Origin of the sequence: Streptomyces solicavernae (genome assembly GCF_029968095.1) — a bacterium.
Classification (GTDB): Bacteria; Actinomycetota; Actinomycetes; order Streptomycetales; family Streptomycetaceae; genus Streptomyces; species Streptomyces solicavernae.
On sequence record NZ_JASCIR010000028.1, the window covers coordinates 1 to 57671 of the forward strand.

General features: G+C 71.5%; 48 protein-coding genes and 2 pseudogenes (1 of these 50 running past the window's edge). 30 read left to right on the forward strand and 20 right to left on the reverse strand.

Annotated features, from left to right (window positions below; translation table 11 throughout):
* The first annotated feature begins 28 nt into the window (after window positions 1-28).
* Complete coding sequence (locus QIS99_RS25090; protein ID WP_282515913.1) at window positions 29-613, forward strand: DinB family protein; 585 nt, start codon at window positions 29-31, stop codon at window positions 611-613.
* Window positions 614-658: 45 nt separating this feature from the next.
* A protein-coding gene (locus tag QIS99_RS25095; RefSeq protein WP_408909631.1) for an IS5 family transposase occupies window positions 659-1476 on the forward strand; the annotation gives its coding sequence in 2 pieces (ribosomal slippage) (window positions 659-1001 and window positions 1001-1476; 819 coding nt in all).
* Between the two features lie 32 nt (window positions 1477-1508).
* On the opposite strand, the gene QIS99_RS25100 is transcribed toward QIS99_RS25095, so the two are convergent.
* Window positions 1509-2327: a class I SAM-dependent methyltransferase gene (locus QIS99_RS25100; RefSeq protein WP_282515914.1), complete on the reverse strand. Its 819-nt coding sequence runs from the start codon at window positions 2325-2327 to the stop codon at window positions 1509-1511.
* Window positions 2324-3658, reverse strand: coding sequence for a helix-turn-helix transcriptional regulator (locus tag QIS99_RS25105; RefSeq protein ID WP_282515915.1), 1335 nt, complete (start codon window positions 3656-3658; stop codon window positions 2324-2326). The genes QIS99_RS25100 and QIS99_RS25105 overlap by 4 nt, the downstream gene beginning before the upstream one ends.
* Before the next feature lie 100 nt (window positions 3659-3758).
* Here QIS99_RS25105 and QIS99_RS25110 point away from each other — a divergent pair, with 100 nt between their 5' ends.
* From QIS99_RS25110 to QIS99_RS25135, 6 genes and pseudogenes are all read left to right on the forward strand, one after another.
* Window positions 3759-4277 carry an ATP-binding protein gene (locus tag QIS99_RS25110; RefSeq protein WP_282515916.1) on the forward strand — a complete coding sequence of 173 codons (519 nt, stop codon included), beginning with the start codon at window positions 3759-3761 and terminating at the stop codon, window positions 4275-4277.
* A 26-nt stretch (window positions 4278-4303) separates the two neighbouring features.
* Window positions 4304-4915: a hypothetical protein gene (locus QIS99_RS25115; protein ID WP_349017326.1), complete on the forward strand. Its 612-nt coding sequence runs from the start codon at window positions 4304-4306 to the stop codon at window positions 4913-4915.
* Window positions 4860-5069, forward strand: a pseudogene (locus QIS99_RS25120) (hypothetical protein); the annotation flags it as partial. The gene QIS99_RS25115 and the pseudogene QIS99_RS25120, both read left to right, overlap by 56 nt.
* 356 nt (window positions 5070-5425) lie before the next feature.
* The gene (ngcE, locus tag QIS99_RS25125; protein ID WP_282515917.1) at window positions 5426-6877 is read left to right on the forward strand and encodes an N-acetylglucosamine/diacetylchitobiose ABC transporter substrate-binding protein; all 1452 of its coding nucleotides are present in this window, start codon (window positions 5426-5428) and stop codon (window positions 6875-6877) included.
* 49 nt (window positions 6878-6926) lie between these two features.
* Entirely contained in the window at window positions 6927-7850 is a 924-nt protein-coding gene (locus tag QIS99_RS25130) for a carbohydrate ABC transporter permease (RefSeq protein WP_282515972.1), read from the forward strand.
* Window positions 7850-8776 (forward strand): carbohydrate ABC transporter permease, encoded by a 927-nt coding sequence (locus tag QIS99_RS25135; protein ID WP_282515918.1) that lies wholly within the window; start codon window positions 7850-7852, stop codon window positions 8774-8776. The genes QIS99_RS25130 and QIS99_RS25135 overlap by 1 nt, the downstream gene beginning before the upstream one ends.
* A 56-nt stretch (window positions 8777-8832) precedes the next feature.
* On the opposite strand, the gene QIS99_RS25140 is transcribed toward QIS99_RS25135, so the two are convergent.
* Window positions 8833-10374 (reverse strand): MFS transporter, encoded by a 1542-nt coding sequence (locus QIS99_RS25140; protein WP_282515973.1) that lies wholly within the window; start codon window positions 10372-10374, stop codon window positions 8833-8835.
* 457 nt (window positions 10375-10831) lie between these two features.
* Window positions 10832-11818, reverse strand: coding sequence for a GntR family transcriptional regulator (locus QIS99_RS25145; protein ID WP_282515919.1), 987 nt, complete (start codon window positions 11816-11818; stop codon window positions 10832-10834).
* A 179-nt stretch (window positions 11819-11997) separates the two neighbouring features.
* Here QIS99_RS25145 and QIS99_RS25150 point away from each other — a divergent pair, with 179 nt between their 5' ends.
* From QIS99_RS25150 to QIS99_RS25190, 9 genes are all read left to right on the forward strand, one after another.
* Window positions 11998-13161 carry an FAD-dependent monooxygenase gene (locus QIS99_RS25150; protein WP_282515920.1) on the forward strand — a complete coding sequence of 388 codons (1164 nt, stop codon included), beginning with the start codon at window positions 11998-12000 and terminating at the stop codon, window positions 13159-13161.
* 115 nt (window positions 13162-13276) lie between these two features.
* Window positions 13277-14200, forward strand: a complete 924-nt coding sequence (locus tag QIS99_RS25155) for a helix-turn-helix domain-containing protein (RefSeq protein WP_282515921.1) — start codon at window positions 13277-13279, stop codon at window positions 14198-14200.
* A gap of 112 nt (window positions 14201-14312) precedes the next feature.
* Window positions 14313-15512: an ROK family transcriptional regulator gene (locus QIS99_RS25160; protein WP_282515922.1), complete on the forward strand. Its 1200-nt coding sequence runs from the start codon at window positions 14313-14315 to the stop codon at window positions 15510-15512.
* A 172-nt stretch (window positions 15513-15684) separates the two neighbouring features.
* Window positions 15685-16779: a substrate-binding domain-containing protein gene (locus QIS99_RS25165; protein WP_282515923.1), complete on the forward strand. Its 1095-nt coding sequence runs from the start codon at window positions 15685-15687 to the stop codon at window positions 16777-16779.
* Window positions 16780-17085: 306 nt separating this feature from the next.
* Window positions 17086-17997: an ATP-binding cassette domain-containing protein gene (locus QIS99_RS25170; protein ID WP_282515974.1), complete on the forward strand. Its 912-nt coding sequence runs from the start codon at window positions 17086-17088 to the stop codon at window positions 17995-17997.
* On the forward strand, window positions 17994-19346 hold the full coding sequence (locus tag QIS99_RS25175; protein ID WP_282515924.1) for a sugar ABC transporter permease: 1353 nt from the start codon (window positions 17994-17996) through the stop codon (window positions 19344-19346). Before QIS99_RS25170 ends, QIS99_RS25175 begins: the two co-directional genes overlap by 4 nt.
* 327 nt (window positions 19347-19673) lie before the next feature.
* On the forward strand, window positions 19674-21650 hold the full coding sequence (gene dxs, locus QIS99_RS25180; protein WP_282515925.1) for a 1-deoxy-D-xylulose-5-phosphate synthase: 1977 nt from the start codon (window positions 19674-19676) through the stop codon (window positions 21648-21650).
* Between the two features lie 170 nt (window positions 21651-21820).
* Window positions 21821-23335: an amino acid permease gene (locus QIS99_RS25185; RefSeq protein ID WP_282515926.1), complete on the forward strand. Its 1515-nt coding sequence runs from the start codon at window positions 21821-21823 to the stop codon at window positions 23333-23335.
* Between the two features lie 133 nt (window positions 23336-23468).
* Complete coding sequence (locus tag QIS99_RS25190; RefSeq protein ID WP_282515927.1) at window positions 23469-24971, forward strand: ArnT family glycosyltransferase; 1503 nt, start codon at window positions 23469-23471, stop codon at window positions 24969-24971.
* Here the strand turns inward: QIS99_RS25190 and QIS99_RS25195 are convergent.
* The 6 genes from QIS99_RS25195 to QIS99_RS25220 all read right to left on the reverse strand — a co-directional run bounded on the left by QIS99_RS25195 (window position 24953) and on the right by QIS99_RS25220 (window position 32089).
* Window positions 24953-25330 carry a PIN domain-containing protein gene (locus QIS99_RS25195; RefSeq protein ID WP_282515928.1) on the reverse strand — a complete coding sequence of 126 codons (378 nt, stop codon included), beginning with the start codon at window positions 25328-25330 and terminating at the stop codon, window positions 24953-24955. The two genes, QIS99_RS25190 and QIS99_RS25195, sit on opposite strands and share 19 nt — an antisense overlap.
* Before the next feature lie 90 nt (window positions 25331-25420).
* Entirely contained in the window at window positions 25421-27553 is a 2133-nt protein-coding gene (locus tag QIS99_RS25200) for a 3-hydroxyacyl-CoA dehydrogenase NAD-binding domain-containing protein (RefSeq protein ID WP_282515929.1), read from the reverse strand.
* Complete coding sequence (locus QIS99_RS25205; protein WP_282515930.1) at window positions 27550-28776, reverse strand: thiolase family protein; 1227 nt, start codon at window positions 28774-28776, stop codon at window positions 27550-27552. Before QIS99_RS25205 ends, QIS99_RS25200 begins: the two co-directional genes overlap by 4 nt.
* Window positions 28777-29029: 253 nt before the next feature.
* A complete protein-coding gene (locus QIS99_RS25210) occupies window positions 29030-30319 on the reverse strand; it encodes a ribonuclease D (protein ID WP_282515931.1) in 1290 nt (429 codons plus the stop codon).
* 114 nt (window positions 30320-30433) lie between these two features.
* Window positions 30434-31093 carry a helix-turn-helix transcriptional regulator gene (locus QIS99_RS25215; RefSeq protein ID WP_282515932.1) on the reverse strand — a complete coding sequence of 220 codons (660 nt, stop codon included), beginning with the start codon at window positions 31091-31093 and terminating at the stop codon, window positions 30434-30436.
* 333 nt (window positions 31094-31426) lie between these two features.
* On the reverse strand, window positions 31427-32089 hold the full coding sequence (locus QIS99_RS25220; protein WP_282515933.1) for a DUF3000 domain-containing protein: 663 nt from the start codon (window positions 32087-32089) through the stop codon (window positions 31427-31429).
* Window positions 32090-32180: 91 nt separating this feature from the next.
* On the opposite strand from QIS99_RS25220, the gene hemE reads away from it, so the two are divergent.
* A complete protein-coding gene (gene hemE / locus QIS99_RS25225) occupies window positions 32181-33272 on the forward strand; it encodes a uroporphyrinogen decarboxylase (protein ID WP_408909628.1) in 1092 nt (363 codons plus the stop codon).
* 138 nt (window positions 33273-33410) lie between these two features.
* Here the strand turns inward: hemE and QIS99_RS25230 are convergent, their stop codons facing one another.
* Window positions 33411-34793: an FAD-dependent oxidoreductase gene (locus QIS99_RS25230; protein WP_282515934.1), complete on the reverse strand. Its 1383-nt coding sequence runs from the start codon at window positions 34791-34793 to the stop codon at window positions 33411-33413.
* 113 nt (window positions 34794-34906) lie between these two features.
* On the opposite strand from QIS99_RS25230, the gene hemG reads away from it, so the two are divergent.
* Together hemG and hemQ are read left to right on the forward strand one after the other, a co-directional pair.
* On the forward strand, window positions 34907-36388 hold the full coding sequence (gene hemG / locus QIS99_RS25235) for a protoporphyrinogen oxidase (RefSeq protein WP_282515935.1): 1482 nt from the start codon (window positions 34907-34909) through the stop codon (window positions 36386-36388).
* Window positions 36389-36392: 4 nt separating this feature from the next.
* Complete coding sequence (gene hemQ, locus QIS99_RS25240) at window positions 36393-37112, forward strand: hydrogen peroxide-dependent heme synthase (protein WP_282515936.1); 720 nt, start codon at window positions 36393-36395, stop codon at window positions 37110-37112.
* 72 nt (window positions 37113-37184) lie between these two features.
* On the opposite strand, the gene QIS99_RS25245 is transcribed toward hemQ, so the two are convergent.
* The 5 genes from QIS99_RS25245 to QIS99_RS25265 all read right to left on the reverse strand — a co-directional run bounded on the left by QIS99_RS25245 (window position 37185) and on the right by QIS99_RS25265 (window position 43614).
* The gene (locus tag QIS99_RS25245) at window positions 37185-38744 is read right to left on the reverse strand and encodes an alpha/beta hydrolase (protein ID WP_282515937.1); all 1560 of its coding nucleotides are present in this window, start codon (window positions 38742-38744) and stop codon (window positions 37185-37187) included.
* A gap of 142 nt (window positions 38745-38886) precedes the next feature.
* A complete protein-coding gene (locus QIS99_RS25250; protein WP_282515938.1) occupies window positions 38887-39870 on the reverse strand; it encodes a TIGR04222 domain-containing membrane protein in 984 nt (327 codons plus the stop codon).
* A 3-nt stretch (window positions 39871-39873) separates the two neighbouring features.
* Window positions 39874-41454: a multinuclear nonheme iron-dependent oxidase gene (locus QIS99_RS25255; protein ID WP_282515939.1), complete on the reverse strand. Its 1581-nt coding sequence runs from the start codon at window positions 41452-41454 to the stop codon at window positions 39874-39876.
* 222 nt (window positions 41455-41676) lie between these two features.
* The gene (locus QIS99_RS25260; protein WP_282515940.1) at window positions 41677-42417 is read right to left on the reverse strand and encodes a DUF4142 domain-containing protein; all 741 of its coding nucleotides are present in this window, start codon (window positions 42415-42417) and stop codon (window positions 41677-41679) included.
* A 348-nt stretch (window positions 42418-42765) separates the two neighbouring features.
* Window positions 42766-43614, reverse strand: a complete 849-nt coding sequence (locus QIS99_RS25265) for a peptidyl-tRNA hydrolase (protein ID WP_282515941.1) — start codon at window positions 43612-43614, stop codon at window positions 42766-42768.
* Between the two features lie 145 nt (window positions 43615-43759).
* Between QIS99_RS25265 and QIS99_RS25270 the strand changes: the two genes are divergently transcribed.
* From QIS99_RS25270 to QIS99_RS25280, 3 genes and pseudogenes are all read left to right on the forward strand, one after another.
* A complete protein-coding gene (locus tag QIS99_RS25270) occupies window positions 43760-44437 on the forward strand; it encodes an AIM24 family protein (protein WP_282515942.1) in 678 nt (225 codons plus the stop codon).
* Between the two features lie 7 nt (window positions 44438-44444).
* Window positions 44445-45341 (forward strand): annotated as a pseudogene (locus QIS99_RS25275) (ATP-binding cassette domain-containing protein); the annotation flags it as partial.
* Between the two features lie 146 nt (window positions 45342-45487).
* On the forward strand, window positions 45488-46156 hold the full coding sequence (locus tag QIS99_RS25280) for an ABC transporter (protein WP_282515943.1): 669 nt from the start codon (window positions 45488-45490) through the stop codon (window positions 46154-46156).
* A 73-nt stretch (window positions 46157-46229) separates the two neighbouring features.
* Here the strand turns inward: QIS99_RS25280 and QIS99_RS25285 are convergent, their stop codons facing one another.
* The gene (locus QIS99_RS25285; RefSeq protein ID WP_282515944.1) at window positions 46230-47135 is read right to left on the reverse strand and encodes a polysaccharide deacetylase family protein; all 906 of its coding nucleotides are present in this window, start codon (window positions 47133-47135) and stop codon (window positions 46230-46232) included.
* A gap of 192 nt (window positions 47136-47327) precedes the next feature.
* On the opposite strand from QIS99_RS25285, the gene aac(3) reads away from it, so the two are divergent.
* The 3 genes from aac(3) (at window position 47328) to QIS99_RS25300 (ending at window position 49816) form a co-directional block, all read left to right on the forward strand.
* The gene (gene aac(3) / locus QIS99_RS25290) at window positions 47328-48209 is read left to right on the forward strand and encodes an aminoglycoside 3-N-acetyltransferase (protein ID WP_282515945.1); all 882 of its coding nucleotides are present in this window, start codon (window positions 47328-47330) and stop codon (window positions 48207-48209) included.
* A 166-nt stretch (window positions 48210-48375) separates the two neighbouring features.
* A complete protein-coding gene (locus QIS99_RS25295) occupies window positions 48376-48807 on the forward strand; it encodes an NfeD family protein (protein ID WP_282515946.1) in 432 nt (143 codons plus the stop codon).
* A gap of 4 nt (window positions 48808-48811) precedes the next feature.
* Window positions 48812-49816, forward strand: coding sequence for an SPFH domain-containing protein (locus tag QIS99_RS25300; RefSeq protein ID WP_282515947.1), 1005 nt, complete (start codon window positions 48812-48814; stop codon window positions 49814-49816).
* A gap of 72 nt (window positions 49817-49888) precedes the next feature.
* Here QIS99_RS25300 and QIS99_RS25305 read toward each other — a convergent pair whose 3' ends face one another.
* Window positions 49889-51277 carry an alkaline phosphatase PhoX gene (locus QIS99_RS25305; protein ID WP_282515948.1) on the reverse strand — a complete coding sequence of 463 codons (1389 nt, stop codon included), beginning with the start codon at window positions 51275-51277 and terminating at the stop codon, window positions 49889-49891.
* Between the two features lie 127 nt (window positions 51278-51404).
* Window positions 51405-52556, reverse strand: a complete 1152-nt coding sequence (gene zapE / locus QIS99_RS25310; RefSeq protein ID WP_282515949.1) for a cell division protein ZapE — start codon at window positions 52554-52556, stop codon at window positions 51405-51407.
* On the opposite strand from zapE, the gene QIS99_RS25315 reads away from it, so the two are divergent.
* From QIS99_RS25315 to msrB, 4 genes are all read left to right on the forward strand, one after another.
* Window positions 52555-53478 (forward strand): pyrimidine reductase family protein, encoded by a 924-nt coding sequence (locus tag QIS99_RS25315; protein ID WP_282515950.1) that lies wholly within the window; start codon window positions 52555-52557, stop codon window positions 53476-53478. The two genes, zapE and QIS99_RS25315, sit on opposite strands and share 2 nt — an antisense overlap.
* Window positions 53479-53743: 265 nt before the next feature.
* Complete coding sequence (locus QIS99_RS25320) at window positions 53744-54193, forward strand: indole-3-glycerol phosphate synthase (protein ID WP_282515976.1); 450 nt, start codon at window positions 53744-53746, stop codon at window positions 54191-54193.
* A 255-nt stretch (window positions 54194-54448) separates the two neighbouring features.
* A complete protein-coding gene (murC, locus tag QIS99_RS25325; RefSeq protein ID WP_282515951.1) occupies window positions 54449-55843 on the forward strand; it encodes a UDP-N-acetylmuramate--L-alanine ligase in 1395 nt (464 codons plus the stop codon).
* A 54-nt stretch (window positions 55844-55897) separates the two neighbouring features.
* Window positions 55898-56305, forward strand: coding sequence for a peptide-methionine (R)-S-oxide reductase MsrB (gene msrB / locus QIS99_RS25330; protein ID WP_282515952.1), 408 nt, complete (start codon window positions 55898-55900; stop codon window positions 56303-56305).
* A gap of 101 nt (window positions 56306-56406) precedes the next feature.
* Here the strand turns inward: msrB and QIS99_RS25335 are convergent, their stop codons facing one another.
* Window positions 56407-57671: the 3' portion of a choice-of-anchor A family protein gene (locus tag QIS99_RS25335; RefSeq protein WP_282515953.1), read on the reverse strand. The gene runs 1066 nt beyond the window's last position; the window shows 1265 of its 2331 coding nt (coding positions 1067-2331); its start codon lies beyond the right edge, outside the window; the stop codon is at window positions 56407-56409.

Below are 57671 nucleotides of genomic sequence, written 5' to 3' on the forward strand. Positions count from 1 at the left end.
CTAGCAGCCCATGGCAGGCTCATGCCGCATGATCGATGAGTTTGCGAAGGACAACCTGCACGGGAGACTGCGGCGGGACCGCAAGGCGCTGCTCTGGAAACTCGACGGCTTGTCCGAATACGACGCCCGCCGACCTTTGACAGCGACCGGGACCAACCTCCTCGGCCTGGTCAAACACGTGGCCACCGTCGAGGCCAGGTACTTCGGCGAGGTCTTCGACCGCCCTTCCCCGGAACCGCTGCCCCGGTGGCAGGACTCCGACGGCAGCGATCTGTGGGCGACCGAGGACGAGACCCGCGATCAGATCACAGGGTTCTACCGGCGCACGTGGGAACACTCGGACTCGACGATCAACGAGCTTCCCCTCGACGCCCCCGGCCACGTGCCGTGGTGGCCGGAGCCTTATCCCCACACGAACCTGTTCGCCATCCTGGTCCATGTCCTCGGCGAGTCCAACCGGCATGCCGGCCACGCCGATATCCTGCGCGAGGGCCTCGACGGCCGGACCGGGATGCGCCCCGAACACGAGAAGCAGATCGACGAGGAAGCCCGCGCAGCCTGCTACGCGAAGATCGAGCAGGCCGCCAGGTCGGCCGCACCAATCAAGGCGTAGAGGTTGTCTCACGTGACGTGATGTTCGTGCGTCATGATGCCGGTCGTGGGTGCTGATCTGTCGAAGCGTCTGGTTCCTGATGAACTCTGGGAGCTGGCCGCCCCATTGCTGCCGTCGTTCGCTGCTCGTCCGCAAGGAGGTGGGACCGCCCCGTGTGACGAGCGGGCCGTATTCACGGCAGTGGTGTACACGCTGACCAGCGGCTGTGCCTGGCGGCATCTGCCGCCGACTTTCGGCACGTCGCCCGCCACCGCGCATCGCCGCTTCACGGCATGGACCGAGGCCGGCCTGTGGCGTCGCCTGCACCGGGCGGTGCTGGACGAACTCGGGGCCCGGGGCGAGGTGGACTGGACCTCGGCGATCGTCGACGCGGCCTCTGTTCGCGCCAAAAGGGGGGATCGCTGACCGGGCCGAACCCGGTCGATCGCGGCAAGAAGGGCAGCAAGCCGCACGTGCTGTCCGATGCCCAGGGCATCCCGCTCGCCGTCGCCGTGTCCGGCGCGAACATGCACGACAGCCGCGCCCTCAAGCCGCTCATCCGCGGCATACCCGCCGTCCGGTCCCGCCGGGGACCACGGCGGCGCCGACCCGCCAAACTCCGCGCGGACAAGGCGTACTTCTCCGCCGAACACCTGGCCTGGCTGCGCGAGCGCGGGTTCGTCGCGCGCATCGCGCGGCCCGGCATCGAGTCCGGCGAACGCCTCGGTCGGCACCGCTGGAAGATCGAACGGTCGATCGCCTGGCTCTTCGGCTATCGCCGCCTCACCGTCCGATACGAACGAAAGGGCTCGCACTTCCTCACCTTCCTCGGCCTGGCCGCCGCCCTGACCTGCTACAAGAAGCTCGCGAAACTTGCCACGTGAGACACCCTCTTAGAAACCACTATTCGCTGCCGTCAGCGACAGCACACGAGGATGCCTCCGAGACAGTGGATCTCGAACGCCCCACGGCGGGCGATGTGTTCCTCCAGGATGGTGTGCGCCCGCTCGATCGTGGCCTCGAAGGGCACGTCGTGCTGATCCGCCCAGGCCTGGTACGAGGCCATGTGAGCGACCACAGGCTCCGGGTCGGTGACCGTGATGGTGCCGGGCAGTTCGGTCGTCTCGACGCGGCCGAACTGCTCGCCGAGGAAGGTCGGCGCCTTCTCCAGGGTGAAGCGGGCGCTGAGTGAGATGCGTGCCGGTCCGCGGCCGGTGCCCAGGACATCACCAGCCGCGCGCACCCACAGCTCGTCCAGCTCGGCCTTGTCGCTGTCGCTGTTGGTTGAGGCGATCAGTAGACCGTCGTCGGCCACGACTCGGGACAGCTCGCGGACCGCCTGGGGGATGTCCGGGGCGTGGTAAAGCATGTGCATGGCCAGTGCGGCGTCGACGCTCCCCGGAGCCAAGGGGAGCCTCGCCACATCTGCCACGGCGACCGCACCGGGTACGTCCCCGAGGATGCCGGGGGCGATGTCCAGGCCCAGCAGCTTCAGGTCCGGACGCTCCTGGCGCAGCTGCTTGATGAACTTGCCATTGCCGCAACCGACATCGACCACCCGCCCGCGTACCGCGCCCAAGCGGCCGGCGACGATGCTGGGCAGGTCGTACCGAGGCGACTGCCACTGATACAGGGACTGCCGTGCGGCAAGATCCCGTTCACCGTTGTAGGCGCTCCCGGCAAGGCGGGCGCGGTTAGTCACGGCGGCGTCGTGGGCGGCGGAGATGTCGGTCACTTCGGCAGCTCCAGTGAGTGGGCGGCAGGCGGGGCCGCGAGTGCGGCCATGTGCTGTAGGCGCTCGCGCAGGTGGGCGGCCTGCTCTGCTCCACCGTACTGTGGCCTGCCCAGCTCGCGACCCAGATCGACCAGCCGCCGGACGATGCTGGCCGAGAACCGTTCCGGTGGTGCGTCGAGGACAAACCCGAGTATGGCCTCGGCGCCGTCGAGGTCGGCCAGGAGCAAGTGCCCACGCGCCAGGTCGACGTGCGCGGCGAACAGGTCGCCCACCGACTGATCGTCGTGCTCCGCACTGCGGTAGAGCCGAACTGCGGTGTCAGCACTGGCGATTGCTTGCTGGATGTGCTCACGTCCACCGATCGCGAGATGCGTCGTTCCGGCGTACGCAAACTGCTTGGCCATCGGGAAGGCGAAGATCCCTGGGGCCTCGTCGGCGCCGTGCTCCCGCCCGCGGGCCCGGTCGGCATCCGTCAGTGCGGCGGCGGCTCCCGTCCCATCACCCGCGATGGCGAGCGCCCTCGCCTCCAGACCGGCCAGTCGGGCACTGACACTTCCGCCCGCCCGGTGCCCGCGACCGGCCCGGGCCAGGTGCGCCGCCCGCTTGTACCGGCCGGTCCAGTAGGCGATCAACGACTCCACGGCCCTCACCCAGGCGAGCAGGCCTTCATGCCCGGCGGCCGCGGCACACGCCCGAGCCGTCCGGGCGTGGGTGGCCGCCGAGTCGTAGTGGCCGAGGTCCAGGCAGACGTGTGCAGACAGGCCACAGAGTCGTGAGGCGGACACATACAAGTCGCTCGTCTGTCGCGGGCGCTGCCGCCCCCGCAGGAGGCGGAACACCCCATCCCGTAACTGCCGAATCTCGACGTACAACTCCATCAACGGGTGGCTGACATAGGAACGCGCCAGCCGGGCCACGTCGGATTCGAGCTGTTCGACCACGAACTCGTCCGCGTTGCTCTGGGCGATGAAAAGGGCGAACTCGGCTGACGAGGATGCATCTGCAGAGACCTCGCCGAGTACAGAGGTGGGGGCGGGTGACCTCGGCTGACTGATCTCTGGGAGACCCGCTGCGTCCGCTCTGCCGGTCTTCCCCTTGCTGACCGCGACGGCCCGGTCGAGCAACGAGACCTCGACGTCGAAGACCAGAGCGAGATATCGCCGGGTGTAGGGGACGGGGATACGAGCCTCACGCTCGTAACGCCCGATCTCCTTGCCCGTCTTGGCGGCACGGCCCTCCAGAGCATTGCACTCGTCGGCGACCTGCTGCTGGGTCCAGCCACGCTCGGTCCGCAACCGGACGAGCAAGGCGCCGATACCCGTGTGGTCCATCCCAGCTCCTCGCGCGTGAACCGTGGCCCCCATCTTGGCCCCCTGATTGGCCCCCGCGCTGGCTCCCGACCCAAATGAGCTACAGCGCTTGGCTGTTGGTATGCACAGCAGAACACACGACGAGTCGACGACACGCGAACCGAACCAGAATCAGGAGCACTTGAGTCCCGCCGCCGAAAACTGCAGGCACTTCAGTCGACGCAAGGCCAATGTGCCCGCCGCCCGTAGGTATGTCGCGGATGCGCTTACCCGGTGGGACCACGTGCAACGCCTTGATGACATCCGCCTGTGCGTATCCGAGATGGTTACCAATGCCTTGTTGCACGCGCCGGTCGCGGACGGGCTGATCCTCGTGCGTCTCGAACTCCACAGCTTGCACGTGCTGATCGAGGTGCAGGACAGCGGAGATGGCACCCCGGCGCAAGGCCCTGCCCGACAGACCGACGGCGGCGGCCGTGGTCTCTTCCTGGTCGATGCCCTGGCCGACGACTGGGGAGTCACGGCCCGGCAGGGCCCCGGGAAGCGCGTTTGGGCGACATTCCGGCACAGCCCTGGAGACGACGATCCGACGCGCGCACGCAGCGCGGACCCTGAGCGCTCTCGTGCCCTCGACGATTGAAGTGCCTCAAACCGGAGGAATTCCCTATGACTGTCATCCCCGTCTCGCCGAACACCGTTCTGGCCAACGCTCTCACTCACGCGGAGGACGTGCTCGCACCGCGCATTCTGGCCACCCTGCCCGAGAAGCTCGTGCTGGTTGTGGGCACGCAGATCAACGGTGACCCGCGCATCGGCACTTCGCTCGTACAGTCCCTCGCCTTCGCAGTGGCGGCCCGCCTCCGGAGCCGATTCGGCCTGCCCGCGGAAGTCCTCTTCGGCGCCCTCGACAACGCTGCCTACGACCTGAAGACAGACCCGGCAACCGGCCATCGCTTCCAACGCGCCTACGCCCAGGCCCTTGACGGGCAGGCCCTGGCCGATCTGGTCGACGGTTTGTACGAGCCAAGGCTGACCGCCCTGTCACGGCGCACAGGCATCCCCTTCCGTGTCGAGACCTACACCCAACAGCAAGCCGGCGAGCACTTCCGTCGTACCTGGTTACGTCTCCTCCCTCGCATCGATGCCGCCCGCCGGTGGCTGGCCCCGTCCACCGGAACACCGCACGTCCGGGTCTCCTGCCCGAGCCTCGGATGCGGCTGCGTACGAGACCTTCGAAGCACTTCTCGACGGCGAAGGCCCGGCCAGCATCAACCCTGATGCGAGCCGAGACGAGCAGCTCAGCAACATCCGCACCATCTACGGTCCGGAGAAGGAAGTTCTGGGGGCACTTGCGATCGAGGTCACGCTCAAGTCGGGCCGGCAGACGGCACCCCAAGCGCCCGAACCTCAACTGACGCGAAAGTCCAGGTGATCGTCCACGAAAGTCCACTGGCCGCGGGCAGGTGGCTGAGGGAGGCTGCGACAGGGCGTCCGTGAGGTCTCAACTCGGGAAAGACTGACGGCCAAAGCTGTATTCGATCTTGCTCACCCGAAGGAGAGTGGACTATACCTGTCGGCGTCCGCGCGGCCGTTCCGCGGCAGCGGGCAGCAGCGGGCAGGGGGCGGGGGCAAGGCGGGGGAGCCGGGGGAGCCGGGGAAAAGGCTTCGCCGGTCCAGCGATTCCGGCCGTTCCCGACAACAGATCGCACGACCCCAGCTTCACCACACCGCGGTGCCGGGGAGGGTCCGGTTCACCGCCTGAGTCCTGGAGAAGGCGAGGACTTGAGCATGGGATCCACTTCAGCACGCAACGGCCACGACGGCGTCGGACGCCGTGACCTGATCAAGCGCTCGGCCGCGCTCGGCCTGATTTCCGTACCGGCGATGAGCTTCCTCTCGGCCTGCGCGAGCGGCGGCGGGGGCGCCGAGGACAAGGTCGACAAGGGCAAGAAGTCCGAGGAGAACCCGCTCGCCGTCAACGAGAGCGCGCCCCTCGACTTCGTCCTCTTCGACGGCGGCTTCGGCACGCAGTACGCCGAGGACGCCGTCAAGACGTACGAGAAGAAGTTCCCCGAGGCCGAGGTCAAGTTCTCCTCCACGCAGAAGATCCAGTCGGTGCTCCAGCCCCGCTTCAACAGCGGCAACCCGCCGGACCTCATCGACAACTCCGGCGCCGAGCAGATGGACATGGGCGTCCTCGTCGGCAAGAAACAGCTCACCGACCTCACCCCGCTCCTCGACGCCCCCTCCGTGGACGACCCGGAGAAGAAGGTCCGCGACACGCTGCGCCCCGGCATCGTCGAGATGGGGCAGTTCGACGGCGACCCGGTCTGGATCATGTACTACGCGTACACCGTGTACGGCATCTGGTACTCGCAGACCGCCCTGGAGAAGCTCGACTCGGAGTACCCGAAGACCTGGGACGACATGCTCGCGGTCTGTGCCAAGGCCAAGAAGAAGGGCATCGCGGGCTGGACGTACCCGGGCAAGTACCCGTACTACATGCCCTTCTCGATGTACCCGATGATGGCCAAGATCGGTGGCCGCGAGGTCCTGGACGCCATCGACAACCTGGAGCCGAACGCCTGGAAGCACCCGGCGGTCAAGGCGGTGTTCGAGGCGTACTACGAGCTCTTCAAGAAGGGCTACATCCTCAAGGGCACCACCGGGATGACCCACATCCAGGCCCAGACCGCCTGGAACAAGGGCGACGCGCTGTTCATCCCGAACGGCTCCTGGGTGGAGAACGAGTCCTCCAAGACCACGCCCGAGGACTTCCGGATGTCGGTGGGTGCACCGCAGGGCATGGACAGCGCCGACAAGATGCCCTTCGGCACCATCTGGGCCTCCGGGTCCGAGCCCTTCATCGTCCCGGCCAAGGCGAAGAACCCGGCCGGCGGCATGGAGCAGCTCCGCCTGATGCTCAGCGAGTCCGCCTCGCGCAACACCACCGAGCTGGTGAAGTCGCTGACGGCCTTCGACGGCGGCACCGACGGCATCGAGCTCACCTCCGGCCTCAAGGGCTGCGAGGCGGCGCTGAAGCTGGCCGGCGAGAACGTCGTCAACCCGCGCATGCAGGACTGGTACGTGAAGCTGCAGAAGGAGCAGATCGGCGTCGCCGGGCTCGGTGAGCTGATGGCGGGACGCCTCACCCCGGCCGAGGCCATCAAGAAGATCCAGGGCTTCGCCGACAAGACGGCCAAGGACTCCTCGGTCAAGCACTACAAGCACAAGAAGTGACCGTGCGTCACCAGCGGCGGCACCTGCAGGAAGACCGAGGTCGGTGATCATGCAACACGGCAAGTACCGGTTCGTCGTGGGGTTCCTCGCGGCACCCCTCACGCTGTACGCGGTCTTCGTCATCTGGCCGTTCATCCAGGCGGTCTACTACTCGTTCACGGACTGGACGGGGCTGAGCCCGGACTTCAAGATGGTCGGCTTCGCCAACTACCAGCGCATGTTCGAGGACGAGATCTTCTGGAAGTCACTGCAGCACAGTGTGCTCTTCGTGGTGCTGCTGCCGCTGGTGACGCTCTCCCTCGCGCTGTTCTTCGCCTTCATGATCAATGTGGGCGGGCGGGCGCGAAAGGGCGCGGCGGTCACGGGAGTTCGCGGTTCCGGCTTCTACAAGGTCGCGTACTTCTTCCCCCAGGTCCTGTCCATCGCGATCGTCGCGGTGCTCTTCCAGTTCGCGTACAACCCGCGGGACGGCGCGCTCAACTCGGCGCTCTCCGCGATCGGTCTGGACGGCTTCCAGCCGTCCTGGCTCGGCGATCCGGACTACGCGCTGTGGGCCATCATGGCGGTCCTGGTGTGGAGCACCGTCGGGTTCTTCGTGGTGCTGTTCAGCGCCGGTATGGCGTCCATTCCGAAGGATTTCTACGAGGCGGCGCTGCTCGACGGGGCGGGCCGGATCACCACGTTCTTCCGCATCACCCTGCCGCTGCTCTGGGACACCGTGCAGTCCGGCTGGATCTACATGGGAATCCTGGCCCTGGGCGCCGAGGCCTTCGCCGTCGTCCACATCATGAGTGTGGGCCCCGGCGGCCCGGACTACTCGACGTCGATCCTGCCGCTGTACATCTACCAATCGGCGTTCCGTGACGCCAACGCGGCCTACGCAACCACGATCGGTGTCGCCCTGCTCGTCATCACGCTCTGCTTCGCGGCCGTCGTGATGCGACTCGGCAGGCGCGAGCGGCTGGAGTACTGATGAAGACGACCGACACCCCTCCCGCCGACGCCACCGTCACGGGGAACCGCCCGCCCGCCGTGGCCAAGTCGCCCCACGTGCGGCCCGCGAAGCAGAGGCGGGAGGGCTCCGTCCTCAATGTCTTCTCCCACGGCATGCTCGTCCTCTGGGCGTTCATGGTGGTCATGCCGCTGCTGTGGGCGGTGATGACGTCCTTCAAGACCGACGCGAACATCTTCGGTTCGCCGTGGAAGCTGCCCGACTCGCTGCACTTCGAGAACTGGGCGCGTGCGTGGAGCGAAGCGCACATGAGCGAGTACTTCCTCAACACCGTGGTCGTGGTGGGGTTCTCGCTCGCCGGGACGCTGGTGCTCGGCTCGATGGCCGCGTACGTCCTGGCCCGCTTCACGTTTCCCGGGAACCGCTTCCTCTACTTCCTCTTCATCGGGGGAATGAGCTTCCCGATCATGCTGGCGCTCGTGCCGCTGTTCTTCGTGATGCAGAACATGAGCCTGCTCAACACGATCCCCGGCCTGGTCCTGGTCTACATCGCGTACTCGCTGCCGTTCACGGTCTTCTTCCTCACCTCGTTCTTCCGTACGCTGCCGACCTCGGTGGCGGAGGCGGCGTTCGTCGACGGGGCCTCGCACACGCGGACGTTCTTCCAGGTCATGTTGCCGATGGCCAAGCCGGGCCTGATCAGCGTGGGCATCTTCAACTTCCTCGGCCAGTGGAACCAGTACATGCTGCCCACGGTCCTCAACACCGATCCGGACCGCCGCGTCCTGGCCCAGGGCCTGGTCGAACTCGCCGTGAGCCAGGGCTACAAGGGCGACTGGTCCGGCCTGTTCGCGGGCCTGGTCATGGCGATGCTTCCGGTGCTCGCCGCGTACATCATCTTCCAGCGGCAGGTGGTCGCGGGGCTCACTGCGGGCGCGTTGAAGTAGTACGGCGGGCTCCTCCGGCGGTGGCCGGGGGAGCCCGAGGAGCGGCGCCATCAGGCTCAGGCGCGCTCGCGGACACCGACCGGCTCCGGTGCCGACGCGAGCATCGGCTTCGGCTCCGACTTCGGCTTCGGCTTCGGTTCCGACTCCGACTCCGACTCCGACTCCGACTTCGGCTTCGGCTTCGGCTTCGGCTTCGGCTTCGGCTCGGGCGAATCTCCGTCCCCCACAATGGACTTGGGGATGCTCCGCAGTGCGAACGCGCCAAGGGCCAGGTGCAGCAGGCTCGCGACCAGCGCCGCCGTGTGCAGGCCGAGTACGAACGCGGCGTTGGCCTCGGCCGCCGACTCCCCGCCCAGCCCCGGAAGTTGCAGCGTCTCGCCCAGCGTCCCGGCCAGCCCCGGGCCGTCCAGGCGGAAGATCAGCGTGGCCAGCGAGCCGAGGAGCGCGATGCCGAGAGCGTTGCCGATCTCGTTGCTGGTCTCGGCGATCGCCGCCGCCGACCCCGCACGCTCCGGCGGCACCGCGGCGACGGCGGTGTCGGCGACGACGCTGAACGAGATCCCGTACCCGACCCCGCTGACCACGGTGGCCGCCACGTACCAGCCGACCCCGCCCGTCGCCCCCGTGGCGAGCAGCAGGAGCAACCCCGCGGCGACCGTGAAGTGCACGGTGACGAGCGCGGCGCGGACGCCCGTACGGGCGACGACGGCCGGCGTCACGACGCACGTGACCGTGAGCACCACCGCACCCGGCAGCGCCACCAGCGCGGCCTCCAGGACGCGGAGCCCGAGGACGGACTGCAGGTAGACACCGCCCAGGTAGGCCACCGCCGACCACGCGGCGAGCGGCAGCAGCCCGGTGATCGCCGCCACCGTGAACACCCGGTCACAAAAGAGCCGGAAGTCGATCAGCGGGTGTTCCAGGCGGAGCTGGCGGCGTACGAACCAGAACAGCGCGGCGACACCGGCCGCGCCCGCGGTCAGCGAACCGGCGGACGGGCCGTCGGCGGCCAGATGCTTGACCGCGTACACGCTGAGCAGCAGGCCCGCGGCGGACAGCAGCACGCTCAGCGGGTCCACCCGGTCGGTGCGGGTGGAGCGCACCTCGCGCAGGAGCAGCGGCGCCAGCAGCAGGAACACCGCGACGACCGGCAGGTTGATCAGGAACACCGAGCCCCACCAGAAGCTGCTGAGCAGCTGCCCGCCGAGCACCGGGCCGATCGCGAACCCGGCGGCGAACGTGGCCGCGAAGATCCCGATGGCCCGCGAGCGCTGCCGGGCGTCCGGGAACAGTTCGCTGAGCACCGCGAGCGCCGAGGGCAGCAGCGTGGCGCCGGCGATGCCCATCAACGCCCGGAAGGCGATGAGGAGTTCGGCGCTCGGGGCGAACGCCGCACCGGCCGAGGCGAGCCCGAACAGCGTCGCGCCTGCCGTCAGCAGCTTGAGCCGCCCGTACCGGTCACCGATCGCACCGAACGCGACGAGCAGTGAGCCGACGGCGAAGCCGTACACATCGAGGATCCACAGGGCCTGGTCGGCGCTGGGCGACAGGGCGGCGGACACGGCGGGCATCGCCAGGAAAAGCACCGAGCTGTCCATGGCGACCAGCAGCACGGGCCCGAGCACGACGAGCAGCCCGAGCCACGCACGCGCGCCGGGGGAGGAGGGGGAGGAGAGGGACGAGAGGTTCGACGGGTTCGAGGGGGACGGGGAGGACTTGGCCGAGGAGGGTTGCTTCTCGTTCATGCCGTCGACGATGCGGGGCCGCGCACACGGCAACCATCCCCGTCCCGTGGGTACACCTCGCAGGGTTACCCGGCACCGACCGGCGAATTTCCAGGCACCTCTTGACACAGGCCATATCAGGAGGAAACTTGTCAATACACCAGAAGACCGAGGAATCGCACCGCCATTAGAGACGTCCCTTGGCAAGAGATTCCGAAGGTCCTGGCCAGGCCCCCGAAGCCCCGCGTTACCGGAGCCTCAGCGACGACTGAGGTAGATGGCAACGTAGAGGACTCCGGGGACTGTCTTGTTCGGGGCGCCTACCGGGCGCCTACCGGGTCCCTGCCGGGCCCCCACCCTCCTCGATCGTCGGCGTCAGCCCGTCGAGGAGCGCCTTGAGGCCCAGCTCCAGCAGCGCGTCGAGGCGCAGGTCGTAGCCCTCGTCCGCGAAGCTGCCGACGACCTTGGCGAAGGTCGGGAAACGGCCGGAATCTGTGAGTTCGCGCAGGTCAGACGCGTGATCGTCCATCCACTGCTGATCGGATCGGCCGGTCGCCGCCTCCGCGTGGGCCTCCCGCTCCAGGTGGACCGCCAGGCCCTGCACATGGCTGTAGAGCAGTACGTGAATGTCGAACAGCGTCGTGGCGTCGAGGCCGTGGCCGTCCAGTGCGTTGAGCAACCACTCGCCGTGGACCATCAGGTTCGGCACCAGCAACGGCCGCGTCAACGGGCCGAGTTGGGCCAGCCACGGGTGCCTGCGGTGCAGCGACCACAGGGTGCGCACGCCCGTCTCGACGCGCGGACGCCACCCCTCCGGGACGTCGACGGGGCAGCCCTGGTCGCCGTACGCCGCGTCGGCCATCAGCAGCACCAACTCGTCCTTGCCGCTCACGTATCGGTACGGCGACATCGCCGCCACGCCGAGCCGGGCCGCGACACCGCGCATCGAGAGCCCGGACAGGCCTTCCGCGTCGGCGATCTCGATGGCGGTGCGCACGATCCGCTCCCGGGTCAGCTCCGGCTCGGTGGCAGAGGGCGATGCCGGTGTGGGCGCAGCCGTACGGGGGTCGTGGGCCGGAGAGGCCGACCGCGCCACGACAGTCCCGGCCCTGGGTCGGGTCTCCACCACGCCCTCCAGGCGCAACGTGGTCAACGCCTTCGTGGCCGTGGCGAGCGCGACGCCCCACTCCTCGGCGATCCGGCGGGTCGACGGAACCCGGTCCCCCGGGGCGAGCTCACCGTCGGCGATCCGGCGCCGGATCTCGTCGACGATCCGCAGATAGGGCGGCCGGGCCGCGCTGCCTGTGTCCTTCGTCACGTCGTGATGCCTGTCCATTCTGTACTAGTGCAGAGGTGAGCGGCGGCGATGGAGTCTGATCCTCAACTGTCCTAGTCCAGAGGTGAAGTTGGGCTCGTTGAGCGGAGCATGCGTACGGCGTACGGTCCGTGTGCGTACAGCGTATCGAACCCATGGACCAACGCACCCGAGGAACCTCCATGCAGCAACAGAACCCGAACCAGACCCAGACCCAGACCCAGAGCCGGAACCAGAACCGGACCGTGCTCATCAACGGCGGCGGCATCGCCGGACCCGTGCTCGCGTACTGGCTGCACCGCCACGGCCTCCGGCCCACGGTCGTCGAGCGCGCCGACGGCCCGCGCCCCGGTGGTCAGGCGGTGGACATCCGGGGCGTGGCCCTCGACGTGGTCGAGCGGATGGGTCTGCTCGAAGCGGCCCGCAAGGGCCGGACCCGGATGCGCGGCATGTCGGTCCTCGACGCCGAGGGCCGCGAGATCGACCGCTCCACGGAGTTCACGTACAGCAGCGGCCGCCTCGACAGCGACGACATCGAGCTGCTCCGCGAGGACCTGGTGCGCATGGTGTACGAGCACACACGAGGGGTTGTCGAGTACCGCTTCGGCGACGGCGTCGCCACCCTCGACGAGGACGCGGACGGCGTGCACGTCGGCTTCACCCACGGCCCGCCCCGCACCTTCGACCTGGTCGTCGGCGCCGACGGCCTGCACTCCGCCGTGCGCCGCCTCGCCTTCGGCCCGGAACCGGCCTACGCCCACCACCTCGGCAGCTGCCTGTCGGTGTTCAGCGCCGGCAACTTCCTCGGCCTGGACCGCCGGCAGGTCTGGCTGCGGGACGGCGACGCGGGCTTCGGCATCATGCCCGTACGGGACGACACCGAGCTCCGGGTCGCCTTCGGCTTCGGGACCGGCCCGGACGAGTACGACTTCCGGGACGGCGAGGCGCTGCGGGCGGCCGTCGTGGACCGGCTCGCCGCGCTCAAGTGGGAGGGCGCACGCCTCGCGGAGGCCGCGCGCACTGCCCCCGACTTCTACTGCGACGCCATGGCCCAGATCCGGATGGACCACTGGACGCGGGGCAGGGTCGCGCTGCTCGGCGACGCCGGGTACTGCCCGTCCCCGCTCTCCGGCCAGGGCACCAGCCTCGCCCTGGTCGGGGCGTACGTCCTGGCCGACAGCCTCGCCCGCGAGCCGTACGACCACCGTGCCGCCCACCGCCGCTACGAGCAGCGGATGCGCCCCTTCGTCGCCCTCAACCAGGCCCTCGCCACCGAGAACGAGGGCGGTCCCGCCGCGGAGGAGTCCGTCACCCGCGCCAAGAACGCGATCAGGCTGGACGGTTGAGCTCTGGAGGGTACGGACGTACGCCCCGAGAGGTGCGTGCGGGTGGCCCGGGTGCACCTCGCAGGGGTAGTCACAACCCGCCCCGCCCCGGAGGAAACGCCCTAGCCTCGAAGCCATGCAGACCGAAAGCCTCGGGGGCTACCTCAAGAACCGCCGCGACCGTGTCACGCCCGACGACGTGGGCCTGCGCACCTACGGCACCGCACGCCGCGTACCCGGCCTGCGCCGCGAGGAGTTGGCGCAGCTGGCCGGGGTGAGCGCCGGGTACTACACGCGGCTCGAACAGGGGCAGGCCGGCACCGCCTCCCAGCAGGTGCTCGACGCCCTCGCCGGGGTGCTGCGGCTCGACCCGACCGAGACCGCCCATCTGCACAACCTCGCCCGGCAGGGTGGCAGCCGGGGCGGCCCCCGGCTCGTACGGCCCCGGCCCGAGCGGCCGCACCAGCGTGTCCTCACCCTGCTCGACGCGCTCGGCGAGGCCAACCCGGCCGTCGTGCTCGGGCGGCGCGGCGACATCCTCGCCTGGAACCGCACCGGGCACGCCCTCGTCGCCGAGCACCTCGACTTCGACGCGCCGCAGGACCCGGCCCGCCGCCCCTCCGTGCCGCGGATGTTCTTCCTCGACCCGCTTGCCCGCGAACTGCACCGAAACTGGGACGAGCTGGCCCGTATCCACGTCGCGTACCTGCGGCTGACCGCGGGCCGGTACCCCACCGACGGGCGGCTCGCCGAGCTGATCGGTGAACTCACGATGCGCAGCGCCGAGTTCGCGACGCTGTGGGCGAAGGGCGATGTCGCGGACTGCACCGTCGGGCGGATGAGCCTTCAGCATCCGACGGTCGGCGGGGTCGACGTCGACTACCAGGTGTGGCTGCAGCCCGAGAGCCCCGACCACCGCCTGGAGCTCTACACCCCGGCCGACACCGCCTCCGCGGACGCGCTGCGGCTGCTCGCGGCGCAGGTCGCGGGGGCGGGGGACGAGCGGCGCGAGCCCGCGTCGGCGGGCCCGGCCGCGGCCGAGGAAGAAGCTGTCTTGTGAACCTACCTCCGTCAAGGGCTTGACGGGCATTGTCCGGGGAGGCTGAGCTTAGGGTTTACAAGTTTTACTAAGCCGGAGCCTCAGAGAAGCGGCCCCGGCAAGGGAGGTCGTCGTGGAGACTCCGGGGTCGCAGTCGTCGCTGCACCGGGCCAATCTCGAACGGGTCGTGCGGGCCGTGCGGATGGCGGGATCGCTCACTCAGGCGGAGATCGCCAGGACGACGGGCCTGTCGGCGGCCACGGTCTCCAACATCGTGAGGGAGCTCAAGGACAGCGGCACCGTCGAGGTCACCCCGACCTCCGCGGGCGGCCGCCGGGCCCGCAGCGTCTCGCTCAGCGGGGACGCCGGCCTGGTCGGGGGCGTCGACTTCGGCCACGCCCACCTGCGCGTCGCCATCGGCAACCTGGCCCACCAGGTGCTCGCCGAGGAGGCCGAGCCCCTTGACGTCGACGCCTCCGCCGCGCAGGGCTTCGACCGGGCGGAGCAGCTCGTCAACCGGCTGATCGACGCGAGCGGAGTGGACCGCTCCAAGGTCGCGGGTATCGGCCTCGGCGTGCCGGGCCCGATCGACGTGGAGACCGGCACGCTCGGCTCGACGGCCATCCTGCCGGGCTGGCAGGGCACCAACCCCGGCCAGGAGCTCTCCGGCCGCCTCGGCGTCCCGGTGTACGTCGACAACGACGCCAACCTCGGCGCGCTCGGCGAGCTGGTCTGGGGCAGCGGCCGGGGCGTGAAGGACCTCGCGTACATCAAGGTGGCGAGCGGCGTCGGCGCCGGGCTCGTCATCAACGGTCAGATCTACCGCGGCCCCGGCGGCACCGCGGGCGAGATCGGGCACATCACGCTCGACGAGTCGGGCCCGGTCTGCCGCTGCGGCAACCGCGGCTGCCTGGAGACGTTCACAGCCGCGCGGTACGTCCTGCCGCTCCTGGAGTCCAGCCACGGCTCCGGTCTGACGATGGAGAAGGTCGTCGCCCTCGCGCGCGACGGCGACCCCGGCTGCCGGCGCGTGATCGCCGACGTGGGCCGGCACATCGGCAGCGGCGTCGCCAACCTGTGCAATCTGCTCAACCCCTCGCGGGTGGTGCTCGGCGGGGACCTCGCGGACTCCGGTGAGCTGGTGCTCGGGCCGATCCGGGAGTCGGTCGGGCGGTACGCGATCCCGAGTGCGGCGCGGAAGCTCTCCGTACTGCCGGGGGCGCTCGGCGGGCGGGCCGAGGTGCTGGGGGCGCTGGCGCTCGCGCTCAGCGAGATGGGCGACTCGACGCTGCTCGACGGCGCGCAGGCCGCACCCGCACCGGCCTTCACATGAGTTCCCGAGCCCCGCGCTCCCGGGGCGGTACGCACATCGGTCTTCACTTAGATAACGGATGGCACCGTTGTCATCTCGTTAAGGATTTACTCCTTGACGCTGCTCTCGCGGCCGAGTTGACTTCCAGCCACCTCGGCCGCAACGACGCGGCCTCGTCAGGGAGGCACCCCGTATGAACGCAGTGACGCGCCGCGTCGTCATAGGCACCGCGACGGTTTCCATGGCACTGGCGATGACCGCCTGTGGCAAGGCCGGAGAGGTCGAAGAGGCGGGCGGCGGTGACGGCAGGACCATCGGTCTGCTGCTGCCGGAGAACAAGACCACGCGCTACGAGACCTTCGACCGCCCGCTCATCGAGGGCAGGATCAAGGAGCTGTGCTCCGACTGCGAGGTCAAGTACAACAACGCGGCCCAGGACACCGGGACCCAGAAGAAGCAGTTCGAGGCGCTGCTCACCCAGGGTGTCGAGGTGATCATCCTGGACGCCGTCGACTACAAGGCCACCAAGTCCTGGGTGAAGAAGGCCAAGGACCAGGGCGTGAAGGTCGTCGCGTACGACCGTCTCGCCGAGGGCCCGATCGACGCGTATGTGTCGTACGACAACGAGAAGATCGGCCGCCTGCAGGGCCAGGGTCTGGTCGAGGCGCTCGGCGAGGACGCGGCCGACGCGAACGTTGTCATGATCAACGGCTCGCCGACCGACCCGAACGCCGCGCTGTTCAAGAAGGGCGCCCACAGCGTCCTGGACCAGCAGGTCGGCAAGATCGTCTACGAGCAGGACATCCCGGACTGGTCCCCGGACGAGGCCAACAAGAAGATGTCCGCCGCGATCGACTCCCTCGGCAAGGACGGCTTCGACGCCGTCTACTCCGCCAACGACGGCATGGCAGGCGGCATCATCACCGCCCTCGACAAGCGCGACGTGAAGGTCCCGGTGGGCGGCCAGGACGCCGAACTCGCCGGTCTGCAGCGGATCCTGAGCGGCGAGCAGGCGTTCACGATCTACAAGCAGATCAAGCCGGAGGCCGAGACCACCGCCGAGATCGCCGTCCGCCTCCTCCAGGGCAAGGACATCAAGGACCTCACGCCGACCAAGGTGGACTCGATCAGCGGCGAGTTCAAGGGCACCCCGGCGAAGCTGTACGACGCCCAGATCGTGACCAAGGCGGATATCGCCGGCACGATCATCAAGGACAAGGTGTACAAGGCGAGCGAGATCTGCACGGCGGAGTTCAAGAAGGCGTGCGCGGCGGCGGGGATCAAGTAGGGCTCGGTACTTGTCGGTCGCCGTCGGCTCGATCGCCGTCGGCTCGGTCCTCGTCGGCTCGGTCGCCGTCGGCTCGGTTGCCGTAGATCGCCCTCCGGGCTCGTCCTCAATCTCCCCCAGCCTTCGGCCGGGAGGTGCCCCCGGACGGGCTTGATTTGGCTGGTGTCCGCCGGACGGGCAGCAACAACCCCGAGCCGCCCCCGAAGTACCTCCGGTACCCCCGCCGCACTCCACCCCGCCGCGGCGGCGGGCACCGGACACCCCCCTCGTATCTCGCAAGTCCCGCCCGATCAGGCGGCGAAGGAGCTGATTCACGTGTCCGCTACGCCCGTGCTGGCGTTGCGCGGAGTCTCCAAGCGGTTCGGTGCCGTGCAGGCACTCACGGACGTTCACCTGGAGATCCACGCCGGTGAGGTGGTCGCCCTGGTCGGCGACAACGGCGCCGGCAAGTCGACCCTCGTCAAGACCATCTCGGGGGTTCACCCGATCGATGACGGCGCCCTCGTCTGGGAGGGGCGGCCCGTCCGCGTCAACCGGCCGCAGGACGCCCAGAGCCTCGGCGTCGCGACCGTCTACCAGGACCTGGCGCTCTGCGACAACCTCGACGTCGTCGCCAACCTCTTCCTCGGCAGCGAGCTGAAGCACGGCCCGGTCCTGGACGAGATCGCCATGGAGAAGCGGGCCAAGGAGCTGCTCGACACGCTCTCGATCCGCATCCCCAGCGTCCGCATCCCGGTCGCCGCGCTCTCCGGCGGCCAGCGCCAGGTCGTCGCGATCGCCCGCGCCCTCGTCGGCGACCCGAAGGTCGTGATCCTCGACGAGCCGACCGCGGCCCTCGGCGTCGAGCAGACCGCGCAGGTCCTCGACCTGGTGGAGCGGCTGCGCGAACGCGGCCACGCGGTGATTCTCATCAGCCACAACATGGCCGATGTGCAGGCCGTCGCGGACCGTGTCGCCGTGCTGCGCCTGGGCCGCAACAACGGCGTCTTCGACGTCGCCGCCACCTCCCACGAGGAGATCATCGCCGCCATCACCGGCGCCACGGACAACGCGGTGACCCGCCGCCAGGCGCGTACGGGCAACGGCGACGGCAACGGCAACGGCGACGGCAACCCGAACGGCAGCGGCGAGGCCGAAGCCGGCGGCACGGGCGGCACGGGCGGCACTGACGGCACGGACGGCACGGACGGCACGTTCACGAAGGGGGACGCGCAGTGAGCGACCTCACCAAGAAGCCCGCGACGGACGGCGAGCAGCCCGCCTCCGTAGCCACGGAAGCCCCGGAATCGGCGGCCGAGGCCCCGGCCGCGACCGCAGCCGAGGCGAGCGCCGCGCCCGTACCGGCCGTGGACCCGCGTCTGCTCGTCCGCGAGCAGGGCCTCAAGGGGTACTGGACGGAGTTCTCGCGCAAGATCCGCGGCGGTGAGCTGGGTTCGCTGCCCGTCGTCATCGGCCTGATCGTCATCGCGGTCGTCTTCCAGGCGCAGAACGACCGGTTCCTGTCCGCGAGCAGCCTCACCAACATCGCGGTGTTCACCTCCGGCCTCGGCATCATGGCCGTCGGCATCGTCTTCGTGCTGCTGCTCGGCGAGATCGACCTGTCGGTCGGCTCGGTGGCCGGCATGGGCGCCGCGGTGTGGGCGGTCCTGAACGTCAGCAACGGCTGGGGCGACTGGGCCGCGGTCCTGATGGCCGTGCTGTCCGGCCTGTTGATCGGCGCCCTGCACGGCTTCTTCTTCGCCAAGATCGGCGTACCGGCGTTCGTGGTCACCCTCGCCGGGTTCCTCGGCTGGAGCGGTCTGCAGATCTGGCTGATGGGCAAGGAAGGCAGCATCAACACGCCCACCGGCGGCATCGTCGAGAACCTCACCGGCTACTTCTTCGAGGACAAGGCCGCCGCGTACAGCCTGGCCCTGATCGCCATCGTCGGGTACGCCGCCTCGCTGCTGCTCGACACCCGGCGCCGCAAGAGCGCCGGGCTTCCGTCCCGCCCGGTCAGCGAGATCGTGCTGCGCACCGGCGTCGTCGCGGTCCTGGTGCTGGTCGCCGCGTACGTCCTGAACGAGCTGCCCGGCTCCCGCGGCCTGCCGCTCGCGCTCGTGCTGTTCCTGGCCGTCCTCGTCATCGCCGACTTCGTGGCCCGGCGCACCACGTTCGGCCGCCAGGTCTTCGCGGTCGGCGGCAGCTCGGAGGCGGCGCGCCGCGCGGGCATCAATGTGGACCGGATCCGCATCACGGTCTTCGCGATCTCCGGCATGCTCGCCGCGTTCGGCGGCCTCTTCATCGCCTCGCTCTCCGGTGGCGCGACGAAGAACCTGGGCGCGGGCAACACGCTGATGCTGGTCATCGCTGCGGCGGTCATCGGCGGTACGAGCCTCTTCGGCGGGCGCGGCAAGGTCTGGTCGGCGCTGCTCGGCATGCTCGTGCTCCAGTCGATCCAGCAGGGCCTGAACCTGCTCGGCATGGCCAGCGAGATCCAGTTCATGATCACGGGTGCGGTGCTGTTGGCTGCGGTTGTGATCGACTCGGTGTCGCGGCGTACGCAGAAGACGGCTGGGCGGGCGTAGGTCCCGTCCCACGTCCCGCACCGTCGACTCGGGCGCCGTCGATCGCCCTGCGGGCTCGTCCTCAATCGCCGGACAGGCTGGATTTCGTGCCCCGAAAGGAGCGCGGGGCTGTGACATGGGCGGCTCCGCCGCGCGGGCGACGCAACCCGAACCCGCGCGGACGCGTCTCCTCGCATACCGTCAGATGCGTCCCGTACCGCCCCGCCCGGGTGACCCCACCCGACGGCGGGCAGTACGGGCGGAACATTAGACTCGACAGGCCCGGCACAGCTCGAACAGCTCGACTCGCACAGCTTGACCGAACCACAGAACCTAGGAGGCACGGATATGGCAGTCGCGCGAAGCGCGTCCCACACGGGTGGTGGTGGGCGACGGGAGGGACTGCTGACCCGTATCAAGGGGCCGCGCGATCTGGACCGGCTCAGCCACGAGCAGCTGGACGAGCTCGCGGCCGAGATCCGTGGCTTCCTCGTCGACGCGGTCTCCAAGACCGGCGGTCACCTGGGCCCGAACCTCGGCGTGGTCGAGCTCACCATCGCCATGCACCGCGTGTTCGACTCCCCGAAGGACAAGGTCCTCTTCGACACCGGCCACCAGAGCTATGTGCACAAACTGCTCACCGGCCGCCAGGACTTCTCCAAGCTCAAGATGAAGGGCGGCCTCTCCGGCTACCCCTCGCAGGCCGAGTCCGAGCACGACGTGATCGAGAACTCGCACGCCTCGACGGTCCTCGGCTGGGCCGACGGCCTCGCCAAGGCCAACGAGCTGCGCAAGAAGGACGACCACGTGGTTGCCGTCATCGGCGACGGCGCGCTGACCGGCGGCATGGCCTGGGAGGCGCTGAACAACATCGCCGCCGCCAAGGACCGCCCGCTCGTCATCGTCGTCAACGACAACGAGCGCTCGTACGCCCCCACGATCGGCGGCCTCGCCAACCACCTCGCCACCCTGCGCACCACCGACGGGTACGAGCGGTTCCTGGCCCGCGGCAAGGACATCCTGGAGCGCACCCCGGTCGTCGGCCGGCCGCTCTACGAGACGCTGCACGGCGCCAAGAAGGGCCTGAAGGACTTCATCGCCCCGCAGGGCATGTTCGAGGACCTGGGCCTGAAGTACGTCGGGCCGATCGACGGTCACGACATCGAGGCCCTGGAGTCCGCCCTGCAGCGCGCCAAGCGCTTCGGCGGCCCGGTCATCGTGCACTGCCTCACCGAGAAGGGCCGCGGCTACAAGCCCGCCCTGGACGACGAGGCGGACCGCTTCCACGCCGTCGGCAAGATCCACCCCGACACCGGGCTGCCGATCTCGTCCTCCGGCCTCGACTGGACCTCCGTCTTCGGCGAGGAGATGGTCAAGCTCGGCCACGAGCGCGAGGACATCGTCGCGATCACCGCGGCGATGCTGCAGCCGGTCGGCCTGGACCGGTTCTCCAAGGAGTTCCCCGAGCGGGTGTACGACGTCGGCATCGCCGAGCAGCACGGCGCGGTCAGCGCCGCCGGCCTCGCCCACGGCGGACTGCACCCCGTCTTCGCCGTGTACGCGACGTTCCTGAACCGCGCCTTCGACCAGCTCCTGATGGACGTGGCCCTGCACAAGTGCGGCGTCACCTTCGTCCTGGACCGGGCCGGCGTCACCGGCACCGACGGCGCCTCGCACAACGGCATGTGGGACATGTCGATCCTGCAGTGCGTGCCCGACCTGCGCATCGCCGCCCCGCGCGACGCCGACCAGGTCCGCATGCAGCTGCGCGAGGCCGTCGCCGTCGACGACGCCCCGACCGTGGTCCGCTTCTCCAAGGGCGCTGTCGGCCCGTCCGTCAAGGCGGTCGGCACGGTCGGCGGCATGGACGTGCTGCGCAAGGCGGGCACCGCCAAGCCGGACGTCCTGCTCGTCTCCGTGGGCGCCCTCGCGCCGATGTGCCTGGAGATCGCCGACCTCCTCAACAAACAGGGCATCAGCACCACCGTCGTGGACCCGCGTTGGGTCAAGCCCGTCGACGAGGCGCTCGCCCCGCTCGCCGAACAGCACCGCGTCGTCGTCACCGTCGAGGACAACTCCCGCGCGGGCGGTGTCGGTTCGGCCGTCGCGCAGGCGCTGCGGGACGGCGGAGTCGACGTACCGCTGCGCGACTTCGGCATCCCGCCGCGCTTCCTCGACCATGCCTCGCGCAAGGAAGTCATGGCCGAGATCGGCCTTACGGCACCGGACATCGCCCGCCAGGTCACCGGCCTCGTCGCCAAGCTGGACGGACGGTACGACAGCCCGGCGGCCGACCGGAACACGGTGGAGCCCGCCCGCGACTGACACGAAAAGGTGTCGCACACAAGGCGTCATCAGGCCCGGTCCGGCCACTCCCTACGGGTGGCCGGACCGGGCCTTTCGTGTGAAACTCCTTGCGATACGGGCATACCGGCACACAGACACGCCGCGCAGGTTTCGATCATGGCGAGCATCGTCAGCAAGGGAGCACGCCCGTGAGCAGCAGCACACCTCCACCCCCCGGCGGACTGTTCCGCACCAAGACCGTCGAACAGTCCATCCAGGACACCGAGGAGCCGGAGCACGCGCTCAGGAAGTCGCTGTCCGCCTGGGACCTGACGGTCTTCGGCGTCGGCGTCATCATCGGCACCGGCATCTTCGTCCTCACCGGCAAGGTGGCCAAGGAGAACGCGGGCCCGGCGACCGCGCTGGCCTTCGTCGCCGCAGGCATCGTCTGCGCCCTGGCCGCCCTGTGCTACGCGGAGTTCGCGTCGACCGTGCCCGTCGCCGGTTCGGCGTACACCTTCGCGTACGCCTCCATCGGCGAGTTGCCGGCCTGGATCATCGGATGGGACCTGGTCCTGGAGTTCGCGCTCGGCACGGCGGTGGTCGCGGTCGGCTGGTCCGGCTATGTGCGCTCGCTGATGGACAACGTCGGCTGGCATCTGCCAACGGCGCTCGAAGGGCCGGATGTGCCAGGAGGAAGCTTCGACATCCTGGCCTTCGTCCTGGTCCTGGTCCTGACCGTGATCCTGGTCCTCGGCATGAAACTGTCCGCCCAGTTCACCGCCCTGGTCGTCGCGATCAAGGTCACCGTGGTCATGATCGTCATCGTCGCCGGTCTGTTCTTCGTCGTCGGCGACAACTACCAGCCGTTCATCCCCGACCCGGTCACCCCGGAGACCGGCGGCGCCTGGGAGACCGCCCCGCTGGTCCAGCTGATGTTCGGCTACGAGCCCACCAACTTCGGCGTGATGGGCATCTTCACCGCCGCCTCCATTGTCTTCTTCGCCTTCATCGGCTTCGACGTGGTGGCCACCGCCGCCGAGGAGACCAAGCTGCCGCAGCGCGACATGCCCCGCGGCATCCTCGGCTCCCTCCTCATCTGCACCGTCCTCTACGTGGCGGTGTCGCTGGTCGTCACCGGTATGCAGCACTACACCGAACTGTCCGTCACCGCCCCGCTCGCCGACGCCTTCAAGGCCTCCGGACACCCGTTCTACGCGGGCGTGATCAGCTTCGGCGCCGCCATCGGCCTCACGACGGTCTGTATGATCCTGCTGCTCGGCCAGACCCGGGTGTTCTTCGCGATGAGCCGGGACGGGCTGCTGCCGCGGTTCTTCGCCATCACCCACCCGAAGTTCCGCACCCCGTACCGGCCGACCATCCTGCTCGGCGTGGTCATCGCGGTCATCGCGGGCTTCACCAGCATCAACGAGCTGGCGACGCTGGTGAACATCGGCACCCTGTTCGCCTTCGTGGTCGTCGCCCTCGGCGTGCTGGTGCTCCGCCGCACCCGCCCCGACCTGCCCCGCGCCTTCCGCACCCCGTGGGTGCCGTTGCTGCCGCTCCTCTCCATCGCCGCCTCGCTGTGGCTGATGCTGAACCTGCCGGGCGAGACCTGGCTCCGGTTCGGCGTGTGGATGGTCCTCGGCGTCATCGTGTACTTCGCGTACGGGCGCAGCCACAGCAGGCTGGGGCGCGCCCTGTCGGGCAGGGAGACCCGGTAGGGGGCGGGGCTGTGACACTTGCGGCTCAGCCGCGGGGCGCTGAAGCCACCACGGCGCGGTAGTCGGTCGACGGGGAGCCGAGGGGGCAGGGGCGGCGGCCCCGGAGCTGCTGCAAGCAGATACCTTGGCACCCATGCCGGCCGAGCAGCGTTCCGACGACCCACCCCGTAGCACGCCGGCGCTGCCGCACCAGCGCGTCGAACCAGGGGCACGCCCCGTCCGCACGCGGGCGGGGCGGTCCGCGTACTGGCCCCGGCTCATCGCCGCCCTGACCCTGCTCGCCTGCGTCACCCGCATCCCGTCGTTCCGGATCGAGCTGTGGAACCCCGACGAGGGCTTCCTCGCCGTCCAGGCAAGGCTGTTGGCCGACGGCGGCACGCTCTACGAGACCGTCGTCGACCGTAAACCGCCCCTCCTGCCCTGGCTGTACGAGGGTGCCTTCGCGCTCTTCGGCGACGACTCGCTGCTGCCCCTGAAGGTCCTGGCCGTCCTGGCCCACCTCGCCACGGCCGTACTGCTCGCCTCGCTCGCCCGCCGCCGCTGGGGCGACGGCGCGGGCCGCACGGCCGGTGTGCTCTACCTGTTCCTGTCGATCGGGCTCAACCCCGAGGACACGCAGGCCGCCACGTTCGAGGTGTTCATGCTCCCGGCGACCGCAGCCGCCATGTGGCTCGCCGACCGGCGCCGCTGGGCCTGGTGCGGTGCGGCCGTCGCCGCGGCCTTCCTCGCCAAGCAGACCGGTGGCGCCGTACTCCTGCCCGTGCTCTGGCTGTGGTGGCGCTCCGGTGCGCGCCGGGCCGGCATACTCCGGCTCGTGGCGGGCGCCGTCCTGCCCGTACTCGCGGCCGCCCTCGCCACCGACCCGCGCGGGTTCCTGTTCTGGACGGTCACCGGCTCCGGCGCGTACGCCTCCTTCACCGGCTCCGAACTGCACGTACTGTCACGGGCGTTGACCAACGCCGCGCTGCTCGCCGTCGCCTGCGCGGGGCTGCTCCCGGCCGTCGTGCGGGTGCTGCGGACCGCCCGCACCGGCGCCGCCGACCTGTGGCTGTGGTTCGGCGCGTCCGCCGTCGCCGTCTGCGTCGGCTTCCACTTCTTCGGCCACTACTACCTCCAACTGGTACCCGCCATCGCCCTGTTGGGCACCGCGGCCCTGCAGAGCCTGCCGCGCGACTGGACCCCGGCGACGCTCACCACGTCCGCGCTCGCCTGCGCCCTGTTCCTCGGCTGGGGGATGCTCGCGCCGCGCCCCGACCTCGCGCACGCCGAACGGCTCGCGACGGCGATCGGCCGCGCCACGGACCCCGACGACCGCGTCCTCGTCTGGGGCATGCACCCCGAGACGTACTGGCTCGCCGACCGCACCCCCGCCTCCCGCTACCTCACCGCGGGCTTCCTCACCAACTACAGCGGCGGCCGCAACGGACCGCAGGTGGGCGAGAAGTACGCGGTCGACGGGGCCTGGGACGTGTTCCGTACGGAAATGGCCGAGAACCCGCCGGACCTGATCGTCGACGACAGCCGGGGCAAGCCGTACGCCCCCGAAGCGCTGCCGACGCTCCGTGCCCTCCTCGCCGCCCGGTACGAGCAGACGGCGGTCGTGGAGAACGCGGTCATCTACCGCCGCACCGGATAGACCGTACGCGGCCCGACGCACACCGCGCCCAACTCCTCGACCCTGCGCCGCAGTTCACGGTCGGCGGTGACCACGACGACCGTGGCCTGAGCCGCTTCGGCGACCAGCTCCACGATCCGGTCGTCGCCGCTCCCGGGCGCCGCATCCACCCGTACGCCTGGCACGGACTCCACGCCGCGCGCCGCGCCCTCCACGACGAGCAGCAGGTCGAGGGGGCCGGGGTGGCCGTCGATGCCGACGTCCGCGTAGGCGACGAGGCCGTCCCGCAGCCGCTCCGCCGCGCCCCTGCGGTCCCGCCACCAGCCGTCCGGCACCGATCCGACGGTGTTGGCGGCGTCCACGACGAGCAGAGTGCGCATGCGCCGACCCTCTCACGTCGTACGACTCCCGACGCACCGCTGCCCCCGGCGCCGACGAGGGCACCGGGGGCAGCCGTACAAGCCAGGAGACTACGCGGGCACGCTCGCCACGCCCTGCTCCAGGAACCGCTTGCCGGTGACGCGCTCGGAGACGCCCGCACGGTCCAGGTACGGCGTGATGCCGCCCAGGTGGAAGGGCCAGCCGGCGCCGGTGATCAGGCACAGGTCGATGTCCTGGGCCTCGGCGACGACACCCTCGTCGAGCATCAGGCCGATCTCCTGGGCCACCGCGTCGAGCACGCGGTCGCGGACCTGTTCCTCCGTCAGGACGCTGTCGCCCTGCTTGAGGAGGGCCTGGACCTCGGGGTCCAGCTCGGGCGCACCGCTGTCGTAGACGTAGAAGCCGCGCTTGCCGGCGTCCACGACGGCCTTCAGGTTCGGGGAGACCTTGAAGCGCTCCGGGAAGGCGCGGTTCAGGGTCTCCGAGACGTGCAGGCCGATCGCCGGGCCGACCAGCTCCAGGAGTACGAGGGGCGACATCGGCAGGCCGAGCGGCTCGACGGCCTTCTCGGTGAGGGCGACCGGGGTGCCCTCGTCGATGACGTTCTGCACCTCGCCCATGAAGCGGGTCAGGATGCGGTTGACGACGAATGCCGGGGCGTCCTTCACCAGGACCGCGGTCTTCTTCAGCTTCTTGGCGACACCGAAGGCCGTGGCCAGCGAGGCGTCGTCGGTCTGCTCGCCACGGACGATCTCCAGGAGCGGCAGCACGGCGACCGGGTTGAAGAAGTGGAAGCCGACGACCCGCTCGGGGTGCTTCAGCTTCGACGCCATCTCGGTGACCGAGAGCGAGGAGGTGTTGGTGGCGAAGATCGCGTGCGCCGGGGCGACGGCCTCGACCTCCGCGAACACCTGCTGCTTGACGCCGATCTCCTCGAAGACGGCCTCGATGACGAAGTCGGCGTCGGAGAAGCCCTCGGCCTTGTCGAGTACACCGGTGACCAGGGCCTTCAGGCGGTTGGCCTTGTCCTGGTTGATACGGCCCTTGCCGAGCAGCTTGTCGATCTCGGCGTGGACGTAGCCCACACCCTTGTCGACACGCTCCTGGTCGATGTCGGTCAGCACGACCGGCACCTCCAGGCGGCGCAGGAACAGCAGTGCGAGCTGGCTGGCCATCAGACCGGCGCCCACGACGCCGACCTTGCTGACCGGACGCGCCAGGTCCTTCGACGGGGCGCCCGCGGGACGCTTGCCGCGCTTCTGCACCAGGTTGAACGCGTAGAGCCCGGCCCGCAGTTCACCGCCCATGATCAGGTCGGCGAGCGCCTGGTCCTCGGCGTCGAACCCGGCCTGCAGGTCGCCGTCCTTGGCGGCGGCGATGATGTCGAGCGCGCGGTACGCGGCCGGGGCGGCGCCGTGCACCTTGGAGTCGGCGATGAACCGGCCCTTGGCGACGGCCTGGTCCCAGGCCTCACCGCGGTCCACCTCGGGACGCTCCACCGTCACATCGCCGCCCAGGACCTTCGCGGTCCACAGCAGCGACTGCTCCAGGAAGTCCGCACCCTCGAACAGCGCGTCCGCGATGCCGAGTTCGAAGACCTGCTTGCCCTTGAGCTGGCGGTTCTGGTTGAGCGAGTTCTCGATGATGACCTGGACGGCCCTCTCGGCGCCGATCAGGTTCGGAAGGAGCGCGCAGCCGCCCCAGCCGGGCACCAGGCCGAGGAAGACCTCGGGCAGCGAGAACGCGGGCAGCGCCTTGGACACGGTGCGGTAGGTGCAGTGCAGACCGGCTTCGACACCGCCGCCCATGGCCGCGCCGTTGTAGTACGCGAAGGTCGGCACGGCCAGACCGGCGAGACGCTTGAAGACGTCGTGCCCGCCCTTGCCGATGGCCAGCGCGTCCGAGTGCTGCTTCAGCAGCTCGACGCCCTTGAGGTCCGCGCCGACGGCGAAGATGAACGGCTTGCCGGTGAGGCCGACGCCGACGATGTCACCGGCCTTGGCCTCCGCCTCGACCTGGTCGATCGCGGTGTTCAGGTTCCCGAGCGACTGCGGGCCGAAGGTGGTCGGCTTGGTGTGGTCCAGGCCGTTGTCGAGCGTGATCAGGGCGAACTTGCCTGCCCCGTAAGGCAGTTCGAGGTGGCGTACGTGCGCCTGCGTCACTACCTCGTCGGGGAACAGCGTGGCCGCGCCCTTCAGAAGCTCAGCGGTGGTGGTGCTCACTTGTCGCCTCCGGCGTCCTTGTGGTGCGGGTTCTCCCAGATGACCGTGGCGCCCATGCCGAAGCCGACGCACATGGTGGTGAGGCCGTAACGGACCTCCGGCTGCTCCTCGAACTGCCGCGCCAGCTGCGTCATCAGACGCACGCCGGAGGAGGCGAGGGGGTGACCGAACGCGATGGCGCCGCCGTACTGGTTGACGCGCGCGTCGTCGTCGGCGATGCCGTAGTGCTCCAGGAAGGCGAGCACCTGCACGGCGAACGCCTCGTTGACCTCGAACAGGCCGATGTCACCGATGCCGAGTTCGGCCTTGGCGAGCGCCTTCTCGGTCGCGGGGATCGGGCCGTAGCCCATCACCTCGGGCTCGACACCCGCGAAGGCGTACGACACGAGGCGCATCTTGACCGGCAGGCCGTTCTCGCGCGCGAACTCCTCGGAGGCGATCAGCGAGGCCGTGGCGCCGTCGTTGAGCCCCGCGGCGTTACCGGCGGTGACGCGGCCGTGCGTACGGAACGGCGTCTTGAGGCCCGCGAGGTTCTCCAGCGTCGTGCCCGGACGCATCGGCTCGTCGGCGGTGGCGAGGCCCCAGCCGGTCTCACCGGCCTCCTCGTTCGTCCGGCGTACGGAGATCGGCACCAGGTCGGCCTGGATCCTGCCGTCGGCGTACGCCTTGGCGGCCTTCTCCTGCGAGCGCACCGCGTACTCGTCGGCGCGCTGCTTGGTGATGCTCGGGTAGCGGTCGTGCAGGTTCTCGGCGGTCATGCCCATGAACAGGGCGGACTCGTCGACCAGCTTCTCGCTGACGAACCGCGGGTTCGGGTCGACGCCCTCACCCATCGGGTGGCGGCCCATGTGCTCCACGCCACCGGCGACGGCGACGTCGTACGCGCCGAAGGCGACACCGCCGGCCATGGCGGTCACGGCGGTCAGGGCGCCGGCGCACATGCGGTCGATGGAGTAACCGGGCACCGACTGCGGAAGCCCGGCGAGGATGCCCGCGGTGCGGCCCAGGGTCAGACCCTGGTCACCGATCTGCGTGGTCGCGGCGATGGCGACCTCGTCGATCTTGGCGGGGTCGAGGTTCGGGTTGCGGCGCAGCAGCTCCCGGATGGACTTCACGACGAGATCGTCGGCGCGGGTCTCGTGGTAGATGCCCTTCGGGCCCGCCTTGCCGAACGGGGTGCGGACGCCGTCGACGAAGACGACGTCCCTGACGGTACGAGGCACGATGGCTCTCCTCCAGGGGTGCGGGATCGCTGCCGCTGGGCGTGCTCCGGCGGCTACGGCACTCATGCTACTTGCCGGTAACCAAGCGGACCAGGCCCCCCGCCCGGAGCGGCGAAGGTCACACTCCGTGGGGGGAGATGCGAAACGCCGGAGAGGCTGGGATTCAGCCTCTCCGGCGTTTGGGGCGGGGTCCCCCTTGGGGTCCGGGGCGGAGCCCCAGTCCGGGAAGGGGCGGGGTGGGGAAGAAGGAGCCCTACCCGGCCCCGGCAGCCAGCGCCTCCACCAGTACCGGCGTCACCTGCTCGATCTGCCAGGCCCGGGCCCCGTACCCGGAGAGCGCCGCGGCGACGGACTCCGCGTCGAGGGGTGTCGGCGGCTCCCAGCACACCCGCCGGACCGTGTCCGGCGTGATCAGGTTCTCCTGCGGCATGGCCAGCTCCTCCGCGAGCGCCGTCACCGCGGCCCGCGCCGCCGAGAGGCGGGCCGCCGCCGCCGGGTCGCGGTCCGCCCACGAGCGGGGCGGCGGCGGGCCCGTCAACTGCTGGCCGGGCTGCGGGAGTTCGCTCTCCGGCAGGGCCTTCGCACGGTCCACGGCGGCCTGCCACTGCTCCAGCTGACGCTGGCTCGTACGGTTGCCGAACCCCTGCAGCTGCCGCAGCGCCTGCACGTGGGGCGGCAGCGCGAGCGCGGCCTCCACGATCGCGGCGTCGCCGAGCACCTTGCCGGGCGACACGTCACGCCGCTGCGCCACCTTGTCGCGGGCCGTCCACAGCTCCCGTACGACCGCCATCTGCCGGCGTCGGCGCACCTTGTGCATCCCGGACGTGCGCCGCCACGGGTCCTTGCGCGGGGGCGGCGGCGGGGCACTGGCGATCGCGTCGAACTCCTGGTGCGCCCAGTCCAGCTTGCCCTGCCGGTCCAGCTCCTTCTCCAGGCTGTCGCGCAGGTCCACGAGGAGCTCCACGTCGAGCGCGGCGTACCGCAGCCAGGGGTCGGGCAGCGGCCGCGTCGACCAGTCGACGGCGGAGTGGCCCTTCTCCAGTACGTACCCGAGCACCGACTCCACCATCGCGCCGAGGCCGACGCGCGGGAAGCCCGCGAGCCGTCCGGCCAGCTCGGTGTCGAAGATGCGGGTGGGGATCATGCCTATTTCGCGCAGGCACGGCAGATCCTGAGTCGCGGCGTGCAGCACCCACTCGGCATCCGCGATCGCCGCCCCGAGCCCTGACAGGTCGGGGCAGGCGATCGGGTCGATCAGGGCGCTGCCGGCTCCTTCGCGGCGCAGCTGTACGAGATAGGCGCGCTGGCCGTAGCGGTAGCCGGAGGCCCGCTCGGCGTCCACGGCGACGGGTCCCCGGCCGGCGGCGAAGGCGGCGACGACCTCGGCGAGCGAGTTCTCGTCGGCGATCACCTCGGGGATGCCCTCGCGCGGTTCGAGCAGCGGAATCGGCTCTCCCTCGGGGGCTGCGACGCCTTCGTCCGGAGGAGCGCCTCCGGTGGTTCGCAGTGGTCTGTCTTCTGCGGTCTCTTGGGCGTCGGTCACCGGTCAAGGGTATCTGTGCGAGCACGGCGCCCGCCGACGGAACGTTCCGTCGGCGGGCGCCGGACTGATGTGCTGGGTTATCGGGCGGTATGTACTGCTCTGGGATGTCGACGGTCAGTGGATGATTCCGGTACGCAGGGCGACGGCGACCATGCCGGCGCGGTCGCCCGTGCCGAGCTTGCGGGCGATGCGGGCGAGGTGGCTCTTGACGGTGAGGGCGGACAGGCCCATCGAGACACCGATGGCCTTGTTGGACTGGCCCTCCGCGACAAGGCGCAGCACCTCCACCTCGCGCCCTGACAGCTCGCGGTACCCGCCCGGGTGGCTCGGGGCGCCCGGCGGGCGGCGGTGCATACGGGCGGCGGCGCCGATGGGTGCGGCGCCGGGGCGGGTGGGGAGGCCGACGTTGGTGCGCGTACCGGTGACGACGTACCCCTTCACGCCGCCCGCGAGGGCGTTGCGCACGGCGCCGATGTCGTCGGCGGCGGAGAGGGCGAGGCCGTTGGGCCAGCCCGCGGCGCGGGTCTCGGAGAGGAGGGTCAGGCCCGAGCCGTCGGGCAGGTGGACATCGGCGACGCAGATGTCGCGCGGGTTGCCGATGCGGGGACGGGCCTCGGCGATCGAGGACGCCTCGATGACGTCGCGCACTCCGAGTGCCCAGAGGTGGCGGGTGACGGTGGAACGGACGCGCGGGTCCGCCACGACGACCATGGCGGTCGGCTTGTTCGGACGGTAGGCGACCAGGCTTGCGGGCTGCTCTAGGAGAACGGACACCAGGCCTCCTGGGGGAGATGGCGGGACGGGGCCGGCTCGGGGAAGAAGCCGGTACAACCGTGCTTTCAAGGTCACAGAGGTCTTCGGCAGCATGTCCGCCCGCCTTTAGCGAATGATCACGATTTGGTGACTCGCAATTCGGGCAATTCAGACGTGTGATCGATCATCCGAAGATCGAACCGAGTCCCGCGACGGTCAGCCGCCGGTCAACGACGGTCCCGTACCGCATCCGTTCGAAGCGTCGGTGGGCCGTACGGATGACGGCCCGTCCCTGTTTTCTCGTACGTGCGGGCGGGCCCGGCGTCCGCCCGCACGTACGACGGAGGAGCGTCTTCAGTGCGCCTGGGGGCCGCGGCGCTGCGGCAGGGACACCACCGAGGCGTCCGCGGGGCCGGCCGGGGGGAGGCCGGCGACCTGGCAGAGCAGATCGCACCAGGCGGCCAGGTGCGCCGCCGTGTCCGGCACCCCGCCGAGCCCCTCGCGCGGCGTCCAGGACGCCCGGATCTCGATCTGCGAGTTCGGCTGCCGGGTGCCGAGCCCGCCGAAGTAGTGCGAACTGGCCCGGGTGACGGTGCCACTGGGTTCCCCGTACGCGAGGCCGCGGCCCTGCAGGGCGCCGGTCAGCCAGGACCAGCAGACCTCGGGGAGCAGCGGGTCGGCCGCCATCTCGGGCTCCAGCTCCGCGCGGACCAGGGTCACCAGGCGGAACGTGCCCTGCCAGGCGTCGTGCCCGGCGGGGTCGTGCAGCAGGACGAGGCGGCCGTCCGCGAGGTCCTCGTCGTCCTCGACCACCGCGGCCTCCAGGGCGTACGCGTGCGGGGCGAGCCGCTTCGGCGCGGGGGTCGGGTCGATCTCGATCTCCGGCCGCAGCCGGGCCGCGCGCAGCGCGTCCACGGCGGTGCGGAACGGGAGCGGAACAGCATCAGCCGCCGCATTCCCCTCCCTAGCGTCCATCCCGTCAGCATCCTCCGAGAGTCGTCCCTGCACCGCAGCCATGCCGGGAAGATTAAGGGGAACCGGCCGTTCGCGCAGGGAAGGACACCCGGTCCCGGCCGTGCAGTTCGCGGCACGTGCGAGACTTTCCGACGTGAGCGCCAACGACCTTCCCCGAGCGGGCCAGCAGCCGAACCCGAACCCGACCGCCGCCGACGCGGTCAAGGACTCCGCCTTCCTGCGGGCGTGCAGGCGCGAGCCCGTGCCGCACACGCCGGCCTGGTTCATGCGGCAGGCGGGGCGCTCGCTGCCCGAGTACCTCAAGGTGCGCGAGGGCATCCCGATGCTCGACTCGTGCATGCGGCCCGATCTCGTCACCGAGATCACGCTGCAGCCGGTGCGCCGCCACAACGTGGACGCGGCGATCTACTTCAGCGACATCGTCGTCCCTCTGAAGGCCATCGGGATCGACCTCGACATCAAGCCCGGCGTCGGCCCGGTGGTGGAGCGGCCGATCCGCTCGCGGGCCGACCTGGAGCGGCTGCGCGACCTCACTCCGGAGGACGTCTCGTACGTCTCCGAGGCCATCGGCATGCTGACCGGTGAGCTCGGCTCGACCCCGCTGATCGGCTTCGCCGGGGCGCCGTTCACGCTCGCCAGCTACCTCGTGGAGGGCGGCCCGAGCCGCAACCACGAGCACACCAAGGCCCTGATGTACGGCGACCCGCAGCTCTGGGCCGACCTGCTCGACCGGCTCTCCGACATCACCGCGGCCTTCCTGAAGGTGCAGATCGAGGCGGGCGCCTCGGCCGTGCAGCTCTTCGACTCCTGGGTGGGCGCCCTGTCGCCCGCCGACTACCGCCGCTCGGTGATGCCCGCCTCGTCGAAGGTCTTCGAGGCCGTCTCCGGGTACGGGGTGCCGCGCATCCACTTCGGCGTCGGCACCGGGGAACTCCTCGGGCTGCTCGGTGAGGCGGGCGCGGACGTCGTCGGCGTCGACTGGCGCGTCCCCCTGGACGAGGCCGCCCGCCGCGTCGGCCCCGGCAAGGCGCTGCAGGGCAACCTCGACCCGGCCGTCCTGTTCTCCACGCGGGACGCGGTCGAGGCCAAGACGGACGAGGTCCTCGCGGCGGCGAACGGCCTGGAGGGTCACATCTTCAACCTCGGACACGGCGTGCTCCCGACCACCGACCCGGACGCGCTGACCCGGCTCGTGGAGTACGTGCACACGCGCACCGCTCGCTGAGGGACGCCTATCCGGCGGAGGTCTGCGCTTTCCTGTACTGGGCTTTCCTGTACTGGGCTCTCGTGTACTGGGCTCTCGTGTACTGGGCTCTCCGGTAAATGGCTGGAAACGAGCGCCCCCGGCCGCGTCCGGGGGCGCTCAGCCCGCTCTCCGCACCGCCGTCACCGCCTTCCGGGCCGCCACCAGGACCGGGTCCCAGACCGGGGAGAAGGGCGGTGCGTAGCCCAGGTCGAGGGTGGTGAGCTGGGTGACGGTCAGGCCGGCCGTGAGCGCGACCGCCGCCACGTCCACGCGCTTGGCGGCGCCCTCGCGGCCGACGATCTGGACGCCGAGGAGCCGGCCCGTGCGGCGCTCGGCGAGCATCTTGACCGTCATCAGGGCGGCGCCCGGGAAGTAGCCCGCGCGGCTGGTCGACTCGATGGTGGCCGTGACGTACTGCAGGCCCGCCGCCTGGGCGTCCTTCTCGCGCAGGCCCGTACGCGCGATCTCCAGGTCGCAGACCTTGCTGACCGCCGTGCCGACGACGCCCGGGAACGTGCCGTAGTCCCCGCCGACGCCCGAGCCGATGATCTGGCCGTGTTTGTTGGCGTGGGTGCCGAGGGCGATGTGGCGTTCGCGGCCGGAGACCAGGTCGAGGACCTCGACACAGTCGCCGCCCGCCCAGATGGCCCCCTCTGCGCGTGGGTCGCGCACGCGCATCGCCAAGTCCGTGAGCAGGCCGCCGTGTTCACCGAGGGGCAGGCCGGCGTTGCGGGCCAGGCCCGTGTTCGGGCGGACGCCGATGCCGAGGATCACGACGTCCGCCGCGTACTCCGCGTCGTCCGTGGCGACCGCGCGGACCCGGCCGTCCTCGCCGGTGAGGATCTTCGTGACCTCGGCGTCGTTGACCATCTCCATGCCCAGGCCGGTCATGGCCTCGCCGACGAGCGCGCCCATGTCGGGGTCGAGCGTCGCCATGGGCTGGGCGCCGCGGTTGACGACCGTGACCCGATAGCCCCGGTTGGCCAGCGCCTCCGCCATCTCCACGCCGATGTACCCGGCGCCCACCACGACCGCCCGCTCACCGCGCGTGTGCCGCAGCGTGTCGAGCAGCGCCTCGCCGTCCTCCAGGGTCTGCACGCCGTGCACGCCCGGGGCGTCGATCCCCGGCAGCTCCGGGCGGACCGGGAGGGCGCCGGTGGCGATCACGAGCTTGTCGTACGCCGTCCAGTACTCCTCGCCCGACTCCAGGTCACGGGCGCGGACCCGCCGCCCCGGCACGTCGATCTCCGTGACCTCCGTGCGCATCCGCAGGTCGATCGAGCGCTCCCGGTGCTCCTCGGGCGTACGGGCGATCAGCGCGTCCCGGCTGTCGACGTCCCCTCCCACCCAGTACGGGATGCCGCAGGCGGAGTAGGACGTGAAGCGGCCCCGCTCGAACGCGACGATCTCCAACTCGTCCGGCCCCTGCAGCCTGCGCGCCTGCGACGCCGCCGACATGCCCGCGGCGTCGGCCCCGATGACCACCAGTCGTTCGCTCATGCGCCCACGCTACGACGCGGCACGCGCCGCCCGGCCCGAGTTCCCGCTTTCCTCTGCTGTCAGCGAAGCGCCCGACGGGCCGGACGCACGGCCGGGTCTGAGAGGCTGGGCCCATGCGCGAAACGGATCGCCCCTCGGGCTCGGAGCAGGCAGGACCGGTGCACGCCGTCGTCGTCGGAGGCGGCATCGCCGGGCTCGCGGCCGCGCACCGGCTGCTCGCCACCGGCGCCCGCGTCACCGTCCTGGAAGCCTCCGGCCGGCTCGGCGGCAAGCTGCACGCCGGACAGATCGAGGGCGTCCGCGTCGACCTCGGCGCCGAGTCCATGCTCGCCCGGCGGCCCGAAGCGGTCGCCCTCGCCCGCGAGGTGGGGCTCGACGCCGCGCTGCAGCCGCCCGCCGTCGCGAGCGCCGCGCTGTGGAACCGCGGGCAGCTCACCCCCATGCCGAAGGGCCACGTGATGGGCGTGCCCGGCGACGCCGACGTCCTCGCGGGCGTGCTGTCCACCGAGGGCCTGCGCCGCGTCGAGGCCGAGCGGGAACTGCCGCCCACGGAGCCCGGCGAGATCGGCGAGGACATCGCCGTCGGCGCGTACGTCGCCGCGCGGGTGGGCCGCGAAGTCGTGGACCGCCTGGTGGAGCCGCTGCTCGGCGGGGTGTACGCGGGCGACGCGTACCGCCTGTCGCTGCGCATGGCCGTGCCGCAGCTCTACGACGTCGCGCGCTCCGGCGGCTCGCTGCTCGCCGGGGTCCGTGCCGTGCAGGAGCGGGCCGCCCGGCGGCAGCAGGACGGGCCCGTGTTCATGGGCATCGAGGGCGGCATCGGCCGGCTGCCCCTCGCGGTCGCCGACGCGGTACGCGCCAAGGGCGGCGAAATCGCCCTCCACGCGCGCGTGGACGCCGTCCGCCGCACCCCCGGCGGCTGGTCCGTGCGCACCGAAGGCCGTGAACTCACCGCCGACGCCGTGGTCCTGGCCGTGCCCGCCCCGCACGCCGCCCGGCTGCTCGACGCGGACGCGCCCGCCGCGGCCGCCGAACTGCGCGCCGTCGAGTACGCGTCGATGGCCCTGATGACGCTCGCCTACCGGCGCCGGGACGTGGACCTGCCCGCCGGCAGCGGCTTCCTCGTACCGCCCGTGGACGGGCACACCATCAAGGCGTCCACGTTCGCCTCGCAGAAGTGGGGCTGGATCGCCGAGGAGAACCCCGAGCTGCTCGTGCTGCGCACCTCCGTGGGCCGGCACGGCGAGGAGGAGGTGCTTCAGCGCGCCGACGAGGAGCTGGTGGACGTCTCGCGGGCAGACCTGCGCGCGGCCGTCGGCCTGACCGCCGCGCCCGTCGCCACCCGCGTCACACGCTGGAACGACGGCCTGCCGCAGTACCCCGTCGGGCACCACGCGCGCGTGGCGCGGATCCGCGCGCACGTCGCCGGGCTGCCGGGCCTCGCGGTGTGCGGCGCGGCGTACGACGGCGTCGGCATCCCGGCCTGCATCGCGAGCGCGCACGCGGCGGTCGACCAGCTGGCAGGCGACCGTACGGGCATCGGTCTGCTGAGTGCGAACCCGGTGCAGAGCCTGCACGGCGGCGGAGGAGAATAGCCGCATGAGTGACGACGCCCCCGCCAAGATCCCCAACGCCGGCAAGAAGGCCAAGGACCTCAACGAGGTCATCCGCTACACGCTGTGGTCGGTCTTCAAGCTGAAGGACGTGCTGCCCGAAGACCGCGCCGGTTACGCCGACGAGGTCCAGGACCTGTTCGACCAGCTCGCCGCCAAGGACATCACCGTCCGCGGCACGTACGACGTCTCCGGACTGCGCGCCGACGCCGACGTCATGATCTGGTGGCACGCCGAGACGGCCGACGAGCTGCAGGAGGCGTACAACCTCTTCCGCCGCACCAAGCTCGGCCGCGCCCTGGAGCCGGTCTGGTCGAACATGGCGCTGCACCGCCCCGCCGAGTTCAACAAGGCGCACATCCCGGCGTTCCTCGCCGACGAGACGCCCCGCAACTATGTGAGCGTCTACCCCTTCGTGCGCTCGTACGACTGGTACCTGCTGCCCGACGAGGACCGTCGCCGCATGCTCGCCGACCACGGCAAGATGGCCCGCGGCTACCCGGACGTGCGCGCCAACACCGTCGCGTCGTTCTCCCTCGGGGACTACGAATGGCTGCTCGCCTTCGAGGCGGACGAGCTGTACCGGATCGTGGACCTGATGCGGCACCTGCGGGCTTCCGAGGCGCGGATGCACGTGCGCGAAGAGGTGCCGTTCTTCACGGGGCGCCGCAAGTCTGTCGCCGACCTCGTGGCCGGCCTCGCCTGAGCAGCACGGACGAAGGGGCCGCAGCCAGAGCACCGGCCCAGAACATCGGCTGCGGCCCCTTCGCGTACGGGTTCAGCGCGCCTCCGGCTCCGCGCGCGGTGCGCATTCCGAGCGGGGGGTCCTCGGGGTGCGGCCGGTCAGCATGTACGTGTCCACGTGCTTGTTGACGCACTCGTTCGGGCCGCCCGCGATGCCGTGCGTCCCCGCGTCCCGCTCCGTGACGAGCGCGGAGCCGGCCAGCCTGCGGTGCAGTTCGACCGCGCCCTTGTACGGGGTCGCCGCGTCCCGCTCCGCCGCGAGGATCAGCGTGCCGGGCAGCGCACCCGGCGCCGTACGGACGTCCACGGGCTGCTGCCGGGGCGCGGGCCAGTAGGCGCACGGCAGGTTCATCCAGGCGTTGTCCCAGGTCTCGAAGGGCGCCAGCCGGGCAAGCGCCGAGTTGTCGCGGTCCCAAGTGGCGAAGTCCCGGGGCCAGTTGCCGGAGTCGTTGCACTCGACGGCGGTATAGACCGCGTTGCTGTTCTCGTTCTCCACGGCCGCCTGCGGCTTCGGCGCGGCCAGCTCGATCAGCGGCTCCGGGTCGCCCTTCAGATACTTCGACAGGGCGGTGGCGCTGCGCGGCCAGTAGTCGTCGGAGTACCCGGCCTGCAGGAACGCCGACTGCAGCTGCCCGGGGCCGACCTTCCCGCCGGCCGGTTTGCGGGCGAGCCGGTCGCGCACCTTCTCGTAGCTGCGCTGCACCGCGCGGGCCGACGTGCCCAGGCCGTACGTCTTGTCGTGCTCGGCCACCCAGCCGCGGAAGTCCGCCCAGCGCGCCTCGAACGCCAGGGACTGGTCGAGGTTGTTGCGGTACCAGATCTGCTTCGGGTCCGGGTTGACCGCCGAGTCGAACACCATGCGGCGCACGTGCGAGGGGAACAGCGTGGCGTACACCGCGCCGAAGTACGTCCCGTACGAGGCGCCCATGAAGTTGAGCTTCTGCTCGCCGAGCGCCGCCCGCAGCACATCCAGGTCACGGGCGTTGTTCAGCGTGTTGTAGTGCCGCAGGTCCGCGCCCGCGTTCCGCTCGCAGCCCGCCGCGTACGCCTTCGCCTGCGCGATGCGCTTCCGCTTGTGGGCGCGGTCCGGGTGGGTCGGCTCCTCGCTCGGGGCCTTCGCGAACTCCTTCGGGGCCTGGCAGGAAAGCGGTGCCGAACGGCCCACGCCGCGCGGGGCGTAGCCGACGAAGTCGTAGGCCTTCGCGATGCGCCGCCACTCCGGCAGGCCCGCCGCCAGCGGCCAGTACATGCCGGAGCCGCCGGGGCCGCCCGGGTTGAAGACGAACGCGCCCTGCCGCTCGGACGCCTTGCCCTTGGCCTTGACGCGGCTGACGGTCAGCTCGATCTTCTCGCCGTCGGGCTTCGCGTAGTCGAGGGGCACGGTCACGGTCGCGCACTTCACGGAATCCGGCAGGGCCTCCTCCTTCGGGCACGCCGCCCAGTCGAGCCCGGCGGCCGCGGCGCGCTGCGCGGCCTCCGCGGTGCCGCGCGCCTCCGCGGTCCGAGGAGGCGCGGGGGCGCCGGACGCGGGGGCGGCGACCAGGGAGGTGAGGACCAGTGAACCGGCGAATCCGTACAGCAGTGGCGCACGCATCGTGCTGGGGAGTCCCTTCGGGCGGCGGCAGAACAGAAGGGATCCTTCGGCGGGCGGTCGGCGAAGTAAAGCAGCGCCGCGCCCGGCGGCGGCTATTGACCCTGACGAGTCAGCGCGCGGGGCCGGGTCAGCTGCCGGGGGGTCAGCCCCCGCCCCCGCAGCCCCCTCCGCCACCACCACCGCCCCCGCCGCAGCCGCCGCCTCCGCCCCCGCCCCCGCAGCCGGACCCGCCCGAGGACCCGCCGCAGCTCGACCCGCCGCAGGACGAGCCCCCGCACGAGGACCCGTCGCCCCCGCCGCCGCACCACGTCACCGAGGTGTCGCCGATGAACACCACGGGGCCGGCCGTCCCCGCCGAGGCGGTCCTGCTGTTCGCCCGGATCCGCCCGGCCGCCGTCAGCTGGTCGCGCAGCACCGGGTCCGGCGCGACCCGCGGGCCGCCGCACGCCACCAGATGCACCGGGTTCGCGCCGTTGCCCGTGGAGCGGAACCGGCGCAGCGCCCGCTTGCCCGCACCGGTCACCCGCGAACCGATGAGCGCCCTGCACACCAGGCCGACCACCAGCCCCGCGGCGATCACCGGCAGCACGCCGACGATGAACGGCAGGGCGAATCCGGCGCCGTCGAGGGTCGCGAACTGGACGATCGTCAGGACGCCCGCCAGCCACAGGGACACGAACGACAGCGCGGTCTGCATGCCCGCCCAACTCCGCAGCGGCCGCCGCTCGTCCGGCCGGGCAAGCAGCCCGCGCTGCGCCAGGCCGTCCCCGACCGCCTGCGCGGCCGGGCTGCGCATCACACCGATCCGCAGCCAGTGCAGGGCGCCGCTCGGCGCCGCCGCGTGCACGTCCAGGACCGCCTGCTCCACCGGGTGGTACGCCAGGGCCTGCCGCACGCCGACCACTCCGGGCCCGGCGACGGCGAGCCGGCCGTCGGCGTGCATCGCCGTCAGGACCGTGTCCGCGACCCGCCCGGGACCGCCGGCGAGGAACGCCGCCTCCAGCGGGTCGGACACGTGCGGATGGGTGGGCGTGGCCGTCGCACCGGACTTGACCACGGCGATCAGCAGGGCGGCCGCGGAGCCGCCGAGGCCCAGGTAGTAGAGGAGCGTCAGCAGGAGGTACATGGCTCACCGTCCCGTCAGGGCGTAGCGGACACGCCGTACGAAACGGGCCAGCGGGTGCGTGGAGACCGGGGCGGGGCCGGAGCGCTCCAGCCACCAGTCGCTCAACTCCCGCCGTGCTGCGGTCTGTTCGGGGCCGCCTTCGAGGAGCAGGTGCTCGGCGAAGTCCAGCGCGTCGCGCCGGTAGCCGCCGGTCATGGGGCGTTTCGCGGCGTACGCGAAGAACCCGGGCCGGTACGCGTCGCCGAGGATCGCCGGGAGTTCCGGGGCGACCTTCGCGACGACGTCGGCGCGCTTGCCGGTGAGCGCGCGGCTCTGCACGGCGAGCCGCTGCCGGTCGAAGCCCTCGGGCGCGGGCGTGCCCGCGACCAGCGCGGAGAGCAGCGCGGCCTGCGCGAGCGCGAGCCGCTGCCGGGCGGTCTCCGGGCCGGCCTCCGCCTCCGTGGCCGCAGAGTCGGACTCGGGCTCGGGACCCGCCTCCGTGGCCGCAGAGTCGGACTCGGGCTCGGGACCCGCCTCCGTGGCCGCAGAGTCGGACTCGGGCTCGGGACCCGCCTCCGTGGCCGCAGAGTCGGACTCGGGCTCCGGACCCGCCTCCGTTTCCGTGGCAGGCGGGGGTGTACCCGTGCCGAGCGGGGCGCCGGACGGGCGGCCGACGGTGATGTGCTCCGTCGACGTGTAGTCCATGGGGGCCGGGCCGGCGGTGACCAGTTCGGCGGCCCGCTCCGGTGTGGCCGGGAGCAGCCGCCGGGCCGCGCCGGCCGCGACGGTGCGGCGGATCGCCTGCAGCTCCCGCTCCAGCTCCTCGGGCGCCGGGAAGTTCTCGTCCCGCTCAAGCAGCACCCCGGGCGGGCTGACCCGCGAGGCCAGTTCGGCGAGCACGTCGAGGACCGGCTGCGTGACCGGGTGGGCGTGGCTGTCGTGCCACACGCCGTCCCGCTCGAACCCGCCCGCCACGTGCACGTACGCGATGGCCTCCACCGGCAGCCCGTCCAGCGCGGCGCACGGGTCCTCGTCCCGGTTGACGTGGTTGGTGTGCAGATTGGCGACGTCGATCAGGAGCCGTACGCCGGTCCGGTCCACCAGGTCGTACAGGAACTGGCCCTCCGTCATCTCCTCGCCCGGCCAGGCGATCAGGGCGGCGATGTTCTCCAGGGCGAGCGGCACCGGCAGCGCGTCCTGCGCGATCCGGACGTGCTCGCACAGCACGTCCAGGGAGTCCTTGGTGCGCGGCACCGGCAGCAGATGCCCGGCCTCCAGGCGCGGCGACGCGGTCAGGGCGCCCCCGGCCCGTACGAACGCGATGTGCTCGGTGACCAGCGGCGCACCCAGCGCCTCGGCGCGCTCCGCGAGGGCGCTGAGCCGGTCCGGGTCGGGCCGCTCGGCGCCGCCGATGCCGAGGCCCACGCCGTGCGGGACGACGGTGACGCCGCGCTCGCGCAGCCGGGTCAGGGAGTCCGGGAGGTGGCCGGGGCACACGTTCTCGGCGACGACCTCCACCCAGTCGAGCCCCGGCATCCGCTCCACGGCCTCGGCGATCTCCGGGCGCCAGCCCATGCCGGTCCCCAGGTGTGCTGTCTGCTGCATGTCCCCCTCCTCCGCCGCACCGACGTGTCTCGGCACCACACTGTGCGTGCAGTTCTCATGGCCCCGGCAGCCGCTGCCGAACCCATGGACTGGGACGTTCAGAGGTTGATTTGAGGTTTCACCCAGCCGTACGCCGATCGAGCCGTACGCCGATCGGGCCGTACGCCGATCGAGCCGTACGCCGATCGGGTACTCAGGCTGCGCCTCCTCGCTGCGGCATGCTCAGTGCGGCAGGTCCGACGGCTTCGGCCGGGACGTGAACGACTGCTCGCCGCTCGGTGTCGCCGGTACGGGGTCGGCGGGCAGCGGGCCCGAGGGCGGCGGCGGTCCGGTGGGGCTGGCGGTGGCCTGGTTCGCGGCCTCGGCGGCGAGGGCGTCGAAGTCCACGAGCCCGGTGGACTCCAGCATCGTGATGTGGTCGAGCACGGTCTGGTTGGCGTCGCTCGCGAGCTGCCGGACCAGGCTGTTGCGGGTGGTGTGCCGCACCTGCGCGATCAGCGAGAACACCTTGCCGTGCGAGTTGCGCAGAAGGTTCGCGAACTTCCGCTGGTACGTGGTGCCCTGCGCGGCGGTCAACTCGTCCAGCCAGCCCTGCTGTTGCTCGCTGGGCCGGTTCGGCAGTTCGAGGCCGAGCTGCGCGGCGACGCTGCGCACCCGGCGGTCGAGGTCGGCGTGCCCGACGACCAGGTGGTCGCCGGCCGCCTTGATCGCCTCGCTGGGCGCGCGTTCGACGGCCTGCTGGCCTGCGGGGAGTTCCCAGAGCCCGGCGAGCCTGACCTTCACGATGAAGTCCCGGTCGGTCGCCGACAGCGGCCCCCACCGCGTGGCCACACTCGACGCCTCCAGGTCGGCCTCCCCGGTCCCGGAGCGGTCCCCGTACGACCACACGGGGAACGCGAGCGCCCCGAGGGTCGCCACGAGGGCGGCGATGATCAGGACCGTGCCGTTGATCCGTCGGAACAAGTGCCTCGCCTCCCGGGGCGGTTGGACGCTTCTGCAACGGGATACGTAGCGTGTCGCCGGGGTGTTCAACGCGGGGGCGGGGCGGGGGCGGCCCGTGGCGGGTTTGGGGGGTGGGAAGGGGCGGGGTGGGGGAGGAACACGCCCCGCCGACGTTCTCCCGCCGACGTTCTGTGCGCGGGGCCCCGAGGCGGCCCCCGAGGCGGAGCCCGAGGCGGCCCCCGAGGCGGAGCCCGAGGCGGCCCCCGAGGCGGGGTCCGAGGCGGAGCCCGAGGCGGCCCCCGAGGCGGGGTCCGGGGCGGAGCCCGAGGCGGCCCCCGAGGCGGCCCCCGAGGCGGAGCCCCGTGGGGGTCAGGTGTGCAAGGCCGGGTGGTCCGCCACCACCGTGCAGGAACCCGGGGCGATCTCCGTGAACCCCGCGTCGCGCACCACCGGGCGGCCGCTCGTCGTCAGCGTGGGCCAGTCGGCCCGCGGTGCCGTGCGGACCGCGAGGGGGAAGCCGGCCGCGCGCCACCGCTCGCGCTGCTCGTCCGACAGCTCCCACCAGGCGAGTTGGGCGCCGTGCCCCGCCTGGGCCATCGCCTTGCCCGCCGACATGTCGAGGTCGGGGCTGAGCCAGAGGACCGGCTCGGCACGGTCCGGGGCGACCGGCGGCTCCGGGTCGGCCAGGTCGGTGCCGGAGACCTGGAGGCGGGCCAGGTCCTTGGGCCAGCCGTCGAGCGGCACGGGCGGGTAGACCCGCACCTCCGTGTCCTTCCCGGTGACCGTGATGCCGGGCAGCGCCTCCGCCCGCCGCCACTCGGCGCCGCGCGCTCGCCGGACCACCTTGCGGATCCGGGCGTCCTGCCAGTCCCGTACCGCCTGGGCCCAGATCCCTTCGCCGAGGGCGCGCTCGTCGGCGAGGAGGGTCAGGACGGCGCGGGCGGCGGTCTCCAGGGCGTCGGTGCGGGGCGGCGGTGCGGCCTTCTCGATGCGGACGACGAGGGGCAGCACGAACTGCGGGGCCTCGTCGCGGTCCTGGGCGGGCTCGGCGGACGGGGCCCCCGGCTCGGCGGACGGGTTCCCGGGCTCGTCGGAGGGAGTCTCGGGCTCGGCGGACGGGTTCCCGGGCTCGTCGGAGGGAGTCTCGGGCTCGGCGGACGGGTTCCCGGGCTCGTCGGAGGGAGTCTCGGGCTCGCTGGAGAGGTTCTGGCTGCTCACTCCGTCCAGTGTGCCAGCGGGCACCGACAACCCTCCCGCGGGGAGCGGCCCCGCCGATAGAGTCGGCCGTGCCCTCCCGGACCGGAGGGCCACACCGGCGTACCGGCGTACCGGCCGGTCGACCAGAGCAGAACCGGGGGTTCGGATGAAGAGCGAACTGTTCGCCTCGCAGAACATGGCGCAGCCCGCCACGGCGCCGGGCATGAGCCTGCAGAACTCGAAGTCCGTCAAGTACGTGGTGAACGGCGAGATGCACGCCCGCCAGGGCTCGATGATCGCCTTCCGCGGCAATCTGCAGTTCGAGCGCAAGGGGCAGGGCGTCGGCGGCATGCTCAAGCGGGCGGTCACGGGCGAGGGCCTGGCGCTGATGGCGGTGCGCGGCCAGGGCGAGGCGTGGTTCGCGCAGGAGGCGGCCAACTGCTTCATCGTGGAGATGGACCCGGGCGACTCGCTGACCATCAACGGCCGCAACGTCCTCTGCTTCGACCCCACCCTGTCGTACGACATCCAGACCGTGAAGGGCGCGGGCATGGCCGGCGGCGGGCTGTTCAACAGCGTCTTCACCGGGCAGGGCAAGCTCGCCGTGATCTGCGAGGGCGACCCCATCGTGATCCCCGTCAGCCAGCAGGCCCCGGTGTACGCCGACACCGACGCCGTGGTCGGCTGGAGCTCCCAGCTGCACACCTCGCTGCACCGCTCGCAGAGCTTCGGCTCGATGATCCGCGGCGGCTCGGGCGAAGCGGTCCAGCTGATGCTGCAGGGCGACGGCTTCGTGATCGTGCGCCCCAGCGAGGCCGTGCCGCACAAGCCCGGCCAGAACTGAGCCCGTCGTGCGGCTCTCGAACGTCGGCCGGCGGTACGGACTCCGCGGGCCCTGGGTGCTGCGCGGTGTCGACCTCGACGTGCCCGGGGGCGCGCTGCTGCGCGTCTCCGGCGCCAACGGCAGCGGCAAGTCGACGCTGCTGCGGCTGCTCGCCGGGATCGACGCGCCCAGCGAGGGGCGCCTCACCGGCCGGCCTCGCACCGCGTACGTACCGGAACGCTTCCCGTCCGCGCTGCCGTTCACGGCGCTCGGCTACCTCACCCACCTGGGCCGGGTGCACGGACTGCGCGGCCCGGTCGCCGCGGACCGCGCGCTCGCCTGGCTGGGGCGCTTCGGCGCGGACGGGCACGCGGGTACGCCGCTGCGCGAGCTGTCCAAGGGCACCAGCCAGAAGGTGGCCGTCGCCCAGGCGCTGCTCGCCGAGCCGGAGTTGCTGGTCCTGGACGAGGCCTGGACCGGCCTCGACGCCGAGGCGCGCGCCGAACTCGACCTTGCGGTGCGGGAGTTGACATCCGCAGGGGCGAGCGTCGTGTACGTCGACCACGACCCGCGGCGCCTCGCGGGCGCGGCGGACGCCGCCTACCGGGTCGACGGCACCGCCCTGGTCCCCGACGCCGCCGGGCCGTCGGAGCCCGCACCGCGGGTCACGGTCCTCGCCCGCGGCCGCGCGGGGGTCCCGCTGCCCGCCGGGCTCCCCGCGGGCGCGCACGCGGAGGTCGACGCGGCCGGTACGGCCCGCCTCACAGTCGCGGCGTGCCACTCGGACGCGGTCCTGCGCACCCTGCTGCACGCCGACCCGCCGTGGCACATCCGCGCGGTGCGGGAGCCGGAGGCGGTACGGGTTCCGGAGGCGGTACGGGTTCCGGAGCCGGTGCCGGCCGCCCCGGACCTCGTGCCGGGTCCAGACCCCGTGCCGACGGCCGCCGAGGACCTGTACCGAGAACCCGTACCGAGGACCCGTACCGAGAACCCGTACCGAGAACCCGTACCAAAGACCCGTACCGATGACCGTCGAGGACCTGCGCCCGTGACCGCCGAGGACCCGCACCTGTGACCGCCCTGCTCCGCTACCAGGCCGCCCTGCTCCTGCGCTCCCAGCGCTGGCTGCCGCCCCTGCTGCTCTACGCCGTCCTGGTCGCCGTCGGCGCGCGGGCCGGGGACCCGGTGCTCGACTCCCTCGGCTACGCGGCCGCCGCGCTGCTGCCCGTCGCCGCGTGGCTGGCGCGGATCTGCGCCACTCAGGAGCCGCCCGCCGCCCGCCAGGTCACCGCCGCGGCCGCCGGGCCCGCGCGGGCGCATCTCGCCGCGCTGCTCACGGCGTCGGGCGGCGCGGCGCTGCTCGGGGTGGCGGCCGGTGCGCTGGTGGTGGCGATGAGCGACTGGCACAGCACGGGCCGCCAGGTGCGGATCGACCCGCTGCCGATGGTCCTCGCAGCGCTTCTCGCGGTGGCGGTCTGCACGCTGGTGGGCACCGCCGTCGGTGCCCTGTGCACCTGGCCGCTGCTGCGCAGCCCCGGCTGGTCCGTCACGCTCACGGCCCTCCTCGCGCTGCTCGCCGTGGTGACGACGGGCTCGCCCGCGCGGGCGGTGGTGTGGGGCCTGATCACCGGATCCCGCACGGGGACGGTGCCGGTGCTCGTGCTGCCGCTGGCGGGGGCGGTGGGGGCGGCGGCCCTCGCGGCGGCTGCGGCTTGCGGGCTCAGCTCACGGCGTACATGAGCCCGGTGCACGGCGTACGTGAGCTCAGTTCACGGCGTACCTGAGCTCAGTTCACGGCGTACGCGAGCTCAGTTCACGGCGTACGTGAGGGGGCGGCGGCGGAACCGCCGGACGGGCGGCCCGGCGCTTCTTCCGCTCCCTGCGCCCGGATCAGCTCCGAGACCCGTACGAACCGATAGCCCCGCTCGCGCAGTTCCGGCACGACCTTGCGGACGACCCTCTCCGTCGTCGGCGCCGCGCTGCGCGTGCAGTGCAGGACGACGACCGAGCCGGGGCGCACCCCGCGCAGCACCTCCTCCGCGACCGCGTCCGCGTCCGTGGCGAAGGCGTCGCCGCTGACGACGTCCCACTGCACGGCCGTCACGCCCGCCTGGGCGACGTTGCGCAGGGCCGAGCGGTCGTAACAGCCGCCGGGGAAGCGGAAGTACGGCATCGCGTTCTCGACGCCGACCTTCTCGAACGCCCTGAACGCCCGCTCCACATCGGCCCGCATCTTCTCCGGCGCGATGGTCGGAAGCCCGTAGCAGTGCGAGGTGAACGCGTAGTGGCTGTACGAGTGGTTGGCCACCTCGAACAGCGGGTCCGCGTCGATCGCGCGGGCCTGGTCCGGGTACTCCTCGGCCCACCGCCCTGTCATGAACACGGTCGACGGCACCTTCAGCCGGCGCAGCGTGGCGATCAGCTCCGGGTTGTCGAACCGTTCACCCTTGGCGGCGCGCGGTCCCTGGTCGGCGGTCATGTCGGCGTCGAAGGTCAGCGCGACGGTCTTGCCGCCGTCCCGCTTCCCGCTCTTGAACACGGGCGCGAGCCCCTCCGGTCCGGGCGCGAGCGTCGGCGGCCGGGCGTCGGCGGAGGCGCGCGGAGAGGCCGGGGCGGAGGGGCGGTCCGGGTCGGGTGCGGAGTCCTGGCCGGTACCGCAGCCTGCGGTGACGGCAGCCAGGACACCGAGGGCGGCGAGTCTGCGTACGGGAACGGTCACCGGGCGAACATAGCGCCGCAAATGCGACTATGTGCCCAGCCGCACCGCGGAGGTGAGGGAGCGTCACGCCGAGAGGTCACCCGCTGAGTCCGCCGGGCTGCTGCCATCATGACGCCATGACGCAGCACACCGAGGAGCTACGCCAGGCGGGGCAGGCCCACACCACGGACTGAGGCCGGAGGCGCGCGCACCATGGATGAACGCGAGTTGCTCGAACGGTCCGGCGGGCCCGTCACCCGCACCCGGCTGCGCGACGACCTGGCCGCGCTCGGCCTCCGGCCCGGCGACACCGTCATGTTCCACACCCGGATGTCCGCCATCGGCTACGTCGCCGGAGGGGCCGGCACCGTCATCGACGCCCTCCTGGACGCCGTCGGCCCGGCCGGCACCCTGATGGTGACCTGCGGCTGGAACGACGCCCCGCCGTACGGCTTCCGCACCTGGCCGCGCCCCTGGCAGGACGCCGTACGCGCCGAACACCCCGCCTACGAACCGGAGTCGAGCGAGGCGGAGCACGACAACGGGCGGCTGCCCGAGGCCCTGCGCCGCAGGCCGGGCGCGCTCCGCAGCCGGCACCCGGACGTCAGCTGCGCCGCCCTCGGCCCGGCGGCCGCCGAGCTGACCGCCGATCACCCGTGGGACGACCCGCACGGCCCCGGCAGCCCGCTCGCCCGCCTCGTCGCCCGGCGCGGCCGGGTCCTGCTGCTCGGCGCCCCGCTGTACACCCTGACGCTGCTGCACCACGCGGAAGCCCTCGCCGACGCCCCCGGCAAGCGGTACGTGACGTATGAACAGCCCGTCCTCGCCGAGGGGCGGCGGGTCTGGCGGCACTTCCGCGACATCGACTCGACCGACGGCGCCTTCGACTACGCGCCCGTGGTGCCCGAGGGGCAGGACCCGTTCGAGACGATCACCCGGGCCCTGCTCGCGGCGGGCCTCGGCCGCAGCGGGCGGGTCGGCGCCGCCGAGAGCCACCTGTTCGAGGCGGAGCAGGTCGTCACGTTCGCGCGGGAATGGATCGAGCGGAAGATCGGCGGCGGTCGGGGAATCGGGGGGAATTCCGGCGCCGAGTAATGCGTCGGCTGCCGGGTAAAATGACGGTAATTCGCTGCTGTCGCCGCAGGCCGCCGCTAACCGGCAGCAATCGCCGCCAACTGCCGCAATCACCGCCGTCGCCGCCTCCGTACCCATACCCGTACGTCTAAGAATTCCGCGCCCACCCGGACGGAAGTGGTGTGCCATGGATCCCTGGCTGATCTGGTTGATCGTCGCAGCCGTCCTGGCCGTGGCCGAGATTCTCACGCTCACGGCCGCCCTCGGAATGCTCAGCGCGGCCGCACTCGTCACGTCGGCCACCGCCGCGCTCGGGCTGCCCCCACCCCTTCAATTCCTCGTCTTCGCCGCCGTGTCCGCCGTCACCCTGCTGTTCGTGCGCCCCCTCGCGATGCGGCACCTGAACCGGCCCCAAGCGGCGCGCTTCGGCGTGGATGCCCTGGTGGGGAAGGCTGCGTACGTCGTCGCGGAGGTCTCGGCCGCGGGCGGCCGGGTCCGGATCGACGGTGAGGAGTGGACGGCCCGCGCCTTCGACGAGACGCTGGTGATTCCTCGGGGAAAGACCGTCGACGTCATGGAGATCAGCGGCACCACCGCATTCGTCTACCCCCGGGACTGAAGCCATGGAGATTTCCGCGTTCCTCATCGCCGGACTCATCGTCGCGCTTCTCGCGATCTTCACCGTCGTACGAGCGGTACGGATCATTCCGCAGGCCCGCGCCCGGAATGTCGAACGGCTCGGCCGCTACCACCGCACCCTCAACCCGGGCCTCAATCTCGTCATCCCGTACATCGACCGCGTCCACCCGGTGATCGATCTGCGCGAACAGGTCGTCTCCTTCCAGCCGCAGCCCGTCATCACCGAGGACAACCTCGTCGTCGAGATCGACACCGTGCTGTATTTCCAGGTGACCGACCCGCGCGCGGCTTTCTACGAGATCGCGAATTTCCTGCAGGCGGTCGAGCAGCTGACCGTCACCACGCTGCGCAACGTGGTCGGCTCCATGGACCTGGAGAAGACCCTCACCTCCCGCGACACCATCAACAGCCAGCTGCGCGGCGTGCTCGACGAGGCCACCGGCAAGTGGGGCCTGCGCGTCAACCGGGTGGAGATCAAGGCCATCGACCCGCCGCAGACCATCAAGGACGCGATGCAGAAGCAGATGCGGGCCGAGCGCGACAAGCGGGCCGCGATCCTCGGCGCCGAGGGCCAGCGCCAGTCGCAGATCCTCACCGCCGAGGGCGACAAGCAGGCCGCCGTGCTGCGCGCCGAGGGCAACCGCACGGCCGCGATCCTCCAGGCGGAGGGCCAGTCGCGGGCCATCGACGAGGTCTTCCAGGCCGTGCACCGCAACGACCCCGACCCGAAGCTGCTCGCCTACCAGTACCTGCAGACGCTGCCCCAGCTGGCCCAGGGCGAGGGCAACAACTTCTGGGTGATCCCCAGCGAGATCACCTCCGCGCTGCAGGGCGTCTCCAAGGCGTTCAACGTGGAACTGCCGCAGTCGCCCGCGACCCGCGAGAAGCCGTCCGACGACATGGCCGCCAAGGCCGCCGACGACACGGCCCAGGCGGCGGAGGCGGCCGCCGAGGCGGTCGCGGACGCGGCGAAGGCGGAGCGCCCCTGACGCGTGAGCGACACGCGGACGGCCCGCGTCCTCCGCTGCGGAGACACGGGCCGCCCGCGGGCGTGGAGCGCGTCAGTGGTGCCAGGGGCCGGTCACCGCGAAAGTCGTGCCCGGGTTGTAGCAGTTCACGTACATCGTGTCGTCGTCCGGGGAGAACGTGACGCCCGCGAACTCGCCCCACGCGGGCTCCTCGGGCGTGCCGATGTTCTGCCGGCCGCGGGCCATCGCGTAGACCTCGCCGCGCCGGGTGAGGCCGAAGACGTGCTGCGCGCCCTCGCCGTCCTCCGCGACCATCAGGCCGCCGCTGGGCGCGAGGCAGATGTTGTCCGGCTCCTCGCCGGGGAGCTGGAGGTCGGTGTCGGGGCCGAAGACGAGCACGAGGGTGAGGCTGCGGGACGACGGGTCGTACCGCCAGATCTGGCCGTAGTGGTCGGCGGCCGAGCCCTGAGCGCTCTTGGCGAAGCTGGAGACGAAGTAGACGCACTTGCCGCCCCAGTAGCAGCCCTCCAGCTTCTGGGCGTGGGTGATCCCCCGCGGCCCGAAGTCCTGGAACCTGATGGGCGTCCCGGCGGCCAGCGGGTCGGGCACGTCGACCCACTCGATGGCGTCGAAGCGCGCGCCGGTCTCCTGGATCCGGGACAGGTCCGCGACCCCGGGCACCCGCATGGCCTGCAGCTTCCCGCCCGCGCGCAGCGAACCGAGGCCGCCGCCCGGCTTGTTCGGCAGGAAGCGGTAGAAGAGGCCGAACGGCTTGTCGAAGGCGTCCTCGGTCTCGTAGACGACGCCGTGGCGCGGGTCGACGGCGATCGCCTCGTGCTGGAAGCGGCCCATCGCGGTGAGGGGTACGGCGCCGGAGCGGCGCGGGTCGGCCGGGTCCACCTCGAAGATGAAGCCGTGGTCCTTGGTGTAGCCGTTGGTGCCGGCCTTGTCCTCGGTCTCCTCGCAGGTCAGCCAGGTGCCCCAAGGGGTGGGCCCGCCCGCGCAGTTGACAGCGGTGCCGGCGATGGCGACCCGCTCGTCCACCACGTTGTTACGCCGGTCGAGCGCGAGCGCCGTACAGCCGCCCTTGCCCTCCGGGTCGTACGTGAGGCCCTCGACCGTGGGGACGGGGATCTTCCCGTTGGCCCGGTTCTCGTGGTTGCGGACCAGGTGGGTGCCGCCCCTGCGGCCGCGGAAGGCGGCCATGCCGTCGTGGTTGCTGGGGACCCGGCCCTCGCCGGAGCGCAGCGCGTCGCCCTCGCGGGACAGGACCTTGTAGCGGAAGCCCTTCGGCAGGTCGAGCAGGCCGTCCGGGTCGGGCACGAGCGGCCCGTAGCCGGCCCTGCCGCGGGCGGCCGCGGTGCCGGCGAAGAGCTCCGAGAAGGCGCCGGTGAAGGCGATGCCGACGCCCAATGCGCCGGTGCCTGCCAGGACTTGGCGTCTCGTCGCGGAGGGTCGTGCGGTCTGTCGTGTTTCGGACATACGGGCAACTCCCTGCTGGCGGACAGGAATACGACCCGCTGTGTGTATCACGCAGCTGCCGCTCCGGGAACCACGCGCGTAGAAGGCGACGGCCTGTGTCGTACCGCCCGGAGCCCTGCGCGCCGCCTCAGCCCTCCTGCGCGCCCGGGATCTTGCGGGAGTCGCGGGCCAGGGCCGTGAGGCGGGAGATCGCGCGGAAGTACTTCTTGCGGTACCCGCCGTTCAGCATCTCCTCGCTGAACAGCCGGTCGAAGGGCAGCCCGGAGGCGACCACCGGCACCTCACGGTCGTAGAGCCGGTCGGCGAGGACCACAAGACGCAGCGCCGTCGACTGGTCGGGCACCGGCGTCACCCCGGTGAGGCAGACCGCCGCGAGGCCGTCGGTCAGCGCGCCGTAACGGCTCGGGTGCACCTTCGCGAGGTGTTCGAGCAGGTGTGGGAAGTCGTCGAGCGAGGCCCCTTCGGTGGCGTACGCGACCTTCGTGACGCGGTCGTCGGAGTACGGCGGCGGCGCCTCGGGCAGGCCGCGGTGGCGGTAGTCCTCGCCGTCGATGCGCAGGGCGCGGAAGTGCGCCGACAGGCCCTGGATCTCGCGCATGAAGTCGGCGGCGGCGAACCGGCCCTCGCCGAGCTTGCCGGGCAGCGTGTTGGACGTGGCGGCGAGCGCCACGCCCGCGTCGACCAGCTTGCCGAGCAGCGTGGACACGAGCACCGTGTCGCCCGGGTCGTCCAGCTCGAACTCGTCGATGCAGAGCAGCCGGTGCCCGGAGAGGGTCTGCACGGTCTGCTGGAAGCCCAGGGCGCCGACCAGGTTGGTGAGCTCCACGAACGTGCCGAACGCCTTCAGCGCGGGCTCCGCCGGGGTGGCGTGCCACAGCGAGGCGAGCAGGTGGGTCTTGCCGACTCCGTACCCGCCGTCCAGGTAGACGCCGCGCGGCCCGGCCGGCCTGGCCTCGGCCTTCCGCGAGAACCAGCGCCTCTTGCCCGAGCCGGTGGCGTGCGCCCCGCCGAGCGTCCCGGCGAAGCCGCTCAGCACCTCGACGGCCTCGGCCTGGCTGGGCTGGCCGGGGTCGGGGACGTACGTCTCGAAGCGGGCCGACTGGAAGCGCGGCGGCGGCACCATCTCGGCGACCAGACGGTCGGCGGGGACGTGCGGCGCGCGGGCGCAGAGGGACAGCGGGGACGGGTCCGCTATCGGGCTCGTACCGGCTGGGGCGGAGGAGGCAGGGGAGGTCGACACAACTCTTAACTCTAGAGGCCGTGCGAGACTGCGGGACATGCGCAGCCTGTTCCCTGTGACCGACCAGACACCGGCAGGGGGCCCCGAGGCCGCCTCCGCTCCCGCCCTCACCGGCGTGCCCGACCGAGCGCCCGCTCCCACCGCGGACCGAGCGCCCGCCCCCACCGCGGACCGAGCGCCCGCCCCCACCGCGGACCGAGCCCCCGCCCCCACCGCGGACCGAGCCCCCGCCCCCGCCGACGACCGCGAGTGGAGTCTCGACGAGCTCGCCGACTGGTACGCCTACCCCGAGACGGACCGTCCCGTCCTGCGGGCCAACATGGTCTCCACGCTCGACGGCGCCGCCATGCACGAGGGCCGCTCGCAGCCCATCTCCTGCCCCGCCGACATGCGGATCTTCGGCACGCTCCGCGGCCTCGCGGACGCGGTCGTGGTGGGCGCGGAAACGGTACGGCAGGAGGAGTACCGGCCCGCCCGCGCGCGGGACGCCTTCGCCGGGCGGCGCGCGGCCGCCGGTCAGGGGCCCGCCCCGGCCATCGCGGTGATCAGCGCGAGCCTCGACCTGGACTTCTCGCTCCCGCTCTTCACCGAGCCGCTCGTGCCGACCCTCGTACTGACCGGAGCCGCCGCCTCCGCCGAGCGCCGGGAGGCCGCCGAGAAGGCCGGTGCCCGCGTGCTGATCGCCGGGGAGGGCCGGGGCGTGGAACCCGGGCGGGTCGTCGCCGCGCTGGCCGGGCAGGGGCTGAAGCGGCTGCTCACCGAGGGCGGTCCGACGCTGCTCGGGCAGTTCGTGGCCGCCGACGTCCTCGACGAGCTCTGCCTCACCGTGTCGCCGATGCTCGCGGCGGGCGACGCCCGGCGGATCGCCGGGGGACCGCGGATGACCTTGCCTGAACGGTTCGCGCTCGCCTCGGTGCTGGAAGAGGACGGGTTCTTGTTCACCCGGTACCGCAGGCCCTGACATTCGGCGGAATTAGCCGTTCCGTTTCGCTTCGGCTGGGCACACTGAGACATGCAGCGAGCCATGCAGCGAGACATGCATGGCGACATCGAGACATGCATGGCGACATGCAGGCGTCGTGCCCGCGGGGAGCGCACTTCTCACGGGCACCCGGCCAGAATGTCGGTCAGGATGTCGGTCAGGATGTCGGTCAGGTTGGATTCCGCAGGGGCTCAAGGCCCCCGTATGGAGAAGGGCGCCCGCCGTGTCGTACACGAGCGTTTTGATGATCGAGAAGCCGCTGTCGTCCGTCGACGTGGAGTTCGTCACCACGTTGCACGGCGACGAGACGGTCTCCTTCGTCGTCCTCATGCAGCCGCGCGGCGACCAGGACCGGCTCCTCCGCGCCCTCGACGACGTCGCGCTCGGCGAGCTGGAGGACGCCGTCCACGAGGGCGACGAACCCGAGGGCGAGGACGCCACCGGACCCGCCCGCCTCGGCCTCGAACACTCTCTGAAGTCGCTGCGCGAGGCGGGCTGCGAAGCGGTCGGCCGGCTCGTCGAGGACCATCCGATCGAGGTCCTGAAGACCGTCTCCGAGGAGACCGGCGCCGACGAGGTCATCGTGCTGACCGCCCCGCACTACGTCGAGGAGTTCTTCCACCGCGACTGGGCCTCGCGCGCCCGCCACAAGGTCGGCGTCCCGGTGCTCAAGCTGTACGCGCACAGCGAGTAGGCCTCCGGGTGGTGCTGCGTACGCGGTCGGGCAGCGAGTGGGCCTCCGGGTGGTGCTGCGTACGCGGTCGGGCAGCGAGTGGGCCTCCGGGTGGTGCTGCGTACGCGGTCGGGCAGCGAGTGGGCCTCCGGGTGGTGCTGCGTACGCGGTCGCGCACAGCCCGACTACGCTGGGCCTGCCCCCGACCCGGCGCGGGGGCGCGGCCCCGGGACACGGCGGCCGACCCCGGACCGCCAGCCCGCCCAGGAGACGTACATGACCCCCGGCCTGCCCCCCGCCATGGACCGACCGCACTTCATCGGCATCGGCGGCGCCGGAATGTCGGGCATCGCGAAGATCCTCGCCCAGCGCGGCGCGAAGGTCGCGGGCAGCGACGCGCGCGAGTCCGCCACCGCGGAGGCGCTGCGCGAGCGCGGCGCGACCGTGCACATCGGCCACGACGCCGCCCACCTCGCCGCGGACGCCTCCGCCGTCGTCGTCTCCTCCGCGATCCGTGAGGACAACCCCGAGCTGGCCGCCGCCAAGGACCGGGGCGTCCCGGTCGTGCACCGCTCGGACGCGCTGGCCCGGCTGATGGACGGCCTGCGCCCCATCGCGGTGGCGGGCACGCACGGCAAGACCACCACCACCTCGATGCTCGCGGTGTCGCTGTCCGCCCTCGGCCTCGGCCCCTCGTACGCCATCGGCGGCGACCTGGACGCACCCGGCTCCAACGCCCACCACGGCGAGGGCGAGATCTTCGTCGCCGAGGCGGATGAATCGGACCGCAGTTTCCACAAGTACGCGCCCGAGGTCGCCATCGTCCTCAACGTCGAGCTCGACCACCACGCCAACTACGCGTCCATGGACGAGATCTACGAGTCCTTCGAGACCTTCGCCGACAAGATCGTCCCCGGCGGCACCCTCGTCATCGCCGCCGACCAGTCCGGCGCCGCCGAACTCACCCGCCGCGTCCGCGAGCGGTCCGACGTCAAGGTCGTCACGTACGGCGAGTCCGAGACCGCCGACGTCCGCATCCACAAGGTCACCCCGCGCGGGCTGACCAGCGAGGTCACCGTCCTCCTCGGCGGCAAGCTGCTCACCTTCACCGTCTCGGTGCCCGGCCGGCACTACGCGCACAACGCCGTCGCCGCCCTCGCCGCCGGAGTCGCCCTCGGCATCCCGGCCCACAACCTCGCCTCGGCCCTCGGCAAGTACACCGGCGTCAAGCGCCGCCTCCAGCTCAAGGGCGAGGCCGCGGGCGTCCAGGTCATCGACTCGTACGCGCACCACCCCACCGAGATGAACGCCGACCTGGACGCGATCCGCGGCGCGGTCGGGGACTCCCGGATTCTCGTCGTCTTCCAGCCGCACCTCTTCTCCCGCACCCAGGAGCTGGGCGTCGAGATGGGGCAGGCGCTCGCGCTCGCCGACGCGTCCGTGGTCCTCGACATCTACCCGGCCCGCGAGGACCCGATCCCCGGCATCACCAGCGCACTCATCATCGACGCGGCCCGCACCGCCGGCGCCGAGGTCACCCCCGAGCACGCCAAGGACGCCGTCCCGGACGTGATCGCGGGAATGGCCCGCCCCGGCGATCTCGTTCTCACCATGGGAGCGGGCGACGTCACGGACCTCGGCCCGAAGATCCTGGACCGCCTGTCCAACTGAGCTGCACTGAGCTGTATTGAGCTGCATTGAGCTGTACTGAGGGGAAGCCCAGCCATGACGTACGACGTCGAGAAGCCCGACGAGCAGTGGCGCGAGGAGCTGAGTGCCGCGGAGTACGCGGTCCTGCGCCAGGCCGGCACGGAGCCCGCGTTCACCGGTGAGTACACGGACACCAAGACCACAGGCGTCTACTCCTGCCGCGCCTGCGGGGCCGAACTGTTCACGTCCGGGACCAAGTTCGAGTCCCACTGCGGCTGGCCGTCCTTCTACGACCCGAAGGACTCGGACGCCGTAGAACTGATCGAGGACCGCTCCCACGGCATGCTCCGCACCGAGGTCCGCTGCTCCCGCTGCGGCTCCCACCTGGGGCACGTCTTCTCCGGCGAGGGGTATCCGACGCCCACGGATCAGCGGTACTGCATCAACTCGATCTCCTTGCGGCTGCAGGCGGACGGGGAGTAGGCCGGAAGGCCTCCGCCGCGCCGCGTACGGGCGGTCGGTTCCCTGTCGTCGTCAGGACAGCGGGCACGGTCGTCCGACCGTGCCCGCTGCCTCCGGTACGGCTACTTCTCGCCCTTGCCGGGGCCGCCGCGCTTGTTGCTGAGGCGGACGGTGACGCCCTCGTCGGCGTTGTCGGCCGTGACCTCGTGCGGGCCGCTCACCCGGTCGTCGGGCAGGACATAGCCCTCGGGGACGTCCGTCTCCTGCAGGTAGTACGCGCCGAGCGGCAGCTCGTCGAAGTCGCAGCGGCCGCGTGCGTCCGTGGCGCAGCCGTTGCCGATCCGGGTGTCGCTGCTGGTGCCCGAGGTCTGCAGCCCCGGCTGCTCGTTGCTCTCCCGCCACAGCTGGAACACCGCGCCGCCGAGCGGCTCGCCGTCGCTCTTGTCGGTCTTGACGACGTGCAGCGCGCCCGTCGGCTCCGGCGCCTTGGCCGCGGTGTTGGCGGCGGTGACCGCGACGCCTTGGGGCGCGTTGGCGTCGGTGAGTTCGAGGGGGCCGAAGACTGCCGGGTCGGGGAGTTCGTAGCCTTCGGGGGCCTGGGTTTCGCGCCAGTAGTAGGTGCCTGTCGGGACCGTACGGCTGCAGCTTCCCGCGCTGTTTGTCGTGCAGGTGTTGCCGACCTGGGTGTCCGGGTCCGGGCCGGTGGTCTGGAGGTCTGCGGCGCCGTTGGTCTCGCGCCACAGCTCGAACTCGGCGCCGGGCAGGGGGGTTCCGGTCTCCTCGTCGGTCTTGTGGACGCGGACCTCGCCGGTGGTGAGGTTGTTCGCGGGGGTGTTGGCGGCGGTGACCGCGACGCCTTGGGGCGCGTTGGCGTCGGTGAGTTGGAGGGGGCCGAAGACTGCCGGGTCGGGGAGTTCGTAGCCTTCGGGGGCCTGGGTTTCGCGCCAGTAGTAGGTGCCTGTCGGGACCGTACGGCTGCAGCTTCCCGCGCTGTTTGTCGTGCAGGTGTCGCCGACTTGGGTGTCCGGGTCCGGGCCGGTGGTCTGGAGGTCTGCGGCGCCGTTGGTCTCGCGCCACAGCTCGAACTCGGCGCCCGGCAGCGGCGCCCCCGTCTCCTCGTCCGTCTTGCGGACCTCGACCCCGCCCGTGTTCTGCGGGGTGCGGCAGTCCGGCAGGTCGCCCTCGAACGGGTAGCTGTGGAATTCCTCGCCGCCGCCACCGGTCCCGGGGGAGGTGTGGGTGAGCGAACCCGTCGTGAAGAAGCGGCCGTTGAGCCCGCTGATGCTGACCGTCGACCGGGACGCCTGGTTGCCGATCAGGAAGCTGCCCTGCATCTGGCCGGAGCCCGCGATGTTCACGGTGGACGCGTCCGGGAAGTTCCACAGCA

Excerpts from the sequence above, each read along its gene's own strand:
- QIS99_RS25090 (WP_282515913.1), top strand. The coding sequence starts at position 29 with ATGATCGATGAGTTTGCGAAGGACAACCTGCACGGGAGACTGCGGCGG.
- QIS99_RS25105 (WP_282515915.1), bottom strand. The coding sequence starts at position 3,658 with ATGGACCACACGGGTATCGGCGCCTTGCTCGTCCGGTTGCGGACCGAG.
- QIS99_RS25110 (WP_282515916.1), top strand. The coding sequence starts at position 3,759 with ATGCACAGCAGAACACACGACGAGTCGACGACACGCGAACCGAACCAG.
- QIS99_RS25115 (WP_349017326.1), top strand. The coding sequence starts at position 4,304 with ATGACTGTCATCCCCGTCTCGCCGAACACCGTTCTGGCCAACGCTCTC.
- ngcE (WP_282515917.1), top strand. The coding sequence starts at position 5,426 with ATGGGATCCACTTCAGCACGCAACGGCCACGACGGCGTCGGACGCCGT.
- QIS99_RS25130 (WP_282515972.1), top strand. The coding sequence starts at position 6,927 with ATGCAACACGGCAAGTACCGGTTCGTCGTGGGGTTCCTCGCGGCACCC.
- QIS99_RS25135 (WP_282515918.1), top strand. The coding sequence starts at position 7,850 with ATGAAGACGACCGACACCCCTCCCGCCGACGCCACCGTCACGGGGAAC.
- QIS99_RS25140 (WP_282515973.1), bottom strand. The coding sequence starts at position 10,374 with ATGGACAGCTCGGTGCTTTTCCTGGCGATGCCCGCCGTGTCCGCCGCC.
- QIS99_RS25150 (WP_282515920.1), top strand. The coding sequence starts at position 11,998 with ATGCAGCAACAGAACCCGAACCAGACCCAGACCCAGACCCAGAGCCGG.
- QIS99_RS25155 (WP_282515921.1), top strand. The coding sequence starts at position 13,277 with ATGCAGACCGAAAGCCTCGGGGGCTACCTCAAGAACCGCCGCGACCGT.
- QIS99_RS25165 (WP_282515923.1), top strand. The coding sequence starts at position 15,685 with ATGAACGCAGTGACGCGCCGCGTCGTCATAGGCACCGCGACGGTTTCC.
- dxs (WP_282515925.1), top strand. The coding sequence starts at position 19,674 with ATGGCAGTCGCGCGAAGCGCGTCCCACACGGGTGGTGGTGGGCGACGG.
- QIS99_RS25190 (WP_282515927.1), top strand. The coding sequence starts at position 23,469 with ATGCCGGCCGAGCAGCGTTCCGACGACCCACCCCGTAGCACGCCGGCG.
- QIS99_RS25195 (WP_282515928.1), bottom strand. The coding sequence starts at position 25,330 with ATGCGCACTCTGCTCGTCGTGGACGCCGCCAACACCGTCGGATCGGTG.
- QIS99_RS25220 (WP_282515933.1), bottom strand. The coding sequence starts at position 32,089 with ATGGCTGCGGTGCAGGGACGACTCTCGGAGGATGCTGACGGGATGGAC.
- QIS99_RS25230 (WP_282515934.1), bottom strand. The coding sequence starts at position 34,793 with ATGAGCGAACGACTGGTGGTCATCGGGGCCGACGCCGCGGGCATGTCG.
- hemG (WP_282515935.1), top strand. The coding sequence starts at position 34,907 with ATGCGCGAAACGGATCGCCCCTCGGGCTCGGAGCAGGCAGGACCGGTG.
- hemQ (WP_282515936.1), top strand. The coding sequence starts at position 36,393 with ATGAGTGACGACGCCCCCGCCAAGATCCCCAACGCCGGCAAGAAGGCC.
- QIS99_RS25245 (WP_282515937.1), bottom strand. The coding sequence starts at position 38,744 with ATGCGTGCGCCACTGCTGTACGGATTCGCCGGTTCACTGGTCCTCACC.
- QIS99_RS25250 (WP_282515938.1), bottom strand. The coding sequence starts at position 39,870 with ATGTACCTCCTGCTGACGCTCCTCTACTACCTGGGCCTCGGCGGCTCC.
- QIS99_RS25255 (WP_282515939.1), bottom strand. The coding sequence starts at position 41,454 with ATGCAGCAGACAGCACACCTGGGGACCGGCATGGGCTGGCGCCCGGAG.
- QIS99_RS25270 (WP_282515942.1), top strand. The coding sequence starts at position 43,760 with ATGAAGAGCGAACTGTTCGCCTCGCAGAACATGGCGCAGCCCGCCACG.
- QIS99_RS25295 (WP_282515946.1), top strand. The coding sequence starts at position 48,376 with ATGGATCCCTGGCTGATCTGGTTGATCGTCGCAGCCGTCCTGGCCGTG.
- QIS99_RS25300 (WP_282515947.1), top strand. The coding sequence starts at position 48,812 with ATGGAGATTTCCGCGTTCCTCATCGCCGGACTCATCGTCGCGCTTCTC.
- QIS99_RS25305 (WP_282515948.1), bottom strand. The coding sequence starts at position 51,277 with ATGTCCGAAACACGACAGACCGCACGACCCTCCGCGACGAGACGCCAA.
- QIS99_RS25315 (WP_282515950.1), top strand. The coding sequence starts at position 52,555 with ATGCGCAGCCTGTTCCCTGTGACCGACCAGACACCGGCAGGGGGCCCC.
- zapE (WP_282515949.1), bottom strand. The coding sequence starts at position 52,556 with ATGTCCCGCAGTCTCGCACGGCCTCTAGAGTTAAGAGTTGTGTCGACC.
- QIS99_RS25320 (WP_282515976.1), top strand. The coding sequence starts at position 53,744 with ATGATCGAGAAGCCGCTGTCGTCCGTCGACGTGGAGTTCGTCACCACG.
- murC (WP_282515951.1), top strand. The coding sequence starts at position 54,449 with ATGACCCCCGGCCTGCCCCCCGCCATGGACCGACCGCACTTCATCGGC.
- msrB (WP_282515952.1), top strand. The coding sequence starts at position 55,898 with ATGACGTACGACGTCGAGAAGCCCGACGAGCAGTGGCGCGAGGAGCTG.